Origin of the sequence: Tepidimonas fonticaldi (assembly GCF_007556755.1) — a bacterium.
GTDB lineage: Bacteria > Pseudomonadota > Gammaproteobacteria > Burkholderiales > Burkholderiaceae_C > Tepidimonas > Tepidimonas fonticaldi.
This window is the reverse complement of record NZ_VJOO01000004.1, coordinates 55,570-112,699: the sequence shown is the minus strand read 5'-3', so window position 1 is coordinate 112,699 and position 57,130 is coordinate 55,570. Positions and strand designations below refer to the sequence as shown.

General features: G+C 70.9%; 47 protein-coding genes and 2 tRNA genes (2 of these 49 running past the window's edge). 24 read left to right on the top strand and 25 right to left on the bottom strand.

Features of this window, described 5'->3' with window-relative positions:
• On the bottom strand, window positions 1–668 hold the 5' portion of the coding sequence (locus Tfont_RS03690) for a circularly permuted type 2 ATP-grasp protein (RefSeq protein ID WP_143968427.1). The gene continues 787 nt to the left of window position 1, outside the view; the window shows 668 of its 1,455 coding nt (coding positions 1–668); the start codon lies at window positions 666–668; its stop codon lies off the left edge, out of view.
• 192 nt (window positions 669–860) lie between these two features.
• Here Tfont_RS03690 and Tfont_RS03685 point away from each other — a divergent pair, with 192 nt between their 5' ends.
• Window positions 861–2,771, top strand: coding sequence for an EAL domain-containing protein (locus tag Tfont_RS03685; RefSeq protein ID WP_185974463.1), 1,911 nt, complete (start codon window positions 861–863; stop codon window positions 2,769–2,771).
• Here the strand turns inward: Tfont_RS03685 and Tfont_RS03680 are convergent.
• On the bottom strand, window positions 2,687–5,185 hold the full coding sequence (locus Tfont_RS03680) for a DNA internalization-related competence protein ComEC/Rec2 (protein WP_143968425.1): 2,499 nt from the start codon (window positions 5,183–5,185) through the stop codon (window positions 2,687–2,689). The two genes, Tfont_RS03685 and Tfont_RS03680, sit on opposite strands and share 85 nt — an antisense overlap.
• Window positions 5,186–5,283: 98 nt before the next feature.
• Here Tfont_RS03680 and Tfont_RS03675 point away from each other — a divergent pair, with 98 nt between their 5' ends.
• Genes Tfont_RS03675 through Tfont_RS03660 form a run of 4 tightly spaced genes read left to right on the top strand, consistent with a single transcriptional unit; the run spans window position 5,284 to window position 12,718 of the window.
• Window positions 5,284–8,631: a transglutaminase family protein gene (locus Tfont_RS03675; RefSeq protein ID WP_143968424.1), complete on the top strand. Its 3,348-nt coding sequence runs from the start codon at window positions 5,284–5,286 to the stop codon at window positions 8,629–8,631.
• Window positions 8,632–8,683: 52 nt separating this feature from the next.
• Window positions 8,684–11,275 carry a circularly permuted type 2 ATP-grasp protein gene (locus Tfont_RS03670; RefSeq protein ID WP_260682243.1) on the top strand — a complete coding sequence of 864 codons (2,592 nt, stop codon included), beginning with the start codon at window positions 8,684–8,686 and terminating at the stop codon, window positions 11,273–11,275.
• Between the two features lie 8 nt (window positions 11,276–11,283).
• Window positions 11,284–12,213, top strand: coding sequence for a transglutaminase family protein (locus Tfont_RS03665; RefSeq protein ID WP_143968422.1), 930 nt, complete (start codon window positions 11,284–11,286; stop codon window positions 12,211–12,213).
• 34 nt (window positions 12,214–12,247) lie between these two features.
• Entirely contained in the window at window positions 12,248–12,718 is a 471-nt protein-coding gene (locus tag Tfont_RS03660) for a RidA family protein (RefSeq protein WP_143968421.1), read from the top strand.
• A gap of 21 nt (window positions 12,719–12,739) precedes the next feature.
• Here the strand turns inward: Tfont_RS03660 and Tfont_RS03655 are convergent, their stop codons facing one another.
• Together Tfont_RS03655 and parC are read right to left on the bottom strand one after the other, a co-directional pair.
• Complete coding sequence (locus Tfont_RS03655; protein WP_068610788.1) at window positions 12,740–13,327, bottom strand: Uma2 family endonuclease; 588 nt, start codon at window positions 13,325–13,327, stop codon at window positions 12,740–12,742.
• A 71-nt stretch (window positions 13,328–13,398) separates the two neighbouring features.
• Entirely contained in the window at window positions 13,399–15,825 is a 2,427-nt protein-coding gene (gene parC / locus Tfont_RS03650) for a DNA topoisomerase IV subunit A (protein WP_143968420.1), read from the bottom strand.
• 118 nt (window positions 15,826–15,943) lie between these two features.
• On the opposite strand from parC, the gene Tfont_RS03645 reads away from it, so the two are divergent.
• Together Tfont_RS03645 and Tfont_RS03640 are read left to right on the top strand one after the other, a co-directional pair.
• A complete protein-coding gene (locus tag Tfont_RS03645; RefSeq protein ID WP_143968419.1) occupies window positions 15,944–16,336 on the top strand; it encodes a VOC family protein in 393 nt (130 codons plus the stop codon).
• Window positions 16,337–16,350: 14 nt separating this feature from the next.
• Window positions 16,351–16,731: a diacylglycerol kinase gene (locus Tfont_RS03640; protein WP_068610792.1), complete on the top strand. Its 381-nt coding sequence runs from the start codon at window positions 16,351–16,353 to the stop codon at window positions 16,729–16,731.
• Window positions 16,732–16,738: 7 nt separating this feature from the next.
• Here the strand turns inward: Tfont_RS03640 and Tfont_RS03635 are convergent, their stop codons facing one another.
• From Tfont_RS03635 to Tfont_RS03625, 3 genes are all read right to left on the bottom strand, one after another.
• Window positions 16,739–18,412 (bottom strand): phosphoethanolamine transferase, encoded by a 1,674-nt coding sequence (locus Tfont_RS03635; RefSeq protein WP_082955577.1) that lies wholly within the window; start codon window positions 18,410–18,412, stop codon window positions 16,739–16,741.
• Window positions 18,413–18,506: 94 nt separating this feature from the next.
• Entirely contained in the window at window positions 18,507–19,859 is a 1,353-nt protein-coding gene (locus Tfont_RS03630) for an ATP-binding protein (RefSeq protein ID WP_143968418.1), read from the bottom strand.
• Window positions 19,846–20,529, bottom strand: coding sequence for a winged helix-turn-helix domain-containing protein (locus tag Tfont_RS03625; protein WP_143968469.1), 684 nt, complete (start codon window positions 20,527–20,529; stop codon window positions 19,846–19,848). The genes Tfont_RS03630 and Tfont_RS03625 overlap by 14 nt, the downstream gene beginning before the upstream one ends.
• Before the next feature lie 319 nt (window positions 20,530–20,848).
• On the opposite strand from Tfont_RS03625, the gene Tfont_RS03620 reads away from it, so the two are divergent.
• Window positions 20,849–21,592, top strand: a complete 744-nt coding sequence (locus Tfont_RS03620; protein WP_185974462.1) for a phosphatase PAP2 family protein — start codon at window positions 20,849–20,851, stop codon at window positions 21,590–21,592.
• Between the two features lie 8 nt (window positions 21,593–21,600).
• Window positions 21,601–23,103, top strand: a complete 1,503-nt coding sequence (locus tag Tfont_RS03615; protein WP_143968416.1) for an ArnT family glycosyltransferase — start codon at window positions 21,601–21,603, stop codon at window positions 23,101–23,103.
• 31 nt (window positions 23,104–23,134) lie between these two features.
• On the opposite strand, the gene Tfont_RS03610 is transcribed toward Tfont_RS03615, so the two are convergent.
• The gene (locus Tfont_RS03610) at window positions 23,135–25,120 is read right to left on the bottom strand and encodes a DNA topoisomerase IV subunit B (protein ID WP_143968415.1); all 1,986 of its coding nucleotides are present in this window, start codon (window positions 25,118–25,120) and stop codon (window positions 23,135–23,137) included.
• A gap of 468 nt (window positions 25,121–25,588) precedes the next feature.
• Here Tfont_RS03610 and Tfont_RS03605 point away from each other — a divergent pair, with 468 nt between their 5' ends.
• From Tfont_RS03605 to bamC, 5 genes are all read left to right on the top strand, one after another.
• Window positions 25,589–26,821: an MFS transporter gene (locus Tfont_RS03605; RefSeq protein WP_068610806.1), complete on the top strand. Its 1,233-nt coding sequence runs from the start codon at window positions 25,589–25,591 to the stop codon at window positions 26,819–26,821.
• A gap of 68 nt (window positions 26,822–26,889) precedes the next feature.
• Entirely contained in the window at window positions 26,890–27,054 is a 165-nt protein-coding gene (locus Tfont_RS14480; protein ID WP_185974469.1) for a hypothetical protein, read from the top strand.
• A gap of 2 nt (window positions 27,055–27,056) precedes the next feature.
• Window positions 27,057–27,629, top strand: coding sequence for a class I SAM-dependent methyltransferase (locus tag Tfont_RS03600; RefSeq protein ID WP_068610808.1), 573 nt, complete (start codon window positions 27,057–27,059; stop codon window positions 27,627–27,629).
• A 70-nt stretch (window positions 27,630–27,699) separates the two neighbouring features.
• Complete coding sequence (gene dapA / locus Tfont_RS03595) at window positions 27,700–28,584, top strand: 4-hydroxy-tetrahydrodipicolinate synthase (RefSeq protein WP_068610810.1); 885 nt, start codon at window positions 27,700–27,702, stop codon at window positions 28,582–28,584.
• Window positions 28,585–28,618: 34 nt separating this feature from the next.
• Window positions 28,619–29,746 (top strand): outer membrane protein assembly factor BamC, encoded by a 1,128-nt coding sequence (bamC, locus tag Tfont_RS03590; RefSeq protein ID WP_068610811.1) that lies wholly within the window; start codon window positions 28,619–28,621, stop codon window positions 29,744–29,746.
• Between the two features lie 43 nt (window positions 29,747–29,789).
• On the opposite strand, the gene ahpF is transcribed toward bamC, so the two are convergent.
• Together ahpF and ahpC are read right to left on the bottom strand one after the other, a co-directional pair.
• The gene (gene ahpF, locus Tfont_RS03585) at window positions 29,790–31,376 is read right to left on the bottom strand and encodes an alkyl hydroperoxide reductase subunit F (RefSeq protein WP_143968414.1); all 1,587 of its coding nucleotides are present in this window, start codon (window positions 31,374–31,376) and stop codon (window positions 29,790–29,792) included.
• Window positions 31,377–31,506: 130 nt separating this feature from the next.
• Window positions 31,507–32,070, bottom strand: a complete 564-nt coding sequence (ahpC, locus tag Tfont_RS03580) for an alkyl hydroperoxide reductase subunit C (RefSeq protein ID WP_143968413.1) — start codon at window positions 32,068–32,070, stop codon at window positions 31,507–31,509.
• Between the two features lie 269 nt (window positions 32,071–32,339).
• Here ahpC and Tfont_RS03575 point away from each other — a divergent pair, with 269 nt between their 5' ends.
• From Tfont_RS03575 to Tfont_RS03550, 6 genes are all read left to right on the top strand, one after another.
• Entirely contained in the window at window positions 32,340–34,646 is a 2,307-nt protein-coding gene (locus Tfont_RS03575) for a TonB-dependent receptor (RefSeq protein ID WP_143968412.1), read from the top strand.
• Window positions 34,647–34,664: 18 nt separating this feature from the next.
• Window positions 34,665–35,351, top strand: coding sequence for a Fe2+-dependent dioxygenase (locus tag Tfont_RS03570; protein ID WP_143968411.1), 687 nt, complete (start codon window positions 34,665–34,667; stop codon window positions 35,349–35,351).
• Window positions 35,348–36,418: an alpha-hydroxy acid oxidase gene (locus Tfont_RS03565; protein WP_143968410.1), complete on the top strand. Its 1,071-nt coding sequence runs from the start codon at window positions 35,348–35,350 to the stop codon at window positions 36,416–36,418. Before Tfont_RS03570 ends, Tfont_RS03565 begins: the two co-directional genes overlap by 4 nt.
• A 502-nt stretch (window positions 36,419–36,920) precedes the next feature.
• Window positions 36,921–37,292, top strand: a complete 372-nt coding sequence (locus Tfont_RS14660; protein ID WP_260682242.1) for an energy transducer TonB — start codon at window positions 36,921–36,923, stop codon at window positions 37,290–37,292.
• Window positions 37,293–37,298: 6 nt separating this feature from the next.
• Window positions 37,299–38,048 (top strand): MotA/TolQ/ExbB proton channel family protein, encoded by a 750-nt coding sequence (locus tag Tfont_RS03555; RefSeq protein ID WP_068607415.1) that lies wholly within the window; start codon window positions 37,299–37,301, stop codon window positions 38,046–38,048.
• 24 nt (window positions 38,049–38,072) lie between these two features.
• Window positions 38,073–38,483, top strand: coding sequence for an ExbD/TolR family protein (locus Tfont_RS03550; RefSeq protein ID WP_068607417.1), 411 nt, complete (start codon window positions 38,073–38,075; stop codon window positions 38,481–38,483).
• Between the two features lie 34 nt (window positions 38,484–38,517).
• On the opposite strand, the gene Tfont_RS03545 is transcribed toward Tfont_RS03550, so the two are convergent.
• The gene (locus tag Tfont_RS03545) at window positions 38,518–38,925 is read right to left on the bottom strand and encodes a GlcG/HbpS family heme-binding protein (RefSeq protein ID WP_068607419.1); all 408 of its coding nucleotides are present in this window, start codon (window positions 38,923–38,925) and stop codon (window positions 38,518–38,520) included.
• 85 nt (window positions 38,926–39,010) lie between these two features.
• Between Tfont_RS03545 and Tfont_RS03540 the strand changes: the two genes are divergently transcribed.
• Complete coding sequence (locus Tfont_RS03540; RefSeq protein ID WP_068607420.1) at window positions 39,011–39,700, top strand: Bax inhibitor-1 family protein; 690 nt, start codon at window positions 39,011–39,013, stop codon at window positions 39,698–39,700.
• Window positions 39,701–39,842: 142 nt separating this feature from the next.
• The gene (locus Tfont_RS14475; protein WP_185974461.1) at window positions 39,843–40,349 is read left to right on the top strand and encodes a hypothetical protein; all 507 of its coding nucleotides are present in this window, start codon (window positions 39,843–39,845) and stop codon (window positions 40,347–40,349) included.
• Between the two features lie 57 nt (window positions 40,350–40,406).
• Here Tfont_RS14475 and rlmD read toward each other — a convergent pair whose 3' ends face one another.
• The 4 genes from rlmD to surE are packed head-to-tail and all read right to left on the bottom strand — an operon-like array spanning window position 40,407 to window position 44,616.
• Window positions 40,407–41,915 carry a 23S rRNA (uracil(1939)-C(5))-methyltransferase RlmD gene (gene rlmD / locus Tfont_RS03530; RefSeq protein WP_143968409.1) on the bottom strand — a complete coding sequence of 503 codons (1,509 nt, stop codon included), beginning with the start codon at window positions 41,913–41,915 and terminating at the stop codon, window positions 40,407–40,409.
• A complete protein-coding gene (locus Tfont_RS03525; protein WP_068607424.1) occupies window positions 41,915–42,874 on the bottom strand; it encodes a peptidoglycan DD-metalloendopeptidase family protein in 960 nt (319 codons plus the stop codon). Before Tfont_RS03525 ends, rlmD begins: the two co-directional genes overlap by 1 nt.
• A gap of 18 nt (window positions 42,875–42,892) precedes the next feature.
• On the bottom strand, window positions 42,893–43,729 hold the full coding sequence (locus Tfont_RS03520; RefSeq protein ID WP_068607427.1) for a protein-L-isoaspartate(D-aspartate) O-methyltransferase: 837 nt from the start codon (window positions 43,727–43,729) through the stop codon (window positions 42,893–42,895).
• Window positions 43,723–44,616: a 5'/3'-nucleotidase SurE gene (gene surE, locus Tfont_RS03515; RefSeq protein WP_143968408.1), complete on the bottom strand. Its 894-nt coding sequence runs from the start codon at window positions 44,614–44,616 to the stop codon at window positions 43,723–43,725. The genes Tfont_RS03520 and surE overlap by 7 nt, the downstream gene beginning before the upstream one ends.
• Before the next feature lie 115 nt (window positions 44,617–44,731).
• Between surE and Tfont_RS03510 the strand changes: the two genes are divergently transcribed.
• The gene (locus tag Tfont_RS03510) at window positions 44,732–45,724 is read left to right on the top strand and encodes an NADPH:quinone oxidoreductase family protein (protein WP_143968407.1); all 993 of its coding nucleotides are present in this window, start codon (window positions 44,732–44,734) and stop codon (window positions 45,722–45,724) included.
• A gap of 142 nt (window positions 45,725–45,866) precedes the next feature.
• Window positions 45,867–47,267 (top strand): sodium:solute symporter family transporter, encoded by a 1,401-nt coding sequence (locus Tfont_RS14950; protein WP_143968406.1) that lies wholly within the window; start codon window positions 45,867–45,869, stop codon window positions 47,265–47,267.
• A gap of 43 nt (window positions 47,268–47,310) precedes the next feature.
• On the opposite strand, the gene Tfont_RS03500 is transcribed toward Tfont_RS14950, so the two are convergent.
• From Tfont_RS03500 to Tfont_RS03455, 10 genes are all read right to left on the bottom strand, one after another.
• Complete coding sequence (locus tag Tfont_RS03500; RefSeq protein WP_197484423.1) at window positions 47,311–48,402, bottom strand: sugar phosphate nucleotidyltransferase; 1,092 nt, start codon at window positions 48,400–48,402, stop codon at window positions 47,311–47,313.
• Window positions 48,403–48,481: 79 nt separating this feature from the next.
• On the bottom strand, window positions 48,482–49,708 hold the full coding sequence (locus Tfont_RS03495) for an efflux RND transporter periplasmic adaptor subunit (protein ID WP_143968405.1): 1,227 nt from the start codon (window positions 49,706–49,708) through the stop codon (window positions 48,482–48,484).
• Window positions 49,705–52,077, bottom strand: coding sequence for an ABC transporter permease (locus Tfont_RS03490; RefSeq protein WP_260682241.1), 2,373 nt, complete (start codon window positions 52,075–52,077; stop codon window positions 49,705–49,707). The genes Tfont_RS03495 and Tfont_RS03490 overlap by 4 nt, the downstream gene beginning before the upstream one ends.
• A 9-nt stretch (window positions 52,078–52,086) precedes the next feature.
• Window positions 52,087–52,845, bottom strand: a complete 759-nt coding sequence (locus tag Tfont_RS03485) for an ABC transporter ATP-binding protein (protein ID WP_143968404.1) — start codon at window positions 52,843–52,845, stop codon at window positions 52,087–52,089.
• Window positions 52,846–52,935: 90 nt separating this feature from the next.
• Window positions 52,936–53,011: transfer RNA gene (locus Tfont_RS03480), tRNA-His, on the bottom strand.
• A gap of 53 nt (window positions 53,012–53,064) precedes the next feature.
• A complete protein-coding gene (locus Tfont_RS03475; RefSeq protein WP_143968403.1) occupies window positions 53,065–54,966 on the bottom strand; it encodes a SurA N-terminal domain-containing protein in 1,902 nt (633 codons plus the stop codon).
• A gap of 23 nt (window positions 54,967–54,989) precedes the next feature.
• A tRNA-Val gene (locus Tfont_RS03470) sits at window positions 54,990–55,065 on the bottom strand.
• 43 nt (window positions 55,066–55,108) lie between these two features.
• On the bottom strand, window positions 55,109–55,384 hold the full coding sequence (locus Tfont_RS03465; RefSeq protein WP_068607441.1) for an HU family DNA-binding protein: 276 nt from the start codon (window positions 55,382–55,384) through the stop codon (window positions 55,109–55,111).
• Between the two features lie 77 nt (window positions 55,385–55,461).
• Window positions 55,462–56,592: a tartrate dehydrogenase gene (locus tag Tfont_RS03460; protein WP_143968402.1), complete on the bottom strand. Its 1,131-nt coding sequence runs from the start codon at window positions 56,590–56,592 to the stop codon at window positions 55,462–55,464.
• A gap of 38 nt (window positions 56,593–56,630) precedes the next feature.
• A protein-coding gene (locus Tfont_RS03455) for a DMT family transporter (protein ID WP_143968401.1) crosses the window boundary here: on the bottom strand, window positions 56,631–57,130 show its 3' portion. The gene runs 394 nt beyond the window's last position; the window shows 500 of its 894 coding nt (coding positions 395–894); its start codon lies off the right edge, out of view; its stop codon occupies window positions 56,631–56,633.

The following is a 57,130-nucleotide window of genomic DNA, read 5'->3' as shown; positions in this document are numbered from 1 at the left end:
CTGGGGGCCACGGCGCGCAGCGTCTCCAGCAGCAGGTCCGGGTAGTGCGCCACCGGGGCGACGCGGTGGTCGCGGAACAGCTCGGGGAACAGCCGCATCATCATGTTGCGGTCCTCGAGCATGTAGCTCACCCCGGAGGGCACACGCAGGTTGTCCTCCAGCACATAGTACTGGGCTTCGCCCGCGCCGCCCGGTATGGGTGCACGCACGATATCGATGCCCGCAATGTGGGCATAGACGCCCATCGGCACGTCAACGCCCACCATTTCGGGGCGAAACTGGGCATTGCGCTCCACCTGCTCGCGCGGCACGACGCCGGCGCGCAGAATCTCCTGCCCGTGGTAGATGTCGTGGATGAAGCGGTTGAGCGCCGTCACCCGCTGCACCAGCCCGCGCTGCAACAACTGCCATTCGTGCGCGGGGATCACGCGGGGGATCAGATCGAAGGGGATCAAGCGCTCCGTGCCCGCGCCGTCCTCGTCCTTGTCGCCGTAGACGGCAAAGGTGATGCCGACGCGGCGAAAGATCATCTCCGCCTCCTCCCGGCGCGCGGCCATGCGCTCCGGCGGTTGCTGGGCCAGCCAGCGGGCATAGGCGGCGTAGTGGGGGCGCACGCCGCCGTCGGCGGCGGTCATTTCGTCGTATCCGGTGCGGGGGGCTGGGGTCATGGTCGGGTCCCTGGGCGTTTGCGGCGCGGAACGAAGCCGGCGCTCGCCCCGCGGTCTGCAGTCCATGGTAGCAAGGCGCGGGCCAGCCGGCGCACCGGGTGAGGGTCCACGCAACGGCGCGCCGGCCCACCGTGACGTGTCACCAAGCGGTCACAGACGGCCGGTACGCTGTGGCGCTCTGCCATGAACGCCATGGATACGCCCATCCTGACCCTGCCCGGCGCCTCGGCGCCACCCGACCCGCACAGCGTGCGCACCCTACTGCGCGCGGGCACGCTGCACATGCACCTGCAACCCATCGTGGACGCCGCGGCGCGCCGCGTCGTCGGACACGAGGCCCTGGTGCGCACACCCGCCGGCTGTGCCTGGCGCACCCCGGATACGTTGTTTGCGGCCGCCCGGCGCGAAGGCTGCACGCTGGAGCTGGAACACGCCTGCCTGGTCGCGGCCTTGGCGCGCCGCCACGACACGCTCGGGCCCGGGCCCGGACAACTGTTCGTCAACCTGAGCGCGCAGGCGCTGGTGCACGGTGCGCTGCGCGTGGGTGGGGGGCCGGGCGCGGCGGATCCGCTGCAGACGGCGGGGCTGGACCTGGCCGGTGTGGTGCTGGAGCTGACCGAGCATGAGCGGGTGCACGACCTGGCCGCGGTGCAGGAGGCGCTGTCGGTCTGGCGTGCCGCGGGCGCCGCGCTGGCGCTGGACGATTTTGGCGACGGGCGCTCCAGTCTGCGGCTGTGGTCGGAGCTGCGCCCGGAATACGTCAAGATCGACAAATACTTCGTGCGCCGGGTGCACCAGGAGGGCCACAAGCTCAAGACCCTGCGCGCACTGCAGCAACTGGCGGACACCTTTGGCTCGCGCCTGATCGCCGAAGGCGTGGAAGAGGCGGATGAACTGATGGTGCTGCGCGATCTGGGAATCCCGTTCGTGCAGGGCTATCTGCTGGGGCATCCGCGCACCGAGCCCACGCCCGACGTGCCCGCGGCGGCGCTGGCGGTGCTGGACAGCCGCGAGATCGCCGTGCTGCCGGAAGACCGCCCCGTCATCCACCGCGGGCTGACGGCCCACACCCTGCTGGTCGATGCGCCGGCCCTGCCCGCCGACGCCACGCACGAGGACGCGCTGGAGCTGTTTCACCACCACCCCGAGCTGGAGGCTGCGGCGCTGGTGGCCGGCGGCTACCCCGTCGGCCTGATCGCCCGGCGCACGCTGCAGGAGCTGTCGATGCGGCGCTACTTCCGGGATTTGTATGGCCGGCGTCCGTGCCTGCTGCACGCCAGCGCCGACCCGCTGTGCGTGGATGTGCACACCCCCATCGAGCAGCTCACGCAGGTGCTGACCTCGCCCGATCAGCGCTATCTGCGCGACGGCTTCATCATCACCGAAGGCGGCCGCTACCTGGGTCTGGGCACGGGCGAGCAGCTCGTGCGCCGCGTGACCGAGGCGCGCATCGAGGCCGCCCGCCACGCCAACCCGCTGACCTTCCTGCCCGGCAATGTGCCGCTGACCCTGCACATCGAGCGGCTGCTGGACCACGGCGAGGCCTTCACCGCCTGCTATGCGGATCTGAACCACTTCAAGGCCTTCAACGACCACTACGGCTACTGGCGCGGCGACGAGATGATCCGCCTGCAAGCCCGCTGCTTGACAGGCGCTTGCGATCCGCGGCGGGACTTCATCGGGCACGTCGGCGGTGACGACTTCGTGCTGCTGATGCAAAGCGCCGACTGGCACGCCCGCCTGCTGGCGGCCGTGGAGCGCTTCAACCGCCTGGCCCGCGATCTGTACGACCCAGCGGCCCGGCAGGCCGGTGGCATTCTGGCCGAGGACCGGCACGGGGTGATGCGCTTTCACGGCTTGACGACCGTGAGCATCGGCGTGGTGCGCGTCTCCCCCGGCCGCTACCGCAATGCCGAGCAGGTGGCCAGCGCGGCGGCGGCCGCCAAACACCTGGCCAAGCAGGCCGAGCGCGGCATCCATGTGGTCGCGGAGGAGCGGGAGACCGCCCCGGCCGGCGGTCAATCCGCGCCGGCGTCCGACGCCGCATCGGCGCGGGGATTTTCGGTGCCGGCGGCGCCCGCGTGTGGCACGGCGTGCCAATAGCGCGGTGCTCGGGCCCGTTCGCAAGCCAGGGTGGTTGGCTCTGCGCTGCGCCAGGTGACCGCCCCGCAGGTCGGGGTATCCGCCCAGGGAATGCCGCGCGCCTGCAGCCGCTGCAGGACCGCCGGGTGCGGATGGCCATAGCGGTTGCGCCAACCCGCCTGAATGACCACCGCGCGGGGGCGAAGCGCATCCAGCCAGACGGCCCCCGTGGAGGTGCGGCTGCCGTGGTGCGCCGCGACCAACAGACCGGTGCGCAGTGTCGGATCGGCCGCGACCAGAGCCGCTTCCTCCTCCTGGCGGATATCCCCGACCAGCAGGGCCGCGCGCTCGCCCTGACCGATGCGCAGCACGCAGGAGCGGGCGTTGTCGCCCCCCTGTCGCGGCGGGACCCAGTCGGGCGCTGGCGGGTGCAGAAATTCGAAAGACACACCGTCCCACGCCCACGACACGCCGGCGGCGCACGTGTGCACCCGGCCTGCATGCCGCGCCCCGGGGTCGAAGGACGCCCACCAGGTCGCGGTGGGGAAGGCCTGGGCCAGCGTCGCCAGTCCACCCGCGTGGTCGCTGTCGTCATGGCTGATGACGACCGCGTCGGGCACGCTGCCCAGGGCGCGCAGCCACGGCAGCAGCACGCGCTCGGCCGCATCGCTGCGCGCCATCGGCGGGCCGCTGTCAAACACCAAGGTGTGGCGGGCGGTGCGCACGATGGCGGCACTGCCCTGCCCCACGTCGGGCAGCAGCACCTCGAACGCCCCCGGCGGCGGCGTGGCGGGCCGGAAAGCCAACACGGGCCACAGCAGCCACAGCCCCCACACCCGCCAGCGCCACGGGGCGCGCCACACCAGCAGCACTGCCCCGGCGCAGGCGGCCACGGCCAACGGCAAGGGCGGTGCCGGCCGCTCCCACACGGCCATGGGCCACGCCGCCAGCCAGCGCAGGACGGCCAGCAGCGCCTGGGCCAGCCACGCGGCGGCGTCCCACAAGGGCGCCACCGCGACACCCGCCAGCGCCACCGGCGTCAAGGCCCATGTCACCCAGGGAATGGCGATCAGATTGGCCAGCAGGCCGATGACGGACACCTGGCCAAACAACAACAACGTCAGCGGCGCCAGCGCCACGGTGATGACGGCCTGCACCCGCAACAGCCCCATGACCGCATGGCGCAGGCGCTGCCCCAGACCGGTGGGTTGCCACGCCGCCCCGCCCTGGCCAAACAGCACCGCCACGGCAACGAAGCTCAGCCAAAAGCCCGGCTGCAACAAGGCCCAGGGATCGAGCACCACCGCCACCACCATGGCGGCCAACCAGGTCGCGCCCCACGGCCAGCGTCGCCCGCTCAAGCGCAGGGCCACGACCAGCGCGAGCATGCTCACCGTGCGCTGGGCGGGCACGCCCCAGCCCGCGAACAGGGCATAGGCCGTGGCCAGTGCCACGCCCCCCACCCCCGCGGCCACGGGCACCGGCCAGCGCAACAGCACGGAGGGCCAGCGCCGCCCCACGCCCCGCCAGACGAGCCCCGCCGCCACGGTGGCGATCACCGCGAACATCGTCACGTGCAGGCCCGAGATGGAGACCAAATGGGCCACGCCCGTGGCGCGGATCGCGGCCCACTCCGCGGCAGGGATCGCCCCCTGGTCGCCCGTGACCAAGGCCGCGACCAACCCGACCGCCGCCGGCTCGTGTCCGGGCTGGAGCCGCTCCACGATCGCATCGCGCACCATCGTGCGGGCCCGCTCCACCGGGTGGCGCCAGGGATCGTCGGCAAGGCGGCGCGGAGCCTCGTGCCGCCCGCCCTCCAACACGCTGCCCGTGGCGACGATGCCCTCGCGCCACAGCCAGGCTTCGGCATCGAAGCCATGCGGATTGGCCAGCCCGCGCGGCGCGCGCAAGCGCAGGCTGCCCTGCCACGTCTCGCCAGGCAGCACCCGCGGCATGGCGGCTTCGCCGCGCACGGCACCAAACGGCCGCCAACTCAGTCGGATCGTGCCCCGAATCGGCAGGTCGTGGCCGTCGCGCGTGCGGGCCTGCAGCAGCTGGGCCTCGAATGCCACGCTCTGGACGCCACGGCCGGGCATGGCCGTCACCCGCCAGACGGCCTGCACGAGGGCACCGTCCGCAGCCGGCGGCAACGCCTGCGCGGCAAACCCGACGGCCCGCCCGCCCGTGGCGGCGAAGGCCAGCGCGGCCGCGACCGGCAACCAACCCCACCGGCTGCGGGGCCAGTATCGCATCGCCCGCATCAGCCCGACGCCCGCCATCAACGCCAGCAGCGCCAGCGCCCCGTAACCCGAAACCGGCCAGAGCGACGCCTGCGTGAGCTGCAACGCCGTCCCCAGCACCCAGCCCAGCCCGGCCGGCCCCCAGGCCCGGCGGACGGCGGCCGCCCCCGCTTGGGCCCACGCGCCCTCCAGCATGGCACGATCTTTGCTTGGTTCTATCGCGGGCGGCCTCGAATGCGCCCGATGCCCGATCGGCATGTCCCCCTCCCTGTTCTTCCCTTCGCCAGAGCACCATGGCCATCCACGTCGCGCTCCGCCACGTCACCCATTATCGATACGACCGGCTCGTCCGCCTGGGCCCGCAGGTGGTGCGTCTGCGCCCGGCACCGCACAGCCGCACGCGCATCCTGTCCTACACCCAGCGCGTCGCGCCGGAGCCGCACTTCATCAACTGGCAGCAGGACCCGTTTGCCAACTACCAGGCGCGGCTGGTGTTTCCCCAACCGACGCGGGAATTTCAGGTCACCGTCGAGTTGGTGGCCGAGATGGCGGTGTTCAACCCGTTCGACTTTTTTCTGGAGCCGTCGGCGGAGCACTACCCCTTTGCCTACGCGCCAGAGCTGGCGGCGGAACTCGCGCCGTATCTGGCGCGCGCGCCGCTGACGCCGCGGTTGCAGGCCTACCTGGACGGCATCGAACGCGGCCCGCGGCGCACGGTGGATTTTCTGGTCGACCTGAATCGCCGGCTGCAACAGGACATCGCCTACACCATCCGGCTGGAGCCGGGCGTGCAGACCCCGGAGGAGACGCTGGAAAAAGCCAGCGGATCCTGCCGCGACAGCGGCTGGCTGCTCGTGCAGCTGTTGCGCCATCTGGGGCTGGCGGCGCGCTTCGTCTCGGGCTATCTGATCCAGCTGGCCCCGGACGTCAAAGCGGTCGATGGCCCGAGCGGCCCCGAGGCCGACTTCACCGACCTGCACGCCTGGTGCGAGGTGTTTCTACCGGGCGCGGGCTGGATCGGGCTGGACCCCACGTCCGGCCTGCTTGCCGGGGAAGGCCACATCCCGCTCGCCTGCACGCCACAACCGTCCAGCGCCGCCCCGATCGAGGGCGTGCTGGACGAGTGCGAGGTGGACTTTCAGCACGAGATGTCGGTGGTGCGCATCCACGAATCCCCGCGCGTCACCAAGCCCTACACCGAGGCCCAGTGGCAGGCCATCGACGCACTGGGCCACCGGGTGGACGCGGCGCTGATCGCGGGCGACGTGCGGCTGACGATGGGGGGGGAGCCCACCTTCGTCGCCACGCGCGACCGCGACGCCGCGGAATGGAATACCGATGCGCTGGGCCCCACCAAGCGGACTTATGCGACCGAGCTGCTGCACCGATTGCGGGACCGCTATGGCCGCGGCGGTTTTCTGCACCTGGGACAGGGCAAGTGGTATCCGGGCGAGCAACTGCCGCGCTGGGCGCTGTCGCTGGGCTGGCGCGCGGACGGCGAGCCGTGCTGGCGCAATCCCGACCGGCTGGCCGACGAACGCATGCCCGCTGCCTACACCGCCGAGGACGCCCGCCGGTTTGCCGTCGCGCTGGCGCGGCGGCTGGGGCTGACGACGCAAACCCTCCAGCCGGCCTACGAGGACACCTGGTACTACCTGTGGCGCGAGCGGCGCTTGCCGGTCAATGTGGACCCCTTTGACGCCCGGCTGGACGATCCCTTGGAGCGGGCGCGCCTGCGGCGCGTGTTCCAGCAGGGGCTCGCGGCCGAGGTGGGCTACGTGCTGCCCCTGGAGGCGACCGAGCGCGGCTGGCGCACGGGGCCCTGGTTCGTGCGCGACGAGCGGCTGTACCTGGTGCCCGGCGACTCCCCGATGGGCTACCGGCTGCCGCTCGATTCCCTGCCCTGGGCCGACCCCAGCGACCAGCCGCTGTGGATCCCCGCCGACCCCTTTGCCGCAACCGGCCCGCTGCCCGGTGAGACGGCCCTGCGGCGACAGTTCGCCACGCCCGTCCCGAGCCGTGGCGCAGCGGAGCCGCACCGATACCCCCAGCCGGGCGAATCGGCGGCCGGCGTGGTGCGCACCGCGCTGTGCGTGGAGGCGCGCGACCCCCAACGCGCCAACGGCCCCGCTGCCGAAGCCACCGCGGGCGGGCACAGTCGCCACCTGTATGTGTTCATGCCGCCCCTGTCGCGGCTGGAGGACTACCTGGCCCTGCTGGCGGCCGTGGAAGCGACGGCCGAACAACTCGATGTGCGCATCGTCCTCGAAGGCTATCCCCCGCCGCGCGACCCGCGCCTGAAATGGCTGCAGGTCACACCGGACCCCGGCGTCATCGAGGTCAACATCCACCCCGCCCACGACTGGGACGAACTGGTGGAGCACACCGAGTTTCTGTACCACGCGGCGCACCAAACCCATCTGTGCGCCGAAAAGTTCATGACCGACGGTCGCCACAGCGGCACGGGCGGGGGCAACCACTTCGTGCTGGGCGGGGCCACACCAGCGGACTCGCCTTTCTTGCGCCGCCCCGAACTGCTGGCCAGCCTGATCGCCTACTGGCACAACCACCCGTCGCTGTCGTATCTGTTTTCGGGCTTGTTCATCGGCCCGACCAGCCAGGCCCCGCGGGTGGACGAGGCGCGCGACGACCAGCTCTACGAGTTGGAGATCGCGCTCGACGCGATGGCCCGCGCGCGCACGATCCACGGCGACGCCATGCCGCCCTGGCTGGTCGATCGCACCCTGCGCAACATCCTGATCGACGTCACCGGCAACACCCACCGCAGCGAGTTTTGCATCGACAAACTGTATTCGCCCGACGGCCCCACGGGCCGGCTGGGCCTGCTGGAGTTGCGCGCCTTCGAGATGCCGCCGCATGCGCGCATGAGCGTGGTGCAGCAGCTGCTGCTGCGCGCGCTCGTGGCGCGTTTCTGGGACGATCCGTGGCAAGGGCAGCTGACGCGCTGGGGCACCGCGCTGCACGACCGCTTCCTGCTGCCCACCTTCGTGCGCATGGACTTCGAGGACGTGCTGGCCGATCTGGCGCGTCACGGCTTTGCATTCGAGATGGCCTGGTTCGAGCCGCACTTCGAGTTCCGCTTCCCCCTCATCGGCGATCTGCAGGTGCGCGGCATCGAGCTGACGCTGCGCCATGCGCTGGAGCCCTGGCATGTGATGGGCGAAGAAGGCGCCATCGGTGGGACCGTGCGCTACGTCGATTCGTCGCTGGAGCGGCTGGAGGTGCGCGTCAGCGGCTGGAACGACCACCGCTACGTGGTGACGGTCAACGGCCATGCCTTGCCGCTGCAGCCCACGGGCACTGCGGGCGAGTATGTCGCGGGCGTGCGCTACAAGGCGTGGAATCCGCCGTCGTCGCTGCACCCCACCATCGGCGTCCACGCCCCGCTGACCTTCGACGTGGTCGACACCTGGAACGGGCGCTCGCTGGGCGGCGGCCAATACCACGTGGCCCATCCCGGCGGACGCAACTACGACACGCTGCCCGTCAACGCCTACGAGGCGGAGAGCCGGCGGCTGGCGCGCTTCTTCCGCTTCGGGCACACGCCCGGCCCGATCACGGTCACCCCCGCCACCCCGAGCCGCGAGTTCCCCTTCACGCTGGATCTGCGGCGCGTCTGACGTTTGCACCGCCTAGGCGCGTGGTTCGGCGATACTCCCGGTGGTGAATCGTGTGACCCTACCCTCCTCCTCGAACCGCCCGCTGCACGGCCACGCCGGCGCCCTTGCGCGGCCCAGCGAACAGGCGGCCGCCTGGGGGGAGCCGTTTCCGCCCGGTCACTTCGACGAGTGGCGCAGTGGCGCGCTCGATGCCTGCGGCCTGTCCCCGGCCTGGGCGCAGTTCTTCGATGAGCTGGGCCCCGGCGGGCTGGACGAGTTGCCCGCGCTCGCCAGCGCCCTGGAGCGGCAGATTCGCGACAACGGCATCACCTACAACGTCTATGCGGATGCCGACAACCCCCAGCGTCCGTGGTCGCTGGATTTGTTCCCCTTCATCGTCGGGCCGCAGGACTGGGCGCACCTGGAGGCCGGCATCCTGCAGCGCGTGCGGCTGCTGGATGCCCTGCTGGCCGACCTGTACGGCCCGCGCACGCTGCTGCGCGACGGGCTGATTCCCCCCGCGCTGGTGCAGGGGCACCCCGGTTACCTGCGTGCCATGCACGGCGTGCGCCCGCCCGGGGACACCTGGCTGCACATCGCCGCCTTCGACCTCGCCCACGGCCCCGACGGGCAGTGGTGGGTGGTCTCGCAGCGCACCCAGGCCCCGTCCGGACTCGGTTATCTGCTGGAAAACCGCCTCGCCATCGGGCGCTTGTTTTCCGGGGCCTTCGAGGGCCTGCGGGTGCAGCGGCTGGCCGCCAGCTACCGGGCGCTCATGCGCGGGCTGACGGCGCTGTCCCCGCGCGGGGCCGAGTCGCGCATCGCCCTGCTGACGCCCGGCCCCTACAACGAGACCTACTTCGAACACGCCTTCCTGGCGCGCTACCTGGGCCTGCCGCTCGTCGAGGGCAGCGATCTGGTCGTGCGGGATCGCCGGCTCTACCTCAAGACCCTGCAGGGGCTGGAGCCGGTCGACGTGCTCATCAAACGGCTGGACGACGAGTGGCTGGACCCGCTGGAGCTGCGCGCGGACTCCACGCTGGGCGTGCCGGGTCTGCTGCAGGCCGTGCGCGCCGGCCACCTGCTGCTGGCCAACGCCCCGGGGTCGGCGCCGCTGGAGTCGCCGGCGCTGCTCGGCTTTCTGCCGGCGATCCACGAGCGCTGGTTCGGCGCGCCGCTCAGCCTGCCGTCCTTGCCCACCTGGTGGTGCGGCGAGGCGGCCGCGCTGGCGGATGCGCTGCCCCGGCTGGATCGGGCCGTGGCCAAGCCCACCCGCCCCGACCGCGACATCGAGACCCTGCTCGGCCCCAGCCTGTCCCCGAGCGAGCGGGAGGCACTGGCCGAGCGCATCCGCCAACGGCCCGAGGACTTCACGCTGCAAGCCTATCTGCCGCTGTCGCAACAACCGGCGTGGCGCCAGGGCCGCATCGTGCCGCGCTCGGCCATGCTGCGCGTGTTCGCCCTGGCCGACGGTCCGCGCTCGTGGCGGGTGCTGCCCGGCGGGCTGGTCCGGCTGGCCCCCGGCGGGCAGCAGATCGTCTCCATGCAGCGCGGGGGCAGCAGCGCCGATTGCTGGGTCCGCACCCACGGTGACATCGACCGCACGAGCTTGCTGCGCCAGGCGCCCAGCACCCTGTCGCTGGCGCTGCACAAGCGGCCCGTGACCAGCCGCGCCGCGGAGAACCTGTTCTGGCTGGGGCGCTACAGCGAGCGCGCCGAAAACACCGTCCGGCTGGCCCGCATCGCGCTGCAGGGCCTGCGCGGGGAGGACGCGAGCGACCCCGCCGTACTGGCCTGGCTGACCGCCTGCGTGCGGCACAGCGGGCTGGTGCTGCCCCAGGTGCCGGATGCCACCCAGGCCCCACGGGTGTTTGCGCGCGCCCTGGTGGCCCAGTTGGGCGCCGACAGCGGCGCCACCAGCGTCGGCTTCAACCTGCGGGCGCTGCGCCGCGCCGCCGATCAGGTGCGCGAGCGCCTCTCGCAAGAGCAGCGCAAACTGATCGATGCGCTGGCCACGGATTTCGACGACCGCTGCCGGGCGTGGGCACGACGGGCCGATGGCGGCGAGGCCGAGGTCTTCGCCGTTCTGGAGGACACGAGCGAACGCCTGTCCGCCATCACCGGCGCGCAGGTCGATCGCATGGTGCGCGACGACGGCTGGCGGCTGCTGAGCATCGGACGGCTGATCGAGCGCGTCGCCGCGCTGGCGCACGCGCTGGCCGCCGCCCTGCAAACCGGTGCGATCGACAGCGACGCCGGCTACGAGGCCCTGCTCGGGCTGTTCGACAGCACCATCACCTTCCACGCCTTGTACCAGCAGCGCCGCGATTTGGTGGCGCTGCTCGACCTGCTGGTCACCCACCGCGACAACCCGCGCGCGCTGGCCTGGGTGCTCTCGACGCTGCGCGCGCGGGTGCGCAAGCTGCCGCAGAGCGAACGCGCGGCGGGGCAGGATCTGCTGGCGATGTTGCCGGACCCGGACGGCTGGGACCTGGTGACGCTCAGCGGGGCCAAGGGCGGGTACGGCCCCGCGGCGGCGACCACGCATTTGCGCCTGATCGAGCTGCTGCAGACCTGCGAGTCGTCCGTGTTGGACCTGTCGGAGCGGCTGGGGCGCACCTACTTCAGCCACGCGGACGCCACCGCGCAGACCCTGCTGGCCTGACCGCTGCCATGCGCCTGCACATCCGCCACCACACCCAGTACCGCTACCACAGCCCGGTGGTGTCGTCCCACCACATCGCCATCCTGCACCCGCGTGACGCGGCCGGCCAGCGGATCGTCTCCCACCGCTTGACCGTCGACCCCACACCGGCCTATCAAACGCAGGAGGTGGACGTCTACGGCAATCGGCGCACGCTGTTTGCCATCGACCGGCCGCACACGGCCCTCGAGGTCGTGGCCGAGTCCGTGGTCGACACCCAGGCGCCGGAGCAACCCCAGACCGACGAGCCCTGGGAGCAGGTGCGCGACCGGCTGCGCTACCGGGCGGGGGCGCCGTATCGCCCGGAGGCGGAGTTCGTTTACGCCTCCCCCCACATTCCCCGCGAGGCGCTGGTCGATACCGACCTGATCGCCTACGCCCGGGCCAGTTTCCCCCCGGGCGGTGGGTGGCTTGCGGGCTGCCGCGATCTGACCGCCCGGCTGCACGCGGATCTGGCCTACGCCCCGGCGAGTACCGAGGTGCACACGCCGCTGCTGGCGGCGTTTCGCCAGCGTCGCGGGGTGTGTCAGGACTTCGCCCATGTGCTGATCGCTGCGTTGCGCGCGCTGGGCCTGCCCGCACGGTACGTCAGCGGCTATCTGCTGACCCAGCCGCCGCCGGGCCAGCCCCGCCTGGTGGGGGCCGATGCATCCCACGCCTGGGTTGGGGTGCCCTGGGGCGAACGCTGGTTCGACCTCGACCCGACCAACCGGCGCTGGGGCTGCGACCGGCCCGACGAGGGCTATGTCACCGTCGCCACGGGCCGCGATTACGGCGACGTCTCACCGCTGCGGGGAGTGATCCAGGGCGGTGGCGCGCACGCGCTGCGCGTGGCCGTCACCGTCGCGCCTCCGCAGGAATGGGCGGCGCTCGACTGGGCCGCGCCGGGCGCCGGCTGACTAGAATGCAAGCCCTTCACGGAGCCCCCACATCATGAGCGTTTACGATCGTTTGCAAGCCCTCGACATCCAACTGCCCGCCGTGGCGACGCCCGCGGCCGCTTATGTGCCGTTCGTGCACACCGGCAAGCTGGTGCTGCTCAGCGGCCACATCGCCAAGCGCGACGGCAAGCCCTGGGTGGGTCAACTGGGCCTGACCATGACCACCGAAGAAGGCAAGGCCGCCGCCCGCGCCGTGGCCGTGGACCTGCTGGGCACGCTGCACGCCGCTTGCGTGGCCGCGGGCACCGACCTCGATGGCATCAAGCGCATCGTCAAGGTGCTCAGCCTCGTCAACTCCACCAACACGTTCACCGAGCACCACCTGGTGACCAACGGTTGCTCCGAGCTGTTGGGGCAGGTGTTCGGCCCGGAGATCGGCGCGCACGCGCGCAGCGCCTTTGGCGTGGCGCAACTGCCCTTCGGCGCGTGCGTCGAAATCGAGCTGATGGCCGAACTGGCCTGACGGCCCGCCTCGCCGATCGGCTCAAGCGGGCGGCGGCAGGGCCAGCCCGCTTTCCTCGTAGATGGTGGCAAAGTCCGTGGTCAGCTCCACACTGTTCCACTCCACCGGATCGCCCGGCGTCAAGGTGATACGCTGCCAGCCGATGTCGCCCTGGCGCCGGTAGATTTCGATCAGCGCCTCGTCCTGCGCGATCAACACATATTCCTGCAAGCTGGGCAGGGTGCGGTAGGCCATCAGCTTCTCGCGCCGGTCGGTGGCGGCGGTGGATTCGGATAGCACCTCCACCACCAGGCGCGGTGATTCGACCAGAAAATCCTCGCTGCCGACCTGCTGGTGCTGCGGGTGGCAGGTCACCATCACATCGGGGTAGTAGATGCTCTGCTGCTTGGCCACGCGCAGCTTGGCATCCGCCATGAACGTGCGGCACGGGCTGCCGCGCAAGTGGTGGCGCAACAGCGTGTAGACATTGCCTGCGATGATGTTGTGCCGCAGCGACGCGCCGGTCATGGCGTAGATCTGCCCGGCCACGTATTCGTGGCGCACGGGGCTGCGGGCTTCGAGGCGGAGGTACTCCGCTTCGTCCAGGGGCCGGTACAGTTCTGCTTTCATGGCGGGCCGTCTCCCCACGCTGGGCGCGTGACGGCCGCATTATCGTCAAAGCAGCCGGTCCCCAGGGCCCTTCACAGCACGCGCCACACCTGCAGGGGCTTGAAGCCGAAGCTGGCATCGCGCCCTTTGCGGCCACGGGCGGCGCGGGCATTGTTGAGGCTGCGGATTTCCAGCACCTCATCCCGCCATTTGCCACCCCGCCCCACACCGTCGATGCGCACGCTGCGCAGGTAGGCCACGGCGCCGGCCAGGGTGTCTTTGCCCTCCAGCCCCATGAGCATGAGGCCACGCCCGCCTTTGGGCTGGTGCTTGAGGTCGCTCAGATCGAAGGTGAGGATGCGCCCACCGCTGGAGACGCAACACACCTGGGTGGCCGGGGCCAGCGCGGCCTGGGCGTCCCCGCCCTCCGGGGCCGTGGGCGGGGCGAGCACGCTGCCGTCCGGGGCGGCCAGCCGCACCACCATGCCACCGCTGACCAGCGCGGGGCGGCACACGGTCTCGCCCTCGTTCAGGGTGACGAAGGCCTTGCCGCCCTTCAAGCGGCTCGTCATGTCCTCCACCGTGGCCAGGAAGCCATAACCGCCCGAGCCGCTGAGCAGCCACATGGACGACGCGGGCCCCGCCAGGTAATGCACCGGCTGCGTGCCTGGCTCCAGGTCGATCAGCGTGGTAATGGGCTGGCCGTCGCCGCGCGCGCCCGGCAGGCTGGCCACCGGCACGCTGTACACGCGGCCATTGCTGCCCAGCACGATGAGCGTATCCACGGTGCGGCACTCGAAGGTGCCATACAGGCCGTCGCCCGCCTTGAAGGCAAAGCCCGCGGCGTCGTGCCCGTGGCCGGTGCGCGCGCGCACCCAGCCTTTGGCCGACACCACCACCGTCACCGGCTCGTCCACCACCTTGATCTCGGCCACGGCCTTCTTCTCGGCCTGGATCAGCGTGCGGCGCTCGTCGCCAAAGGTCTTGGCGTCGGCCTCGATCTCTTTGACCATCAAGCGGCGCAGGCTGGCCGGGTTGGCCAGAATGTCTTCCAGCTTGCCCTGCTCTTCGCGAAGCTCTTTGAGTTCCTGCTCGATCTTGATGGCTTCCAGCCGCGCCAACTGGCGCAAGCGGATTTCCAGAATGTCCTCGGCCTGCCGGTCGCTCAAGGCAAAGCGCGCGATCAGCGCGGCCTTGGGCTCGTCGCTGGCGCGGATGATGGCAATCACCTCGTCGATATGGAGCAGCACGATCTGCCGCCCTTCGAGAATGTGGATGCGGTCCAGCACCTTGTCCAGCCGGTGGCGTGAGCGGCGGGTGATGGTCGTCTGGCGGAAGGCAATCCACTCCTCCAGCATCTGCCGCAAGCTCTTGGGCACGGGCTTGCCGTCCAGGCCCACCATGGTCAGGTTGATGGGGGCCGACGTTTCCAGGCTGGTGTGGGCCAGCAGCGCGGTGATCAGCTCCTGCTGTTCGATGCGGCTGCTCTTGGGCTCGAACACCAGGCGCACGGGCGATTCTTTGCTGGACTCGTCGCGCACCCCGTCCAGCACCGCCAGCAGGCTGGCCTTGAGCTGCGTCTGCTCCTGCGTCAGCGCCTTCTTGCCGGCCTTGACCTTGGGGTTGGTGATGTCTTCGATTTCCTCCAACACCTTCTGCGCGCTGACGCCGGGCGGAAGCTCCGTCACCACCAGCTGCCACTGGCCGCGGGCCAGGTCTTCGATCTTCCAGCGCGCGCGCACCTTCAGGCTGCCGCGGCCGCTGCGGTAGGCGTCGTGGATGTCGGCGGTCGGGCTGATGATCTGGCCGCCACCGGGGTAGTCCGGCCCCGGCAGCAGGGCGAACAGGTCGTCGTCGGACAGTTGCGGGTTTTTGACCAGCGCCACGCAGGCGTCGGCCACTTCGCGCAGGTTGTGGCTGGGGATCTCGGTGGCCATGCCCACGGCAATGCCGCTGGCGCCGTTGAGCAGCACGAACGGCAACCGGGCCGGCAACTGGCGTGGCTCCTCGGTGGAGCCGTCGTAATTGGGCACCCAATCCACCGTGCCTTGGTCGATCTCGTCCAGCAGCAGGGTGCTGATGCGGCTCAAGCGCGCTTCGGTGTAGCGCATGGCGGCAGCGCCGTCGCCGTCGCGGCTGCCGAAGTTGCCCTGCCCGTCGATGAGTGGATAGCGCTGCGCGAAGTCCTGCGCCATGCGCACCAGCGCGTCGTAGGCGGCCTGGTCGCCGTGGGGGTGGAAGCGGCCGAGCACATCCCCCACCACGCGGGCGCTCTTGACCGGCTTGGCGGGCGTGTTGGCATTCGGGCCGCTGTAGCCCAGCCCCATGCGCTGCATCGCGTACAGGATGCGCCGCTGCACGGGCTTTTGGCCGTCGCACACATCGGGCAGCGCGCGGCCTTTCACCACGCTCAAAGCGTACTCCAGGTAGGCGCGTTGGGCGTACGCGGCCAGGCTGTCGGGGTCGACCACCGGCTCGGCGGGCGACCGGTCGGAAGGGGGCAACACGTCTAGACTCATGTGCGGATTGTCGCTCGCCCCGGGGCCTTTCCCCCGCCCCGCGTCGCGCGGTGCGCGGGGGGGGGCCGACAATAGCGGGCGACAGCGTCATTCCCTTTTTCGACAGGAGACCTCCGATATGTTCAGCCATGTGATGGTGGGCACCAACGACATCGACCGAGCCAAACGCTTCTACGACGCCGTCTTGGGCGTGCTGGGGGCCCCCGCGGGCGTCCGCAACACCGCCGCCAGCGGTCATGAGCGGGTGTTCTACCGCCACGGGGGCGGCACTTTCGGGGTGTCGCAACCGATCAATGGCGAACCCGCCACGTACGCCAACGGCGGGACGATCGGCTTCAGATGCGAATCGCCCGAGCAGGTGCAACGCTTTCACGACGTGGCCGTGGCCCACGGTGGCACCTCCATCGAGGCCCCGCCCGGCCCGCGCCACGGGCCCAGCGGCACGCTCTACCTGGCATATGTGCGCGACCCGGACGGCAACAAACTGTGCGCCCTGCACCGGCCCGCGTGAGTCGTCGCCCGCCCATGTCCCCGCCCGTTGTCCCCAAGCGCCGGGGGGTGGCCCGACTCTGGCACGCCGCGGGCCACTCCCTCGATGGGCTCCAAGCCGGCTGGCACGAGCCGGCCTTCCGGCAGGAAGTGCTCTTGGCCGCAGTCCTGGTGCCCGCCGCCTTTTGGCTGGGCCGGGACTGGGTTCAGATCGCCCTGCTCGTCGGCTCGGTGATGCTGCTCATGGTGGTGGAGCTGCTCAACACCGCGGTCGAATCGGTCGTGGACCGCGTGGGCCCCGAATGGCATGCCCTGTCCAAGCGCGCCAAGGACCTGGGCAGCGCCGCCGTGCTGCTGTCCCTGCTGTTTGCCGGCGGGGTCTGGGGCGCGGCGCTGTGGACCTGGTGGCGCGGCTGACGGTCGATCAGCCCGCGCGGCGGCACGCCGCCAGCAGATCGCGCTCGGCGTCCAATACCGCGCTGCGCACGCCGAACAGCCCCGCGACGGTGTGGAACACATGGTCGTGGGAGGACGGCTCCTGCGCGCGCCGCTGCAGGCAGGCCCAATCCAGCCCCAGGCGCCGCTGCATGCCGCCGTTGGCCCACAGCAGCATCGGAACATCCTTCTGCTCGCGCGGGGCCACGGCATACGGCATGCCGTGCAGGTACAGCCCGCCCTCGCCGAGCGACTCCCCGTGGTCGGAGACGTACAGCAGCGCCGTAGGGCCGCGCCGCTGCGCCAGCCAGCCGATCAGCTCCGCCAGCACATGGTCGGTGTAGAGCAGCGTGTTGTCGTAGGCGTTGACGATGTGCGCCGGCTCGCACGCCTGCAGCTGCGCCGTCGTGCACTCCGGCTGGAAGCGTTTGAACGCCGCCGGCGTGCGCTTGAAGTAGGCCGGCCCGTGGCTGCCCATCTGATGCAGCACCGCGAGCGTGCCGACCTGGCGGGCAGGCTCGGGCAAGGCCTGCAGCGCGCCGGGCAGCTCGCGCAGCAGGATTTCGTCGTGGCATTCGTCGCCACGGCACAGGCCCGGGACCTGCAGATGGTCGGTCTGGCGCGACGGCACGCGCGCGCACACGCCCTTGCAGCCGGACTGGTTGTCCAGCCACGTCACCGCCAGCCCCGCGCGCTGCAGCAGGTCGAGCAGGTTTTCCTGCGCGCGCGAGGGGTTCCAGCGCGCCCGCCCCCCCGGCGCGAACAGGCAGGGCACCGACGTCTGCGTGTTGGTGCCGCACGAGGTGACGGCGGCGAACGACACGATCGGCTGCCCCTGCTGGATGAGCGCGCGCAGGCGCGGCGTGGTGTCGCGCGCGTAGCCGTTCAAGCCCCAGTTGGCCGCGCGCGCCGTCTCGCCGACCACCAACACCACCAGCGGCGCCTCGTCCTCGCGGGCCGCTGCGGGCAGCGGCTGTACGTCCAGGCCGATGGGCTGCGGCGGCTCGGACGCGAGCGCCCGCTGGCCCACGCCGTGGCGCAGCGCGGCGTAGACGCTGTTGTAGGGATTGATCAGGTAGCGCAGCGCGCGGTCGTTGCGCATCAGCGCCGCCAGATCCTGAAACGTCAACCACAGCAGGGCGACGGCCAGCCCCAGCGCCGCCGCGCCAACGCCGACGCGAACCAGCACCGCACGGCGCGCCGGCCACCGCCGCACCGGCAGGCGCCACCACAGCCATCCCGGCAGCGCCACGCCCAGCGCCAGCGCGACCAGCAGGCCCGGGGTCAGCAGGTCGCGCGCCTCGCGCAGGTCGGTCTGGAACACGTTGGCCGCCATCGACGCATCGACGACGATGCCGTAGGCCAGCATGAAGTAGCTCGCCCCCCCCGCCAGCGCCAGCAGCGCCACCCCCACCGGTCGGCGCAGCGGCCCGACGGCCAGCCACGCCAGCACCGCCAGGTTGACCAGCGCCAGCACCAGCGCCCACGCGAGCGCCACGGCCCAGCCACGCGCGCCCAGCGGCCCCTGCACCGGCCACACCGCCGACCACAGCGGCACGTTGCCGACCGTGGCCAGCCAGCCGGCCAGCAGGGCGAGCGCCGCCAAGGGGTGCCAGCCGGCCGCGCTGTCCGCCGCGGTCGAGCCCTCGGCGCCGTCTGCCATTCGTATTCCCGTGCGGATGCCTCTCATGGCCGCGCACGATGACACCCCAGGATTAGCGCAGCCTTAAACCCCCGATCCGCGGCGGCGGACGGGGTCACCGCGACGCGGCACCGGTCTCGGGTCCGGTCGGCGCCGAGGGCCACACCAGCGCGTAGCCGGTGGCCCACGGCGGCGAAGGACTTGCCAGCCGCTCCAGCCGCGCCCCCTCGTGCTCGGCGATGCGCTGCACCAGCGTCAACCCCAGACCCAGGCCGCCGCGGTCGGCGGGTGCCTCGCCGCGGCCGCCGCCCTCGTCCAGCACCTCGACCGCCACCGCCCCGTCGGTGCGCGGGCCGACGCGCACCGCCACCCGTGCCTGCGCCGGGGTGTGGCGCAGCGCGTTGTCGACCAGGTTGCGCAGCGCCAGCCGCAGCAGCGTCGGCCGGCCGCGGACGACGGTCGGCGGCCCCTGCACCTCGGGCGGGGTACGCCCGCCGCCCATCGCCGTGGCGCACTCCTGCGCTACCTCTTGCGCCAGCGCGTGCAGCGCCACCGGCTGCGCGGCCTCGCCGCCCGGGGCGTCGGCACGCGCCAGCGCCAGCAGCTGGGTCAGGATCTCGCCGGCGCGCAGCGCCTCGCGCTCCACCGTCTGCAGGGCCGCCTCGCCGGCGGGCGTGCCCACCTGCAGCCGCGCCAACCGCGCCTGCCACACCAGTGCCGTCAGCGGCGAGCGCAGCTCGTGCGCGACGTCGGAGGTGAAGCGCCGCTCGCGCTGCCACAGCGCGTGCAGCCGCTCGACCAGCGCCTGCAGCGCCCGCTGCACGCGCTGCAATTCGTCGTAGCGCTGTGCCGGGGGCAGGCCACGCGCGGTATCGGCATCGAAGCGCTGCAGGGCCTCGGCCAGCGCCGACAGAGGCGCCAGCCCGCGCCGGATCGCCCACCCCAGCAGCAGCGCGACCAGCGGCAGCAACACCACCGCCGGCCGCACCAGGTGCTCGGCCACGTCGCGCCCCAGCTCCGCATGGCGGCTGACATCCAACCCAACGGCCACCCGGCGCGCGCCATGCCCGGCGACGAACCAGCGCCACGTGCGCACCTCGCCCGCAAGCGGCAACACCAGCGTGTGATAGCCCTCGGGCAGCGACGGCGGCAACCGCGCTGCCCAGGCTTGCGGATCCCAGCGCAGCGCCCCGCTCTCCCAGACCACCACATGCAGCTCGGGCGCATAGCGCGGCTCCGCCCGCACCGGCAGCGCCGCCGCATCCACTGTGGGAACCGGGCCTTGTACCGGAGCGGTCAACAGCAAGCGCGCAGCGGCCGTCAATTGCCCGTCGCTGATCTCCTTCGCCTCATGAACCGCGGTCTGATAGGCGCTGGCCACGAGCACCAGCCACACCCCCAGCAGCGTGGCCAAGGTCCATGCCAGCAGCCGCCATGCCAGCCGGGGGGCGCGTTCAGCCGTGGCCATCGTCCCCCTCCGCCCGAGGCGGGATGGTGTAGCCGACCCCGCGCACGGTCTGGATCAGGTCCTCGCCGAGCTTGCGCCGCAGGTGGTGCACATACACCTCCAGCGCGTTGCTCTCCACCGTGTCGTCGAAGCCGTACAGCGCCTGCTCGAGCTGCGCGCGCGTCAACACACGGCCGCGGGCGCGCAGCAGCGCCCACAGCAATGCAAACTCCTTGGCGCGCAGCGCCACCGGCTGACCGTCGCGCCACACCGCGCGCGCGGCCGGGTCGACCCGCAGCGCGCCATGGCGCAACACCGCCTCGGCCTGCCCGGCGCTGCGGCGCAGCGCCACGCGCATGCGCGCCAGCAGCTCCTCCGGTGCAAACGGCTTGACCAGGTAGTCATCCGCCCCGCTGTCCAGCCCCGCCACGCGGTCGGCCAATGCGTCGCGGGCGGTCAGCACCAGCACCGGCGCATGCAGCCCGGCCGCGCGCCGCGCGCGCAGCCAATCGATGCCGTCACCGTCCGGCAATCCGCGGTCCAGCAGCACCAGGTCGAACGGCTCCGCCTGCAGCGCACGGCTGGCGCAGGCCAAGGTCGCGCAGACATCGCAACCATGCCCCTGCGCGCGCAGCAGCGCGGCCACGCCCTCGGCAATGGCGGTGTCGTCTTCGACGATCAGGATGCGCAATCCTTCAATCTCCTGCTCGCGCGGCCTGCGGTCCAACCGACACGCTGGAAGCGTGTCCCCAGGGCGTTGGGGGTTAAGGCCTCGTTAAGCCCAGCGGGCGTTTAATCGTTCGACCGGCCGGCCGGGCTGGCGCCGTCCTTGGCGACACACCCGCGCCCGCCGACACCGCATTTTCACGCAGTGCCGGCAATCTGTCGGCTTTTCGACTGCATGTCTCGCCATGCATACCCCGCCGACAGCCTCTTCCTTTGCATCGATGTTCCGCAGCGCCTGGTTCTGGCGCCTGCCAGGGTTGTGCTTGCTCGTGATCGCAGGTTTGATGCTCACCCCACCCGTCGATGCGTTGGCCGGTGTGCAGCGGTTGACGCGCGCCGCCCCGGATCTGCTGTGGTGGTGGTTGACTTGGCTGGGCGACACACATTTCGCCTTGGCGCTGTTTCTGGCGGCTGCCATCGCGACTGGCCACCGCCGCGCGTCCCCCGCCCTGTTGTGGAGCATCGCGCCCGCCACACTGACCCTGCATGGCATCAAGGCGCTGGCGGCAGCTCCCCGACCCGCCGCCGTCTTGCCCCCTGAAGCCCTCCACATCATCGGCGACGTGCTCAGGCAGGGCAGTTTTCCGTCGGGACACACGGTCACGGCCTTTACACTCGCGGCCTGCTGGATATTGACGACTCGCCCCCCGCAGCGCGGGATGGCCGCGGCGATGTCGCTGCCGTTGGCGTTCGCCATCGGCCTGTCGCGGGTCGGCGTCGGGGCACATTGGCCTCTGGACGTTGCCGTAGGGGCATTGTTGGGGTGGCTTTGTGCCGCCGTGGCCGTCCTCGCCGCCGGGCGCTGGGGACCGCACCCGGGGGATGCGCTGCGCCGTTGGGAAATCGGCGCAGCCGGCGTGCTCGGTCTGGGGTTGTGGTGGCGTACCGTGCCCGCCACCGTCGAACCGCTGGCCCACGCCCTCGGCGGCTTGGTCGTCGGGGTCGCGCTGGTCGCGGCGGCGCGGCGGATCTGGCTGCGCCGCGCCTCGACAGGCGTGCCGCTGCGGCGACTGAGAGAAATGGAGTGATCGCAGGAATGCGCTGGATGCTTTGGCTGGTGCCCCTGGCGACATGGCTCACTGGGCTGGGCACGCCGCCATTGTTCGATGTGGACGAAGGGGCGTTTTCCGAAGCGACGCGGGAGATGCTGGTCAACGGCGACTGGCTGTCGGCCTGGCTCAACGGCGTGCCGCGGTACGACAAACCGATTCTGATCTATTGGCTCCAGGCGCTGTCGGTCGCGGTGCTGGGCCTGCACGAATGGGCTTTGCGTCTGCCGTCCGCCCTGGCGGCGATGGGGTGGGGCTGGGCGGTCTGGCGCTTCGTGCGCGAGCGCGCGGACGCAGCGGCGGCAGAGCGCGCCCTGTGGATCGTGGCGACGGCCCTGGGGCCGTGGATCATGGCGCGCGCCGCCACGGCCGATGCCCTGCTCAACCTGTGGCTGACGCTGGCCTGCCTGGATCTGTGGCGCTATCTGGAGCGAGGGCAACGGCCGGATCTGCTGCGGGTGTATTTCTGGGTGGGGCTGGGGCTGCTGACCAAGGGGCCGGTGGCCGTGCTGATCCCCGCCGCAGCAGGCACCCTATACACCCTGCTGACGCGCGACGGGTCCACCTGGCGGCGCATCGCATTCGACATGCGGGGCTGGCTGCTGCTCCTGGCCGTGGCGGCCCCGTGGTATGCCGCGATGCTGCTGACCCATGGGCAGGCGTTCGTGGACGGCTTCATCCTGCGCCACAACGTCCAGCGCTTCACCGGTACGCTGGAGGGGCACAGCGGGGGTTGGCTGTATTACCTGATCGCCCTGCCGCTGCTGCTGCTGCCGTGGAGTGCAGCCCTGCCCGCCGTGCTGCGGCAGATCAAACCCGATGTCCAGACGCCGCTGACGCGCTACCTGTGGCTGTGGTGTGGATTCGTGCTGGTGTTCTTCAGCCTGTCCGGAACCAAGCTACCACACTATGTGCTCTACGGCTCCACCCCGTTGATGATTCTGCTGGCGCTGCGCCTGCCCGCGCTGCGTGGCGCCTGGTTGATCGTGCCCGTGGCCCTGCTGGCGCTGTGGCCGCACCTGCCCGCCCTGCTGCACGAAGCCGGGCTGCGCACCGGCAACCCCTACTACCGCGCCCAGCTCGCGCTGGCCCGGGATCTGGCCCCCGCCTTGTATGCACCCGTGGCCTGGGCGGTTTTGATCGCGGGCATCGTAGTGGCGCTGCAGCGGCGCTGGCCCGTCTGGCGGCGGCTGCAGGCGCTGGCGGCCATGCAGGCCCTGCTGCTCGGCGCCCTGGTGGCGCCGTGGTTTGGCGATGTGCTGCAGGGCGCCGTGCGCCACGCGGGCCGCCTTGCGCACCAGGCCCAGGCGCCGGCGGTGCTGTGGCGCTTCGACGCGCCCAGCTTCAGCGTCTATGCCCAGTCGATCACCCCCAAGCGCCTGCCGGAGCCGGGCGAGTGGGCCCTCACCCGGCTCGACCGCCTGCCGGATGTGCCGCACACCGTGATCTACCAGCGCGGCGGCGTGGTGCTGCTGCGGCGCGATCCCTGAAGGTCCGATCTGGGATGGCTGGTGGGGTGGATCAGACGTCCACCTCCACCGCATCGCCCCACTGCTCCATCAGCTCGCGGCGGGCGGCGGCCTCGGCCTTGCCCATCAAGCGGTTCAGGCGCGCCGCGGTCGCCGCGGCATCCAGGCCCCCCAACGTCACGGGCTGCAGGCGGCGCGTGTCGGGGTTGAGCGTCGTGTCCCAGAGTTGTTCGGCGCTCATTTCGCCCAGGCCTTTGAAGCGGCTGATCTGGCACTTCTCCCGCGGCACCCCCTCCTTGGCGCATTTGTCCAGGATCGCCGCCAGTTCCCCCTCATCCAGCGCGTAGTGTTTGCTGGCGGGCTTTTTGCCGCGCGCGGGCACATCCACCCGGTACAGCGGGGGCCGCGCGACATAAACGTGTCCCGCCTCGATCAGGCGGGGAAAGTGCCGGAAAAACAGGGTCAGCAGCAACACCTGGATGTGCGAACCGTCCACGTCCGCATCACTCAGGATGCAAATCTTGCCGTAGCGCAGGCCGCTCAGGTCCACCGCATCGTCGGGGCCGTGGGGATCGACCCCGATGGCCACCGCGATGTCATGGATCTCGGCATTGGCAAACAGCCGGTCGCGCTCCACCTCCCAGGTGTTGAGCAGCTTGCCGCGCAGCGGCAGAACGGCCTGCGACGCCTTGTCGCGCCCCATCTTGGCGCTGCCGCCGGCGCTGTCGCCCTCGACCAAAAACAGCTCGTTGCGCGACAGGTCGCGGCTTTCGCAGTCGGTCAGCTTGCCGGGCAGCACCGCCACCCCGGAGCCTTTGCGCTTTTCCACCTTCTGCGCGGCCTTCTGGCGGCTTTGCGCGGCGCGAATGACCAGCTCCGCCAACCGCTTGCCGTGCTCGACGTGCTGGTGCAACCACAGCTCCAGCGCGGGGCGCACATAGGCCGCCACCATCCGCAGCGCATCGCGGGAGTTGAGCCGCTCCTTGATCTGGCCCTGGAATTGCGGGTCCAGCACCCGCGCGCTCAACACATAACTGGCGCGGGCAAACACATCCTCGGGCAGCAGCTTCACGCCCTTGGGACACAGGGCGTGCAGTTCGATGAAGCTGCGCACGGCCTGGAACAGCCCCTCGCGCAGGCCGCTGTCGTGCGTGCCCCCGGCCGGGGTGGGGATCAGGTTGACATAGCTCTCGCGCACCAGCGGCCCCTCCTCGGTGAAGGCCACCGCCCAGGCCGCACCCTCTCCCTCGGCAAAGCTCTCATGCCCCGCTTCGGCATACCCCTCACCCTCGAACAGCGGGATCAGCGGATCGGCCGCCAGCGTCTGCTGCAGGTAGTCGCTCAAGCCGCCCTTGTACTGCCAGGTCTGGGTCTCGCGCGTGCGCTCGTTGACCAGCGTCACGGTAACCCCCGGCATCAGCACCGCCTTGCTGCGCAGCAAATGCGTCAGCTCCCCCAGCGGCAGGGTGACCTGATCGAAGTAGCGCGCATCGGGCCAGACGCGCACCGTGGTCCCCTGGCGGCGCTCGCCGGCCTCGAGCGGCCGGCGCACCAGCGGCTCCACCACGTCACCGCCGGCAAACACCAGGCGCGCCACATGCCCTTCGCGGTGACTCGTCACCTCCAGCCGGCTGGCCAGCGCATTGGTCACGCTCACCCCCACGCCGTGCAGCCCGCCCGAAAAGCTGTACGCCCCGCCCTGCCCCTTGTCGAACTTGCCCCCCGCGTGCAGCCGGGTGAACACCAGCTCCAGCACCGGCGCCCCTTCCTCGGGGTGCAGGCCGTGGGGGATGCCGCGCCCGTCGTCTTCCACACTGACGGAGCCATCCGCATGCAGCGTCACACGGATGCGCCGGCCAAAACCCGCCAGCGCCTCGTCGGCGGCGTTGTCGATCACCTCCTGCACGATGTGCAGCGGATTGTCGGTGCGGGTGTACATGCCCGGGCGCTGCTTGACGGGCTCCAGCCCTTTGAGCACCCGGATCGAACTCTCGGCATAGCCGGGCGCAGCGCCCGGCACGGTGGTGGAGGCGGACATGGCGGCGGATTGTACGGACCCGCTCGCCCGGGCGAGCGCCCATTCCGGCGCGGCTCGGTCCCGGCCCCGCGGGGGGCTTGACAGCCCGGGGCGGTCTGTGTTTTGCACACACGGCGCCCGCCGCCGGACCGGCCTTGGCTGCGCGGCCACTCCCCGTGGTTGCGCTGCAGCGCACTCGGGAAATCATTCAAGCCATTGTTTTATTTGATGTTTTAAGGCTGATTAAAAATTGGGCAATCTGTTCAAGCCCTTGCCGGACGTGGCTTTGCCCCGCGTGATCACGCCTTACCCACAAAGTTATCCACAGCAACTTGGGACAAGGCCGAACACCCCCGGTGGTTCAAGGACTTGGGCCCTCCACCTCAGATTCGGTCTGCGCATGGCCGCGCAACCCGCCCCAACCCATCCGCCCCACCCGGCCATCGATGCCCCCGCGCGGGGAGCACGACCATCCGCTACAGTTCGCGGATGACCGCTGTCCGCCGACTCTCCGCCGCCCAGGTCCTGCTGTGCGGCGCCCTCATCGTGACCTTTTCCATGGGCATCCGCCACGGCTTTGGGCTGTGGCTGCAACCCATCACCCAGGCACAAGGCTGGACGCGCGAAACCTTTGCCTTCGCGATGGCGGTGCAAAACCTGGCCTGGGGGGTGTTCGGCATTTTTGCCGGCATGCTGGCAGACCGCTTTGGGGCCTACCGGGTGTTGCTGGGCGGCGCGCTGCTGTACGCAATGGGTCTGGCGGGCATGGCACTCGCCACCTCGACGCTGGTGTTTGCGTTGACCACCGGGGTGTTGATCGGTGCGGCCCAGGCGGGCACGACCTACGCCATCATTTACGGCGTCATCGGGCGCCAAATCCCGGCCGAGCGGCGCTCCTGGGCCATGGGGCTGGCGGCCGCAGCCGGGTCGTTCGGGCAGTTTTTGATGGTGCCGGTGGAAGGCTGGCTGATCGCCGCCTTCGGCTGGCAGGACGCGCTGCTGGTGCTCGCCGGCGCCGTGCTCGCGATCGGCCCCCTGGCCTGGGGCTTGCGGGAGCCGGACTTTGCCGGCGGGGCGCGCGGGGCCGCGCGCGAACAGACGATCGGCCAGGCGCTGCGCGAGGCCTTCGGCTACCGCAGCTTCCAGCTGTTGATGGCGGGCTATTTCGTCTGCGGCTTTCAGGTGGTGTTCATCGGGGTGCACATGCCCAGCTACCTAAAGGACCACGGCCTGTCGCCGCAGGTGGCGTCCACGGCACTGGCGCTGATCGGCCTGTTCAATGTGTTTGGCACCTATGCGGCGGGCGTGCTGGGGCAGCGGCTGGCCAAGCGCAAAATCCTCGCCGGCATCTATTTGATGCGCTCGATCGCGATCGCGCTGTTTCTGGCCGCGCCGCTAACGCCTTGGAGCGTGTACGCCTTCGCCGCCGCCATGGGGCTGCTGTGGCTGTCCACGGTACCGCCGACCAATGCCATCGTGGCGCAAATCTTTGGTGTCGCGCACCTGTCGATGCTCGGGGGCTTCGTGTTCTTCAGCCACCAGGTGGGCAGCTTCATGGGGGTGTGGCTGGGCGGCTTGCTCTACGACCGCACGGGCAGCTACGATATCGTGTGGTGGATCTCCATCGCGCTGGGTCTTTTTGCCGCCGTCGTCAACTGGCCCATCCAAGAGGCACCGATCCGCCGCGGGCCGGTGCGTATGACCGGGCCGGCCACTCCGTGACCGCTCGCGGCCCCAGCGCACCCAAGGCCTCCGCTCGACCGTTTTCACTTCAAGGACCCGCCCCTGCCATGTCCTTCGCTGCCCCGTCGCCCCAATCGCGTCCGGTCTTGCGCCCGGTCCTGCACCTGGCCGGCTGGGGGGTGGCCCTGGGCGCGTGTGCCGCGGTGTTCGCCTGGTACCTGGAGCCGGACTTTCTGCTCACGCTGGCGGATCGGCTCTGGAGTTGCTTTTGACCATGCCGCACGCCGACTTGCCCCCCTCACCCTGGATCACCCGCTTCGAGGCGCTGTTGCAGTCCCGCGCACCGGACGGGGGCCCACGGCGCGCTCTGGATCTGGCCTGCGGCCACGGGCGCCATGTGCGCTGGCTGGTCGCGCGGGGCTGGCACGTCACCGCGGTGGACCGCGACACGGCGGCATTGGCCTCACTCGCCGACCTGGGCGCGGCGCTGCGCCCGCTCGCCGCCGACCTGGAGGGCGCCCCCTGGCCCCTGGCGCAGGAGCGTTTTGACGCAGTGGTCGTGACCAACTACCTCTGGCGCCCCCTGCTGCCGCACATCGTGCAGGCGGTCGCACCCGGCGGCGTGCTGCTGTACGAGACCTTCGCCCAGGGCAACGAAACCGTCGGCAAGCCATCGCGTCCCGATTTTCTGCTGGCCCCGGGCGAACTGCTGCGCGCCTGTGCCGAGCTGCGCGTGATCGCCTACGAGGATGGCTTTCTGAGCCGGCCCGACCGCTTCGTGCAGCGCATCGCGGCCGTGCGCGAGGCACCGGCCGCGAACGCCGCGCCGCCGCGCTACCCGCTCTGACCCGGCGAGCACCGCCCGAGCCGCTGGTTAGAATGTCCGCTGGACCCAACACTGGATTTGCGCACACGCCATGAAGCCCATCACCGGCAGCATCGTCGCCCTCGTCACCCCCATGCATGAGGACGGCCGCGTCGACTACGACACCCTGCGCAAGCTCATCGACTGGCACATCGATCAGGGCACCGACTGCATCGGCGTGGTCGGCACCACCGGCGAGTCGCCCACGGTCAGCGTCGAGGAGCACTGCGAAATCATCCGCGTCGCCGTGGAGCAGGCCGCCGGGCGGCGGCCCATCATGGCCGGCTGCGGCGCCAATTCCACGCGCGAGGCGATCGCGCTGGCCGAGTTTGCCCGCCGGGTGGGCGCCGACTGCCAGTTGCAGGTCGTGCCCTACTACAACAAACCCACGCAGGAGGGCCTGTTCCAGCACTTCAAGGCGATTGCCGAGGCCACCGGCGACCTGCCCATCATCCTGTACAACGTGCCGGGCCGTACCGTGGCCGATCTGCAGCCCGAGACGGTGCTGCGCCTGGCCGAGGTGCCGGGCATCGTCGGCATCAAGGAGGCCACGGGCAACATCGAACGCGCCCAGTGGCTGATTCGGGAAAAGCCCGCCGACTTCGCCCTCTACTCGGGCGATGACGCCACGGCCGTGGCGCTGATGCTGTGCGGGGGCCAGGGCAACGTCAGCGTCACCGCCAACGTCGCCCCACGCCTCATGCACGAGCTGTGCATGGCCGCGATCGCGGGCGACGCCCGCACCGCCATGCGCATCCAGATGCAACTGCTGCCGCTGCACAAGCAGCTCTTCGTCGAGGCCAACCCCATCCCCGTCAAGTGGGCCATGGCGCGCATGGGCCTGTGCGGCCCGACACTGCGCCTGCCGATGACGCCGCTGTCGGCCCCGCACCAGCCCGCCGTCGAGGCGGCTTTGCGCGCCGCCGGTCTGATCTGACGAACACGCCCCATCGCACGCCAAGGGAATCGACATGCCCGCATCCCACCGCCCCCGCCCCTCCACCGCGTGGCGGCTCGCGCCCCTGGCCCTGGCGGCGCTGCTCGCCAGCGGCTGCTCGGTGCTGGAGGAAGACCGCATCGACTACAAGAGCGCCAAACAGATCAACCGCCTGGAAGTCCCGCCGGACCTGACGCAACTGGCGCGCGATTCGCGCTATGCGCTGCCCGGGGCGTCGGTCACCGCGTCGGGCTATGAGGCCACGGCCGCCGCCCGACCCACCGGCACCGCCGCCCCCGCGCAAATCGGCGATGTCCGCATCGAACGGGCGGGCAACCAACGCTGGCTGGTCGTGGACCGCGCGCCCGACGACCTGTGGCCTGCGCTGCGCGACTTCTGGCAGGAAAACGGCTTTCTGCTCACGCTGGACCAGCCGCAACTGGGCCTGATGGAGACGGACTGGGCCGAAAACCGCGCCAAGATCCCGCAGGACATCATCCGCTCGACCATCGGCAAGCTGTTCGACAACCTGTACTCGACCGGGGAGCGCGACAAATTCCGCACCCGCGTGGAGCGCAACGCCGCAGGCGGCAGCGAAATCTTCATCAGCCACCGCGGCATGGTCGAGGTCTACACCACCGAGCGCAAAGACAACACCGTCTGGCAGACCCGCCCCGCCGACCCGGAGCTGGAGGCCGAGTTTCTGCGCCGCCTGATGGTCAAGCTGGGCGTGAGCCAGGAGCAGTCCAAGGCCGCCGTCGCGGCGGGCGCGCGGCCGGTGATCGCGCGCATCGAAACGGTCGATGGCCAGCCGACGGTCGTCATCGACGAAAACTTCGACCGGGCCTGGCGCCGCGTGGGGCTGGCGCTGGACCGCAGCGGCTTCACCGTGGAAGACCGCAACCGCGCCGAGGGGACATACTTCGTGCGCTATGTGCCGCCGGACGAGAATCCGCAGACGCAAGAGCGCGGCTTCCTGGGCCGCATCACCGGCTGGTTTGGCAGTTCCAGCGCGGCGCAAAGCGGGCCGACGCGCTACCGCATCCGCGTCACCGCCACCGGCGAGCGTGCCACGGTGGTCGTGCTGGACAGCAACGGCCAGCCGGACCGCTCTGCCACCGCGCAGCGCATCGCGCAGCTCATCGCCAACGACATGAAGTGAAACGGGCGGCGCCAAGCGCCGCCCGCATGTGGGTTCTGGCCCATCAGACCGCCGCGGGCTCCGCCTGCGGCGCCGGGGTGCGGATCAGGTAATCGAAGGCGGACAGCGCTGCCTTGGCCCCTTCGCCCGCCGCGATGACGATTTGCTTGTACGGCACCGTCGTGCAGTCGCCCGCGGCAAACACGCCGGGCACATTGGTGTGACCCTTGGCGTCGACCACGATTTCGCCAAAGCGGTTGCGCTCGACCACGCCGTCCAGCCACTCGGTGTTGGGCACCAACCCGATCTGCACGAACACACCCTCCAGCGCCAGGGACTGCTCCGCCCCGCTGGCGCGGTCGCGCCAGCGCAGGCCGGTCACCTTCTGGCCATCGCCTTCCACCGCCAGGGTCTGGGCCTGGGTCAGCACGGTCACATTGGGCAGGCTCTTGAGCTTGCTGACCAGCACCGCGTCGGCCTTGAGCTGATCGGCAAACTCCAACAGCGTCACATGCGCGACGATGCCGGCCAGGTCGATCGCCGCCTCGACGCCGGAATTGCCACCGCCGATCACCGCCACGCGCTTGCCCTTGAACAGCGGGCCGTCGCAGTGCGGGCAATAGGCCACGCCGCGGTTTTTGTACTCGGCTTCGCCGGGCACGTTCAGGTTGCGCCAGCGCGCACCCGTGGCCAGGATCACGCTGCGGGCGCGCAGCTCGGCCCCGTTGGCCAGTTGCACCCCGACGTAGCCGCCCACCGCTTCGGCGGGCAACAGCGCCGCGACCGGCTGGCCGTTCATCAGGTCCACCTCGTAGTGGCGCACCTGCGCTTCCAGCGCGGCGGCAAACTTCGGGCCGTCGGTTTCCAGGACCGAGATGTAGTTCTCGATCGCCAGCGTGTCGTTCACCTGCCCGCCGAAGCGCTCGGCCACGATGCCCGTGCGAATGCCCTTGCGCGCGGCGTAGACAGCGGCGGCGGCACCGGCCGGGCCACCCCCGACGATCAGCACGTCGAATGGATCTTTGGCCGACAACTGGGCCGCGGCGCGCGCCGCCGAGCCCGTGTCGAGCTTGGCGACGATCTCCTCCAGCGACGTGCGGCCGGAGACGAACACCTCGCCGTTGAGCAAGACCAGCGGCACGGCCATCACGTTGCGCTGCTCGACTTCGGCCTGGAACAGGGCGCCGTCGATGACGGTGGTGTGCACGCGGGGGTTGAGGATGGCCATCAGGCTGAGCGCCTGCACCACGTCCGGGCAGTTGTGGCACGACAGCGACATGTAGACCTCGAAGCGGTACTCCCCGTCGAGGGCGCGCACCTGGTCCAGCACCTCGGGCGCGACCTTGGGCGGGTGCCCGCCGGTCCACAGCAATGCCAGCACCAGCGAGGTGAATTCATGCCCCAGCGGGATGGCGGCAAAGGTCAGGTCCTGCGCGCCATCCGGCCGGCGGATGGCAAAGGACGGACGGCGCGCATCGGTGCCGTCGGTGCGCACGGTGATCTTGCCGTCGGACAGCCGGGCGATGGTGCGCAGCAGTTGCTCCAGCTCACGGGCGCTGGCCGAGTCATCGAGCGAGGCCACCAGCTCGAACGGCTGGCTGACACGCGTCAGATAGGCCTGAAGTTGGGATTGCAGTTGATCGTCGAGCATGGGGTTCTCCGGGAATGGACGGGATGACTGGGGCAGCGTCCGACCGTCCGGCCCAAGCCCATGGGCGCCAGGGGCCGACGGGCGGTCCGGCGGGGAAGCCGGACCGCAGGGACGGTTCAGACCGTCGGGATCAGATCTTGCCGACCAGATCCAGCGACGGGGCGATGGTCTTGGCGCCCTCGTTCCACTTGGCCGGGCAGACTTCGCCCGGGTGCTCGGCCACGTACTTGGCGGCCTTGAGCTTGCGCAGCGTTTCCTTGACGTCGCGCGCGATGGCGTTGTCGTGGATCTCGGCGGTCTTGATCACCCCCTCCGGGTTGATCACGAAGGTGCCGCGCAGGGCCAGGCCTTCTTCCTCGATGTGCACGCCGAAAGCGCGGGTCAGTTGGTGCGTGGGGTCGCCCACCAGCGGGAACTTGGCCTTGCCCACGGCCGGGCTGATCTCGTGCCACACCTTGTGCGAGAAGTGGGTGTCCGTGGTCACGATGTAGACCTCGGCGCCCAGCTTCTGGAACTCGGCGTAGTTGTCGGCGGCGTCTTCCACCTCGGTCGGGCAGTTGAAGGTGAAGGCCGCCGGCATGAAGATCAGGACCGACCACTTGCCCTTGAGGGACTGCTCGGTGACTTCGATGAACTTGCCGTTGTGGAAGGCCTGGGCCTTGAACGCGGGGACTTGGGTGTTGATCAGCGACATGCTGCTTTCCTTTCGTGGTTGAAAAACGGATTCGACCGGAGCCGGCGGGGACCGCCTGCGCGGGTGGCTCGGCTCCGTGAAAACGAGCATATCATAGTTCATGACAATCGTTTTACACGATTGATAGTGTTTATTCGTTGGATAGTTACTTTTGTTTTTGTTATTACGAATCGTTCTCATTTGCGTATAATGTGTTGCGTCGCTTGCGGCACCTTTCCACCGCCATCCCTTCCACGCTTGCGCATCACACGCTCCGTCGTTTGACCACCATGCCACGCTCCCGCCCCACTTACCCTACACACCCCTCGCTCGCTCCCCGCCGCGCCACCCCGCCCACCCCTGCGCGCAGCACGGCCGCGCTGCCGCTGGGCGCGCTGCTGCTCGCCAGCGGTCTGCAGGCCGCCGCCCAGACCGCCATGCCCGCCAGCGAAGGCGTGGCCGGCAGCCTGGACACCGTCACCGTGCGCGATGCGGGCGACCCGGCCGAAATCCGCGCCAAAAGCACCCTGCGCGCCACCGACACCCGGCTGGGCAAAGGCCAGCAAGCCCTGCGCGACATCCCCCAGCATGTGACGGTGATGACCGAGCAACTGCTGGACGACCGCAACCTCGACGACTTTCGCGAGGTGCTCAAGGCGACCGCCGGCGTGACCTTCCTGGCCGGCGAAACCGGAGAGGAGGATGTGCGCCTGCGCGGCTTCTCGCTCGGACAAGCGGGCGACATCTACCGCGACGGCCTGCGCGAGGGCCAGCTCATCACCCGCGACACCTTCGCGACCGAACGGGTCGAGGTACTCAAAGGGTCGGCGTCGATGCTGTTCGGCAAGGGCTCGACCGGCGGCGTGGTCAACCAGGTCACCAAGCAGCCGTTCCTGATGGACCGGTACGAGGCGGAACTCACGCTCGGCAGCGGCGGCCACCGCCGCGTACAGGCCGATCTGAACCGGCCCCTCGGCCCCGACAGCGCGGTGCGCCTGAATGCCATGGCCCAAAACAGCGACAACTGGGGGGCGAAGGACGACCGCCGCGGCCTTGCCGCCAGTTGGCGCACCGGCATCGGCGGACGCGACGAGTTCCAGATCGACCTGTACCACCTGCAGACCGAGGGCCGCCCCAACTACAACCACCCCTGGTTGTTGACGGGCAGCGCCACCGACCCCACCCGAACCATCGTGCCGGTGCTGCCCGCCAAAAACTACTATGGATTGGCCAGTGATTACCAAACTACCGAACAAACGGCGCTCACCCTGACCCACACCCACCGCTTCGGCCCGCAGGAGGAGCTGCGCACCACCGTGCGCCATGGCCGCTACGAGCGCGACCTGTGGGTGAGCGCCATCGCCTTCGCCCCCGCCGCGCAGCAGCCAGGGGGACAGGCGGTTTCGCTCGCCAACCCGCCCACGGACGCCACGCGGCTCAACCGCAATCCCAAAGGGCGCTATGGCCAAAGCGACATCACCCAGATCCAAAGCGACTACAGCCACCGCTTCCAGGCTGGGGGGCTGGCCCATCACCTGACGGCGGGGGTCGATCTGACCGTCGAGGATGCGCGGCGCAACAACAGCTTTGGCGGCGCCGCCTCCGGCCTGGGCACCACGGTGGGCACACCCAACGACGGCGCCTGGCGGGCCGACACCCGGGGTGCGCCCCCGCTCAACACCTTCGACGCCGACAGCCTGGGTCTGTATGTCCAGGATGTGGTGGCCTTGACGCCGCACTGGAAGCTGGTGGGCGGGCTGCGCTTCGACCGCTTCCGCGCGACCTACCGCGACACCGCGGGCAACACCGGATCGGTCACCGAAAACCTGTGGAGCCCGCGCATCGGCGCGCTGTACCAACCGAGCGAGACGGCGTCCTACTACGTGTCGCTGGGCCAGTCGTACAACACCTCGGGGGACACCTACCAGTTTGCCCTGGGCACCTTCGCCCCCGGTGGCAGCAACGCCAAGCTGGCCAACACCCCGCCCGAAAAGAGCCGCAACGCCGAAATCGGCGCCAAGTGGGAGCTCTTCCAGCAGCGCGCCAGCCTGGGCGTCGCGCTGTTCCGCGCGGAAAAATTCAACGAGCGCAACACCGACCCCGACAGCGCCGCCCAGCAAATGCTGCTGTCGGGCAAACGCCACGCCACCGGGGTGGAAATCAGCGCGGCGGGGCGCCTGACCCCGAATTGGGAGGTGTTTTACAACCACACCTGGATTCCGAGCGCGCGCATCGACCGCAGCAACCAGGCCTTGTCGGCCAACGGCACCGGCGCCCAGGTCGAGGGCGACCGCCCCGCCCTCACCCCCCGTCACAGCCTGAGCGCCTGGACCACCTATCGCCTCGCCCCCCAATGGCGCGTCGGCATCGGGTGGACGCACCGGGGCGCCCAAAACCCCGAGGGCCAGCGCACCTATGTGGCGCCGTCGTTCACCGTCTGGGACGGCATGGTGGAGTACACGGTCGACGAGCGGACCACGGTCAAGCTCAACGTCACCAACCTGACCGACAAGCGGTATGCCGATGCGCTGTACCGCGGGTTCTACACCCCCGGGGCGCCGCGCAAGGTCATGTTGAGCGTCAAAACGGTGTTCTGAGTCCGCAGGAGCCCTGCCATGCTGCTGCACCTGAAGGGTGTGCTGACGCCCGAGGAGCTGGCCACCGCGCGCGGGCTGCTGGCCGACGAAGCCCTCTGGCTCGACGGCCGCACCAGCGCCGGCGCCCAGGCCTCGGCGGTCAAACGCAACGAGCAACTGGCGCAGGACAGCGAGGCCGCCCGCCGTCTGCAGGCCCTGGTGCGGGCGGCGGTCGGGCGCGATCCGCTGTTCTTCTCGGCGGCGCTGCCGCGGCGCCTGTACAACCCGCTGTTCAACCGCTACCGCCCCGAGGCCCCCGCCTACGGCCCCCATGTGGACGGCGCGGTACTGCACTCGCATGCCGACGACACCTGGGTGCGGACCGACCTGTCGTGCACGCTGTTCCTCAGCGATCCGCAGGACTACGACGGGGGAGAGCTGACCATCCACGATACCTACGGGACGCAACGCATCAAGCTCCCGGCCGGCGACGCCGTGCTCTACCCCAGCACCAGCGTGCACGAGGTGACGCCAGTGACGCGCGGCGCACGCCTGGCCAGTTTTTTCTGGATCGAGAGCATGGTGCGCAGCGACGAACAACGCCGTTTGCTCTTCGAGCTGGACATGAACCTGCTGCGGCTGCGCCAGCAGTTGGGCGAAACGCGCGAGACCCTGGCGCTCAGCGGGGTCTACCACAACCTGCTGCGACTCTGGGCCACGCCATGACCGCCCGTGCCTACGACACCACACCCGCCGCGCCGCTGGCAGCGTCCGCCATCCGTGCCTACTTCGAGGGCGGGGCGGGCGACGAGGTGACGCTGCGCGCCAACGTCGCGGCCTGGCGCGCCATCGGCCTGCGTCCGCGGGTGCTCGCCACCCCCCGGCAGGTGGACACCCAGGTCACGCTGCTGGGCCGGCGCTGGCCAACCCCCTGGCTGGCCGCGCCCATGGCCCACCTGGCGCTGGCCCATCCGGATGCCGAACGGGGCCTGGCCCTCGCCTGCGCCGCCCAAGGGGCGGGGCTGGTGCTGTCCACCCAGGCGAGCACGGCGCTGGAATCGGTGGCGCGGGCGGTGTTGCCCGAGCCGCAGCGCGGGCCCCTGTGGTTCCAGCTCTACCCGTACGGCGAACGGGACGACTGGCTGCGCCTCGTGCAACGGGCCCACCGCGCGGGCTACGAGGCGGTCGTACTCACCGTGGACGCCCCGGTGCAGTGGGCGGGCGAGCGCGAGCGCGCCAGCGGCTTTGCGCTGCCCGCGGACTGGCCGCAACCCAACCTACCTGCCCGTCCCGAAACCGGCACGCTGGAGGCCCTGCTGGCGCGTGCGCCCGACTGGGACGACGTCGCCTGGCTGCGGTCGCACAGCCCGCTCCCACTGCTGCTCAAGGGCATCACCCACCCGGCCGACGCGGACCGCGCAGCCGATCTGTGCGACGGACTCATCGTGTCCAACCACGGCGGGCGCGTGCTCGACGGCCTGCCCCCGACCGCCGCGCTGCTACCGGCCGTGGTGAAGGCCGTGCAGGGCCGCTGCCCCGTGCTGGTCGATGGCGGCCTGCGCCGGGCGACGGATGGGCTGAAGGCCCTCGCCCTGGGCGCCAACGCCGTGCTGCTCGGCCGGCCGCTGGTGGCCGCCCTGGCCCAGGGTGGCGCCCCTGGCGTGGCCGCCTTGTGGCGGCGTTGGCACGACGAGCTGCGCGGCGCCATGGCGCTGTGCGGGGCCGCGACCATCGACGCACTGACGCCGGCCCTGCTGTGCCACGGCGCTTTCCACCCGCTGGAGTGTCTATGATCCCGATTGCGGTCCTCTTGGCCAGCCTCGTCCTCGTGCTGCTGGCGACGACATGGATTCTGAAGGCATGATGCGCGCCGCATTCGTCCCCCCAGCCCCTGCGCCGGCCCCGCCACCGCCGGGCCGCGCGACGATCCACCGTGCCCGGCTGCCGGGCACGGTGGCGGGGGTGCTGGCCGCGCATGCCGCTGCCTTGTGGGCCTTGCACGGCGCCTGGAGCGCACGCTCCCCGTCCCCGCCCGCGCCCGCGGTGGTGCAGGCCACTCTGCTGCCCGCGTTTTCTGCTGCGCCCCCCGCACCGCCAGCCGCCACAGTCGGGACCCCCGCTCCGCCGCAGGCGCAGCGGCCCCGCCCCGCAGCCGCCACGCGCCCGCCGATCGCGCCAGCCCCTGCGCCCAGCGCAATGCCTGCACCGAACGCGCCGCCGCCATCCGTTGTGCCGGCAGCATCCCCGCCCGGGCCGGCCGATCCGGCGCCCGCTGCGGCCGCCGCCCTTTCCAGCGTGGCACCGGTGCCGTCCGCCGGTCCCGCGTCCACCGCGCCGGCAACCGACGGGTCAACGGCCCCGGCGGCCGCTGCCCCCCCTGCCCGGATCGATCTGCCCTCGGCCAGCGCGGCCTACCTGAGCAATCCGCCCCCACCCTATCCGCCGCTGAGCCGGCGCCTGGGCGAACAGGGCAAGGTGGTCGTGCGCGTGCGCATCGAAGCCGACGGCACGGCATCGGCCGCCGAGGTCCGCACCTCCAGCGGCTTCGAGCGGCTGGACCAGGCCGCGCTGCAAACCGTCCTGCGCTGGAAGTATGTCCCCGGCAAACGCAACGGCGTGCCGGAAGCCATGTGGTATCTGATCCCGATTCAATTCGTCCTGGAGTGACCCCCGATGGAAACCAACCCCACCCCCGCCGCCTTTGGCCTGGCCCACCTGTGGGCCCAGGGCGATGGCGTCATCCGCACCATTGCGGTGCTGCTGTTGCTGATGTCCGTGGCCTCCTGGGTGGTCATCGTGCTCAAGGCGCTGGATCTGCGCCGGCACCGCGCGCAGGCCCGGCAGGTCGAGGCCTTCTGGCACAGCCGCGACTTCGCCGACGGGCTGGCCCGGCTGGGCGATGGCGGCGACAACCCGTTTTATCTGCTGGCCACGCAGGGCCGTGAGGCGGCAGCGCACATCCGCGGGCTGGACGGCGAGCGCGCCCCGCAACTGCACGACGGCTTCGACGTCAGCGAGTGGGTCACGCGCGCCCTGCGCCACGCCATCGACGACTTCGTCGCCCGGCTGCAGGCGGGCCTGTGGATTCTGGCGTCGGTGGGCTCGACCGCCCCGTTCGTGGGGCTGTTCGGGACCGTCTGGGGCATCTACCACGCGTTGATCGGCATCGGCACCAGCGGCTCGGCGGCCCTGGACCAGGTGGCCGGCCCCATCGGCGAGGCGCTTATCATGACCGCGCTGGGCCTGGCCGTGGCCATCCCCGCCGTGCTCGGCTACAACGCGCTCGTGCGCGGCCACAAGGCCTTGGTGCACCGGGTCAACCGCTTCGCGCATGAGCTGCACGCCTACTTCGTGACGGGGGCGCGGGTCGGGGGCGCGGCGGACGATGGCAAGGTGCGCCCCCTGCGCAGCGACGGCCGCTGACCGCCCCCACGACGGAGACCGACCATGGCGTTTTCGATCAACGACCCGGACGACGGCGAGCTGCTCAGCGAAATCAACATGATTCCGCTGATCGATGTGATGCTGGTGCTGCTGATCGTGTTTCTGATCACGATCCCGGTGATGAAGCATGCGGTACAGGTGGACCTGCCGAAAGCGGCGGCGCAGCAGCAGGCCCCGGTCCCCGAAGCCGTGAGGCTGACCATCGACGCCGACGGCCGCTACCTGTGGAACGATGCGCCGGTGAGCGACGCGGAACTGGCGACGCGGCTGGCCGAAGCCGCCGCCCAGGACCCGCAGCCCCCGCTGCAACTGCACGGGGACCGCGCGGTGCGCTACGAGCGGGTGGCGCAGGCGCTGGCAGCGGCCCAGCGCGCCGGGCTGCACAGCATTGGCTTCGTCACCGAGCAGCCGTGAACGCGGCGCCCGCCGCGCGCGCCACGGCGCGGGGTCACAGCCCGAGCGCGGCGATCCCGGCGCGGGCGATCTGGGCGTCCTCGCTCGACTTCACCCCGCTGACGCCGACGGCGCCGATCACCTCGCCCTCGTGGATGATGGGCACGCCGCCTTCCAGCAGGCCCTCCAGCGTGGGCGCAGACAAAAAGGACGTGCGCCCCTGGTTGATGACGTCCTCGTAGACCTTGCTCTCGCGCCGCCCCAGGGCCGCCGTGCGGGCCTTGGCCGGTGCGATGTGCGCCGAAATGGGGGCCGCACCATCCAGGCGCTGCAGCCACAGCAAATGGCCGCCCTCGTCCACGATGGCGATGGTGACCGCCCAGTGGTTTTTCAGGGCCTCCGCTTCGGCGGCGGCAGCGATGGCCTTGACGTCGGCGAGTTCGAGCACGGCGCGGGATTTCATGAACTTCTCTTAAGCAAAAGACTCGAAAGGCTGGCAAGCTTACCGCATTGCCCTTTGTCCCTCTCACCACAGGAGTGATCGATCCATGAGTCTGACCACCGTCTCCACGCGCCCGGGCACCGCCGTCGCCGGCGGCGAACGCCAGCGCGTGCTGCGCAACACCTACTGGCTGCTGGCGCTGAGCCTGGTGCCCACGGTGCTGGGCGCCTGGATCGGGGTGAGCACCGGCATCACGGCGGCCCTGTCCGGCGGCGTCGGCGTGCTGGTGTTCCTGGCGGGTGCCTTCGGCTTCATGTTCGCCATCGAGCGCACCAAGCATTCGGCCACGGGCGTGGCCGTCCTGCTGGCCTTCACTTTCTTCATGGGGCTGATGCTGTCGCGCCTGCTGGCCGCGGTGCTGGGCTTCGGCAACGGGGCGCAGCTGATCATGACGGCCTTCGGTGGCACGGCCGGGGTGTTTTTCGTGATGGCCAACCTGGCCTCGATCGTCAAGCGCGACCTCGACGGCCTGGCCAAATGGCTGTTCTTCGGCGCCATCGTGCTGCTCATTGGCGGACTCGTCAACGTCTTCGTCGGCAGCACGGCGTTCATGGCGGCCCTGTCGATCATGGCCATCGGCATCTTCAGCGCCTTTTTACTGGTGGACCTCAAGCGCATCGTCGATGGCGGCGAGACCAACTACATCACCGCGACGCTCGCGCTGTACCTGAGCCTGTTCAACATCTTCCAAAGCCTGCTCGCCCTGCTGGGCATCTTTGGCGGCGAACGGGACTGATCGACGGAACGGATCGGCCCGGGGCCGGGCCGCCTCCACCGCGCCAAGCGGGCCAAGCGGGTCAAAAGCGACGGCTTTGGCCCGCTTTTTGGTGCACGGATGGGGGTAGCCAGCCACTCCCCGGTGGCCGACAATCCCCACCATGCGCTTGTTCACCGTCGCGTCCACGCCGCCCTCTGCGCTACCCCCCCGGTCCGGGCGGGTGCGGACCGTGGCGGCCTTGCTCGCCTGCTCGGCCCTGCTGGGGGGGTGTGACATGCTGGGCATCGACACCCCGGCCAAGCAGGCGGCGCGCCGCGAGGCCGACGGACGCGCGATCGGCGCGGGCTGCCGCCACACCCAGCGCAGCCTGGAAGACTGTTACGCTGCCAACCCGCGGGCGGCCAAGGCGGCGATCTTTGCCGGCTGGCGCGAAATGGACGAGTACATGCGGGAAAACAACATCCCCGCGATGCCCTCCGCCCCGGCGGCCCCGGTCAAACCGGCCGAATCCACCGGCCCGAGCGAGGAGCTCGTCGCTCCCTCTGCCGCCAAACCGTCGGCACCACCCGCGACCCCGCCTACCGGCAGCATCGTGCCGCGCATTGCACCCCCCGCTGCGGCCACCGCGCCACCCTCCGCCCCCGCTGCCCCTGCCGCCAATCGCTGACCGGCTGACCGCGCGCGTGGACCGCATATGGCCACATATGGCCGCGGCGGCCCATCCTCAGCACTCGTCCAGCCGGTCAAAGACCGCGATGCTTTCGACGTGCGCCGTGTGGGGGAACATGTTGACCACGCCCGCCGCCGTGCACCGATAACCCGCCTGATGCACGAGCAACCCCGCATCGCGGGCCAGGGTGGCGGGATTGCAACTGACGTACACGATGCGCCGCGGGGGACGCCACGGCTCACCGGTCGGGGTGGGGGTCACCTGCGCTCCGGCCAGCGCGGCCTGGTGCAGATCGGCCAGCGCCTTGGCCAGCGCAAACGCGCCTTCGCGCGGCGGGTCCACCAGCCAGCGATCGGCCACGCCGTCGGCCACCAGTTGCGCCGGCGTCATCTCGAACAGGTTGCGCGCGACGAACGTGGTCGGCGCCAGCCCCCCGCGCCGGGCCTGGTTGCGCTGCCAGTTTTCGCGCGAGCGCGCCACCAGGGCCTCGCTGCCCTCGATGCCCAGCACCGCGCCCGCCTGGGTCGCCAGCGGCAGCGTAAAGTTGCCCAGCCCGCAGAACCAGTCGATGACGCGCTCGTCTCGGCCCGCCTGCAGCAGCCGCAGCGCACGCGCGACCAGCACGCGGTTGATGTGCGGATTGACCTGGGTGAAATCGGTGGGCCGAAACGGCATGACCAGACCGAACTCCGGCAGACCATACGACAGCTCGGGCGTGCCGTCGTCCGCGTCCAGCCGGTGCACACTGTCCGGTCCCTTGGGCTGCAGCCACCATTGCACGGCAGCATCGGCGTGCTCGCGGGCAAAGTCGCGCAGGCGCTGCCGGTCCGCATCGGACAGGGGCTCCAGGTGGCGCAGCACCAGCGCGGTCACGCCGTCCCCGCAGGCCAGCTCGATTTGCGGACAGGTCTCGCGCGCGTCCATGCCCATGAGCAGGCCGCGCAGGGGCCGCAGCAAGGCGCTCACATGCGGGGGCAGGACGGCGCACGAGTCCATGTCCGCCACGTAGCGGCTCTTGCGCTCGTGAAAACCGATCAGCACCTCGCCCTTTTTGGCGACATAGCGCACCGACAGGCGGGCACGCCAACGGTACCCCCAGGCGGGCCCGGCAATCGGGCGCAGCACCTGCTGCGGCCGCACCTTGCCCAGCCGCCACAGGTTGTCTTCCAGCACGCGCTGCTTGATGGCCACCTGCGCCAGCGGCTCCAGATGCTGCATCTTGCAGCCGCCGCAGGCCCCAGCGTGCAGGCCAAAGTGCGGGCACCGCGGGACGACGCGCAGGGGCGAGGCACGATGCAGGGTGCGCAGCTCGGCGGCTTCCCACTGGTTCTTGCGGCGGGTGACCTGCACCTCCACCCATTCGCCGGGCAGCGCGCCCTCGACGAAAACCACCTTGCCATCGGGCCGGCGCGCAATGCCTTGGGCCTCCAGGTCCAGCGCCTGGATGCCCAGCGCGTCGGCCGGTATGCCCGGGGGGCGCGGGGAGTCGGTCGCGGGCGTGGCGGCGGTGGCGGAGGCGTCGCCGGGCAGGCTGCCGGCGCTCCAATCGGGGGCCTGGCTCATCAGCGGCTCGGCAGCAGGCTCAGCGGATCGATAGGCTTGCCCTGCCGCCGCACCTCGAAGTGCAGCTTCACCCGGTCGGCGTCGCTGCTGCCCATTTCGGCGATCTTCTGCCCTTGCCTAACCGTCTGGTCCTCGCGCACCAGCAGGGTCTGGTTGTGGGCATAGGCCGTCAGATAGGTGTTGTTGTGCTTCAAGATGATCAGGTTGCCGTAGCCGCGCAGATCCGAGCCGGCATAGACCACGCGCCCGTCGGCTGCGGCCAGCACGGGGTCCCCGGCTCGGCCACCGATGCCGACCCCCTTGCTGCGGGTTTCGTCGAATGAGTAGAGCACCGGGCCGCGCGCCGGCCAGACCAGGGCGATCGCATCGCCATTGGCCGCGGGGGCCGGCGTGGGTGCAGCCGCCGGGGCGGCCGCGGTAGCAGGGGCGCTCGCGGTCGCCGGCCGCGATCCGGCCGCCGCGCCCGGCGCAGCCGCGGGAGCGCTGGCGGTGTTGGCGCTGTTGGCGGCATCGAGCGGCCGCGCCTGGACGCTGGCCCCGGTGACGGGCTGGGTGGTGACGGCGGCCGTGGCGGGAGTCGCGCCCGGGGGCACAACGCGCAACACCTGGCCCACCTCGATCAGGTGGGGATTGGTCAGACCGTTCCAGGCCGCGATGTCGCGCCAGCTCTGCCCCTGCTCGAGGCCGATGCGGTAGAGCGTGTCGCCGGGGCGAACCGTGTAGTAGCCCGGCTTGCCGGCATTTTCGCTGCCGGGCGGGGCGGCGACGGGGGCAGCCGGCGCAGAAACGCTGCGGGACATTGGTGTGGGTGCAGGCGAGCGATCGACGACCGGCGCCTGCCGCGCGGGCTGCTTGGGGGCAGCGCAGCCGGCCAACACCAGGGCGGCGCCCAGCAGCACCCCCCACAGTCGGGTCGCATGGGTGGTCGAGGCCAGGATCCCGTGTCGTTGGCGATTCATGGGTGCGTACGTCCTCCGTCAAGCAACCCCGGATTTTAGGGGGACGAACCACACGCCCTCGAGCACCTGGCGCTCGAACCCCTTTGGCGTGCGCTCCACCACCACCAGGCTTTGCCGGCCGGGCTGGAGTTCGGCCGGGGCCACCAGCCGCGCACCCACCGCCAGCTGCTCCAGCCACGCCGTTGGAATGTCCTCGCCGCCGGCCGCGGCGATGATCCCGGCATACGGCCCCCCTTGCGCAAACCCTGGCATGCCGTCGCCAAAAATCAGATGGATGTTTGGAATGCGCAGCGGCCGCAGGTTCTCGCGCGCCTTTTCGTGCAGCGCCCGCAGGCGCTCCATGCTGTAGACCTCGTGGCACAGATGGGACAACAGGGCCGCCTGGTAGCCGCAGCCGGTGCCGATCTCCAGCACGCGGCCCAGCGGCAACGACCGCCCCGCGCACAGCAGCTCCAGCATGCGCCCGACGACGCTGGGCTTGGAAATCGTCTGCCCCCAGCCGATCGGCAGGCTGGTGTCCTCGTAGGCCTGGGCCGCCAGCGCGGAATCGACGAAACGGTGGCGCTCCACCCGCTCGAAGGCCTGCAGCACGGCGGGGTGTGTCAGACCCAAATCGGCCAGCCGCCCCACCATCGCGCGCCGCACGGCCGCGGAATCCAGCCCCACGCCCGCCACCGGCGGTGGCGCGGGCGCGGTTGCCCGCCCCGACGGGCGTGTTGCTGCGCTGCCCGGACCACCGGGGCGCCCACCGGCCGCCGCGGGCGCCACCCGGTCCAGCGTCGCCGGGAAGCGCGGCCGCGCACCCGCCGCCGCGGGCGCGGCCGCAGGGGGGGCGTCGGGCCGCGGCTTTACCATGGGCGCTGGTCTGAATGGCCTGCCTGGGAGGGATCGGAGGTATGGGGAGCGTGGGCCCCAGCCGGCGCCCCCCGCCCCCCGGCGCCGGCCACGGCGGACAAAGCGGCGGCGGTCTGCGCCCAGTAGGCCAGCCGGCCGTGGTCGGTCAGATCGATCTGCAGCGGCGTGATCGACGCATAGCCCTGGCGCGTCGCATGAAAATCGGTGCCCTCGGCATCGTCCTTGGCGGGCCCGGCTGCGCCGATCCAGTACATGGTCTCGCCGCGCGGATTGACCTGGGTGATCACCGGCTCCGCCGCATGGCGGCGCCCCAGGCGCGCGACCTTGAAGCCGCGGATGGCCTCGCGCGGCAGGCTGGGGATGTTGACGTTGAGCAGCCACGGGCCGGGATGGGCGGCATCGGGCGCCGCATCGGCCATGGCGCGGCGATGCGCCTCGGCGGCCGGCTGCAAGGCCCGCACCAGCTCCGCGGCCAGGGCGGCGGCGGTATCCAGATGGGCCCAGCCCTTTTCCGTCAGAGAAAACGCAATGCCCGGGATGCCGAACAGATAGCCCTCCATGGCCGCGCCCACCGTCCCGGAGTAGATCGTGTCGTCACCCATGTTGGCCCCGTTGTTGATACCGGAGACGACCAGATCGGGCCGGTAGTCGAGCAGCCCCGTGAGCGCGATGTGCACGCAGTCGGCCGGGGTACCGTTGACATAACGCACCCCGGGGGAAGCGCGGCGCACATACAGCGGGGCGTTGAGCGTGAGCGCGTTGGACTTGGCGCTGTTGTTGTGCTCGGGCGCCACGACCTCGACGTCGGCAAACGCGGACAGCGCGCGGGCCAGCGCCACGATGCCCGGCGCCTGGTAGCCGTCGTCGTTGGAGAGCAGGATCCTCATGGCGAGGCATTGTAGGCGGCCCGACCGCAACGCCGGTGACACCCCTGGGGGGCGCCCGCCCCTATGATGCCGCGACTCCCTGCGCAAACCACACATCACCCCAAGGAGACACCGGATGCACGCCTGGCTGTGCGAAAACCCTGTGGGCGTCGACGCCCTGACCTGGAAGGAACTGCCGACCCCGACCCCCGGCCCGGGCGAGGTGCTGGTCGAGATTGCGGCCGCGAGCCTCAACTTCCCCGATTTGCTGATCGTTCAGAACAAGTACCAGTTCAAGCCCCCGCTGCCGTTCGTGCCGGGATCGGAGTACGCCGGGATCGTCCGTGCCGTCGGCCCGGGCGTGACGCACCTGCAGCCGGGCCAGCCGATCGCCTGCCTGAGCGGCACCGGGGGGTTTGGCACCCACACCCTGGCGCCGGCCGAACGGTGCATCCCGCTGCCCGCGGCGTTCGACCTGACGGACGCCGCGGCGTTCATCATGACCTATGCCACGTCCTACCACGCCCTGATCGACCGGGCAACGCTGCAGCCGGGCGAGACGGTGCTGGTGCTCGGCGCGGCGGGTGGCGTGGGCACTGCGGCCATCCAGATCGCCAAACACCACGGCGCCCGTGTCATCGCCGCCGCCTCCAGCGCCGACAAATGCGCCCTGGCGCAACGCCTGGGGGCCGATGCGACGCTGGACTACTCGGTACACACGGCTGGCGGGAGCTTTCGCGACGAGATCAAGCGGTTGACCGAAGGCCGGGGGCCGGATGTGATCTACGACCCGGTGGGCGGTGAGCTGGCCGAGCCCGCCTTCCGCTCGATCGCCTGGCGGGGCCGCTATCTGGTGGTCGGCTTCGCGGCGGGCCCCATTCCGCAACTGCCGCTGAACCTGCCGCTGCTCAAGGGCGCGTCGCTGGTGGGCGTGTTCTGGGGCGACTTCGCCCGCCGCGAGCCTCAGGCCAACGCCGCGATGCTGCAGACGCTGGCGCAGTGGTATCTGCGGGGCCACATCAAGCCCGTGATCGACCGCGTGCTGCCCATGGAACAGCTGCCCCAAGCCTACGCCTTGATGGCATCGCGCCGGGTGATGGGCAAGGTGGTGCTGCGCAACGCGCACTAGAATCGCGGTTCTCGAACGTCGCCAGGGGAGCCCTGAGCCGCCGTGACCGGCGCGCAACGGGCTGAGAGTGGGCGTGGGCCATGGGGGCCGACGACCAGACCCTGGAACCTGATCCGGTTCGTACCGGCGGAGGAAGTGCGACATGAATGCGTTGCCGATCGCTACGGTGGGTGGGGCCTTGCTCGCCTTTTTGTGGGTGGGTCTGCGGGCCCGCTCGGCGGACACCACCCTCGATGAATACCTGACCGCCCGCGGCTCGCAGTCCGCGACCACCCTGGGCCTGTCCTTTCTGGCCTCGGGGCTGGGGGCGTGGATTTTGTTCGTGCCGCCGGAAATCGGCGCCTTCGTCGGCCCGGTGGCACTGGCCGGCTATGCCATCGGGGCGGCGTTGCCCTTCTTGGTGCTGGCGTGGTGCGGCCCGGCCATCCGGCGCCGAATGCCCGCCGGGCGCAGCCTGACCGAGTATGCCGGTGAGCGGTTCGGGGGCGCTGTGCGCGGCTGGGTGCTGCTGCTGTCGCTGCTGTACATGCTGTGCTTTCTGACCGCGGAGCTGACCGCCATCGGCGGCATCGTGGCGTTGCTGACCGGGCAGGACGGGCGCTGGGCGGTGCTGGCCGTGGCGGCCGTCACGCTGATCTACACCGCCTGGGGCGGGCTGCGCGCCAGTCTGGTCACCGACCGCTGGCAGGCGTGGTTGCTGCTGGCGCTGCTGGCCTGGGTGGGTGCGGTGGTCGTCCAGGCGCCGGCACCCCCACCGGCGTCCACGGCAGCTGCGCCATCGGCGCCGGCCGCCGCTCCCCTGCCCGTGGGCCTGTCGGTGGCGCTCACCCTGGTGATTGCCGTCACGGCGGCCAACCTGTTCCACCAGGGCTACTGGCAGCGCATCTGGGCAGCCCACAGCGAGCGCGCGCTGCAACGCGGCGCGTGGCTGGGCGCCGTGACGACCGCGGCCGCCATCGCGCTGGTCGGGGGATTGGGGATGCTGGCGGCCCAGCAGGGCCTGCCCTTGGGGACGCCACCGGTGCCGTTTTTTGCGCTGGTGCAGCATGCGCCGGACTGGGTTGTCGCGCCGGTGTTGGTGCTGGCCGTGGCCCTGGTGGCGTCGTCGGTGGACACGCTGCAAAGCGGCATCGCGGCCCTGCTGGTGACGCAGCGCCGCCAAGCATCGCTGGCCGGCGCACGCTGGGCCACCGTGCTGCTGATGGTGCCGGTGGTCGCCGTGGCGTGGCAGGGCCTGTCGGTGCTGCGGCTGTTCCTGGTGGCCGACCTGCTGTGCGCCACCGCCGCGGTGCCGCTGCTGCTGGGGCTGTGGCGGCGCACGCCGCGCCACGCGGCGCTGATCGGCATGGCGGCCGGGCTGGTCGGCGCCGTGCTGCCGGACGCCTGGGCCGCCGGCAACCTGTGGCAGGGGCTGGTGGCCGCCACCTTCCCGGCCAACGTGCCGACGCTGGCGCCGTTCGCCGGGGCGCTGATCGCCTCCACCGCCGCGACGCTGACGCTGGCGTGGCTGGCGCCCGCGCGCGAGCCGGCCGCCGGGCGCTGACCAACCTCCCGTCGGACTGGACGGCCTGCCGCGGAGGTCGCCGTCAGGCGCGCGCGTCGCCCCAGCGCAGCGGGCAGCGGTCGTCGCCGACGTAGGTGGCGCGGCCGTGGCGGTCGACGCAGTAGCTCGGCGAGACGATCATGTCCTGGAACAGCATGCCGGCGCCGATGCGCGTGTACTCGAACAGCACGCTGCGCTCCACGCGCGAGCCGGCGCGCAGGTGGCTGCCGTGGCCGATCCACGCCGGCCCGACGATCGAGCAGCCCTCCTCCAGCCGCACGCTGGAGCCGATGTAAACCGGCCCGGTGACCTGCACGCGGTCGAAGTCGATGCGGGTGTTGAGCCCCACCCACACGCCCGGGCGCACCTCGGTGCCGGGCATGCACAGGTCGGCGATCTCGCCGCTGATCACGCGCTGCAGCACCGACCAGTAATCGCTGACGCGCCCGATGTCGATCCAGTGGAACGGCCGGCTCTGCGCGTAGAACGGCAGGCCGCGCTCCACCAGCAGCGGAAACAGCTCCGCGCCGATGTCGAACACCCGCCCCGACGGCACCAGGTCCAGCACCGCCGGCTCGAAGATGTAGATGCCGGTGCTGGCCAGATTCGAGCGTGCCTCCTCCGGCCGGGGCTTTTCCTGGAACGAGACCACGCGCCCGTCCTCGTCGGCCACCACGATGCCGTAGTTGCCGACCTGCTCGCGCGGCACCGGCAGCGTCACCACGCTGGCCAGCGCCCCCTTGGCGCGGTGCTCTGCCAGCGCGGCGGTGATGTCCAGGTCGACGAGCGCGTCGCCGCACAGGACGATGGTAGTCTCGTCGAAGAAGCCGCTCATGTCCTGGATGCGCTTCATGCCGCCCGCGGAGCCCAGCGGCCGCGGCAGGATGTCGCCGTGCTCGTAGACGCCCTCGTAGGAGTAGCCGATCTCCACGCCCCAGCGGCGCCCGTCGCGGAAGTACTGCTCGATCTTGTGGTGGTTCCAGGCCACGTTGACCATGATCTGGCGCACGCCGTGCGCGGCCAGCCGCTCCACCAGGTACTCCATCACCGGCTTGTCCAGGATGGGCACCATCGGTTTGGGCAGGTCTTTGGTCAGCGGACGCACGCGGGTGCCCTGCCCCGCGGCGAGGATCATGCCTTTGGCCATTCGATGTCTTGACAGCAATCAGGGTGCGTGAATTGTGCCAGCCCGGAGTGGGGGGGCAGCAGCGCACTCAGCCCGATACTTGCCCCGGCGCCGCGCGGGGACGGAGCCGTTGCCCATCGCGCACCAGTTGTCCCGGATACAACACCACGGTGTCGCCGGCGCGTACACCGTCCGTGATCCAGGCCACGTCGGCATTGCGATCGCGCAACGCCACTTGGCGCGCGACGGCGCGCCCGCCTTCCACGACCAGCACCTGCCAGCCCGCGCCGTCGCGCACCAGCGCCCCGGTGGGGACCAGCGTGACCCGCTCCTGCGCCGAGACGACGATGCGTGCCTCGACCCGGTAGCCATCCCCCAGAATCGCCTCGGCGGGCGGGCCCTCCAAAGCCAGGACGACCGGCACGCGCTGCTCTTCCACGCCCAGCGCGGACACTTTGGTGAAGGCCGTCGGATCGATCCGGGCGACCCGGGCGGTCAACGGGGGTACGGCGGGCCCCACCGACACCGTGGCGGGCGCCCCCACCGCAATGCGCAGAGCGTCGGCGGACAGCACATCGACCACCGCCTCCAGTTGTGCCAGATCGGCGATCTCGAACAACGCCTGACCGACATTGACCGGCACCGCGCTGTCCACATGGCGCTTGAGGATGCGCCCGCCCACGGGGCTGCGCACCAGCCAAGGGCGCCCCGGCGCGCCGCCGTCCGCCTGGGCCAGCGCGGCCCGCGCCTCGGCCACGGCGTAGCGCGCGCGCTGGCGCTCCGCCTCGGCGGCGGCCAAGGCCTGGGCGGCCGCGCGCTCGCTCCGCTCGGCCTGTTCCGCAGCCGATGGCGCGACGAAGCGCTGCTGCGCCAGATCGCGCGTGCGCTGCAGGTCGGCGCGCGCCTGATCGTGGGTCAGCCGCGCCCGCTGCCCCTGCGCGTCGGCCGCAGCCAGCGCAGCCTCGCTCGCGCCCACGCGCTGCTGCAGCACGGCGCGCGTGCGCGCATCGATCAGCGCCGGCGCCGCCGGATGCAGCACTGCCAGCACGTCCCCGGCGCGCACGTCCGCGCCCACGTCCAGCGTCGGGCGCTCCAGGCGCCCCTGCAAGGGCGCCGCGACGGTGTAGCGCTGTACGGGCCGCAGCCGGCCGTCCTCCTGCACCGTCTGCTCGAAGCGGCCCTCGTGCACGGCGGCCACATCGACCACCAGCGGGCGCGGCTGCAGCACCCACGCCCCCAGCACAGCCACCCCCAGCACCCCAGCCGCGATGGCTGCGCGTCGCCCCCAGGGCGACCGTGTCGGTGTCTCGTTCATTCCCTCACCTTCAAAACCGCGACCAGATCCAGCCGGTCGATGTGCCGGCGCACCAGCCAGGCGCTGACCACACCCGCGGCCAGCACCACCAGCGCCGCCCCGGCATACGTCGCCGGCGCGATCACGACCGGAAAATCGATGGCGTCCGACGACATCAGCCGCATCAGCAGATGCGCCAGCGCCCAGCCGAGCGCCGCCCCCACCGGCAGGGCGAGCAGCAGCTCCACCGCCAGTTCGGCCAGCAGCAGCACCGACACCTCCCGCCGCGTCATGCCCAGCACGCGCAGGCTGGCCAGCTCCCACGCCCGCTCCGACAGTGCGATGCGCGCGGCGTTGTAAATGATGCCCACCGCCATCGCCACGGCAAACGCGGTCAGGATGCCGCTGAAGACACCCATGTTGCGCTCGGTGCGGGCGTTGAAGGCGCGCACCACGGCATCCTTGTCCACCACCGCGCTGATGAAGGGGGCCGATTTGACCGCCTGCCACAGGGCCTCGCGCTGCGCCAGATCGGCGTGCAGGGCGGCATGGGTGACGCCGTCGCCGTCACGTGCCAGCCGGTTGAGCGCCGCCAGCTCCATGTACAAGGCTTTGCCGAACTGGGTGTGCACGATGTCGACGATTTCCACCTCCACGACACGCCGGTTCCACAGCCGAAACGCCACCGTGACCCGGTCGCCCGGGCGCAAGCCCAGCTCGCGCGCCAGCAAGGCCGAGGCCACCGCCCCCTGCGCGGGCAGGGTCAGCGGCCCGCGTGCCTCGTCGACCACGCGCAGCAGCCGGCCATGCGCGGGCAGGGCGGACAGCACCGTATCGACGCGCCGCGCACCCGCCTGCAGGCGCACGGGCTCGTTGCGATAGCCCTCGGCATCGATCACACCGGGCAGCCGGCGCAGATCGTTCACCACGGTCGCCGGCATGGGCCGATCGAAGTCCACCCACACGTCCCCCTGCTGCACCTGCCGAAACTGCACATCCACGATGTGCGCGATCGCATCCAGCCAGAACGCCCCGGAAATCTGCAGCGCCACCGCCGCGGCAATGCCCAGTACCGTCAGGCCGGCACGCAGGGGCCGGCGCTCCACGTTGCGCACCACCATGCGCGCCGCCGCCGTGACATGGCGGCCATAGCCCAGGCGCTCGATCAGGGTCGGGCGATAGCCCGCCGGCACGGGGGGCTGCATGGCCTGAGCCGGCTGCAGCCGCACCACGGTGCGGATCGCCGTCCACGCCCCCAGGGTCGCGCACAGCACCGCGATCAGCGCGGCCGTCACGATCAACCACGGGGCCGTCGCATACGCCAGGTGGCCAAAGCGGAACACCTCGGCATACGCCCACAGCATCAGCCGGCCGATGGCCTGGCTGCCCAGCAGCCCCAGCGCCACGCCCAGCAGCGCGATCACCAGCGCAAAGCGCACATAGTGCCGGGCGATGGCGGCGTTGGCGTACCCCAAGGCCTTGAGCGACGCGATCTGCGCCCGCTGGGTGGTGACCTGCCGGTGCAGCACGACGTTCAGAATGAACATCGCCACCGCCAGAAAGATGCCCGGCAGCACCGTCCCCATCACACGCAGCTGCGACAGCTCGTCGGTGACGATCTTGTGCGACATCTGCAAGTCGCGGCCCGTGGCGCCGAGCGCACCAAACCGCGCCAGCAGATGATCGACCTGCGCAATCACCGGGGCCGGCGCCGCGCCGGGGTGCAGCCGAAGCGCGGCGCGATTGAACGCGCCCGTCATGTCGAACGCCCGCGCCATGCGCTCGTCGTCGATCCACCAGACCCCGAACGACTCGTCATCCGGCATGTCGCCGCGCATCGTAAACACATACTCCGGCGTCGCCACCGTGCCGACGATGCGCACCGCCTCACGGCGGCCGGCCAGGATGGCATGGGCCACGTCGCCGGGGCGCAAGCCGCGCGCCACAGCAAACCGGTCGGTCACCACTGCCTCCAGCGGACCGTCGGCCTCGGGCCAGCGGCCGGACAGCAGCGTCAGCGCATTGAGCCCCTGGCGCCCCTGCTGGGCACGCGCCAGATCCAGCCCCACGAAGCGCCCGGACACCGGCGTCGCGACCCCGGGCAGATCCACCTGGGCATCGAACACCACCTCGGTCTTCACCTCGGCCACCCCGGGCACGGCGGCCAGCCGGTCGCGCACCGCCAGCGGCGCGCGCTTGACCGCGACGAACACATCGGCAAAGCGGTTGTCGCGGTAGAAGGCGTCCCGCGAGGACAACAGCGAGTCGTAGACGGCAAACATGCCCACGAAGCCCGCCACCCCGATCGCCACGACGACGGCAATCGTCAACACCTGGGCCCAGAGCTGCCGCAGATCGCGCCAGAGCTTGATGTCCAGGGCCCGCACCATCCCCCCCGACTACCAGCGCAGGTCGCGCGCCGGCACCTTGTGCGGATTGGGCTGCACGTCCACGATGCGCCCGTCCACCAGCCGCAGCACCCGGTCGGCCATCGCGGCGATGGGGGCGTTGTGGGTGATCACCACCGTGGTGGTGCCCACGGATCGGTTGACGGTTTCGATGGCCTCCAGCACGCGCACACCGGTGGCGCAGTCCAGCGCACCCGTGGGCTCGTCGCACAGCAGCACGGCCGGGCGCTTGGCAATCGCGCGGGCGATCGCCACCCGCTGCTGCTCGCCTCCGGACAATTGCGAGACGAAGTGGTCCAGCCGGTGACCCAGCCCCACCCGCGCGAGGGCCTCGGCGGGGTCCATGGGATGGGGCACCAGATCCGTCACCAATTGCACGTTCTCCCGCGCGGTCAGGCTGGGGATCAGGTTGTAGAACTGGAAGACGAAGCCGACGTGATCGCGCCGGTAGGCCGTCAGGGCCGCGTCGTCGGCCTGCGCCAGGTCGTGCGCCTGCCCGGCATGGAACCAGGTGGCTTGCCCCGCGGTGGGGGTGTCCAGCCCACCCAGGATGTTGAGCAGCGTCGATTTGCCGCTGCCCGAGGCCCCCAGCAGCACGACGAACTCGCCCTGCCGGATGTCCAGATCCACGCCGCGCAGAGCATGCACCGCGGCCTCGCCGCTGCCATAGACCTTGGACAGTCCGCGCGCGACGAAAACCGCCTTGGGATCGACGTCAGAACAGGGGGATGGAGACGCGGGCAGCTGCATGGTCGATGGTCATCATCTCATGCTGCCCGGTGCGCACGCGGAACGGCTGTCGTTTCACCGCGTGGGCATTTGACGATCGTCAAATGGGGGTGGGGTGGCTGATGGGACTCGAACCCACGACAACCAGAATCACAATCTGGGACTCTACCAACTGAGCTACAGCCACCGCAGAAGCTGACATTATATCGCCGTTTTGGAGGGGTTTCCCCCTCGCGCCGCTCACTTGACCAGGATCTCGGCCTTGTAGCGCTGCCGCAAGGCCCCCAGGTAGGCCTGGGCCTCGCCCTCGCCCCACAGCCGGGCGAGTTCTTGTCGTTCGTTGAGCAGACGCACCGCATCGGGGGCCTCGCGCGGGGGGCCGCGCCGCACGCGCAGCACGGCCGCACCGTCGGCCCCCAGATCGACCATCACCCACGCGGGGGCGTCGCCTTCCAGCCGGGCGCTCATGGCCGCGCGCACGGCCGCCGGCGGCAGGCCCTGGGCGTCCTGGCGCGACACCAGCACCGGCGTGCGCAGTGCCGATGCGGCCGGGGTCTGGGCGGACCATTGGGCCTGGGCGGCACGGGCGGCCTCCAGCGCCGCCGCGCGGGCGCGTTGCTGAACCAGCCGCTGGCGCACCTCGGACGCCACGGCCTCGAACGGCCGCCGCTCGGACGGCCGGTGCGCCAACACGCGCACGGACAGCAACCGGTTGCCGCCCAATTCGATCGCCGCGCTGTTGCGCTTCTGGCCCAGGGCCTCTTCGTTGAAGACGGCGCGCAGCAGCGCCGGCTCGCGCAGCAGCGCATCGGCCGCGGCCCCGACCGGGCCGGTACGTTCGACCGTCGCGCGGTGCACCGTCAGGCCCAGGGCCTCGGCCGCGGGTGCCAGGGTGTCGGACTGTTCGTACACCAGATTGCTGAAGCGCTCCGCGTCCTCGGCAAACCGCCGTTGCGCGAGCTGGCGGCGCACCTCGGCCTCGATGCGGGGGCGGGCCTTCTCGAACGGCTCGGCCTCGGGCTGGCGCACGTCGGTGAGCTGGATGATGTGCAGACCGAACTCGCTCTCCACGATGTCGGAGATCTGCCCCTTCTGCAGCGCAAAGACCGCATCTTCGAAGGGCTTGACCATCGCGCCACGGCCAAACCAATCCAGGTCGCCACCCTTGGCAGCGGAACCCGGGTCTTGCGAGCGGGTGCGGGCCAGCTCGGCAAACCGCTTGGGATCGCGGCGCACCTCGGCCAGAATCTGCTCGGCCTCGGCACGGACACGGGCCTTTTCGTCGGCAGAGGCGCCGGGTGGGAGCAGCAGCAGGATGTGGGACGCGCGACGCTGCTCGGCGCGCGAGGTGTCGGCCACGTTTTGCCGGTAGTAGTCGCGCAGTTCGGCTTCGCTGGGGGTAATGCGCGCGGCGACGGCCTGGGGATCCAGGACCACGTATTCGATGTCCGCCTGCTCGGGCGTGCGGAATTCATCCGCATGTTCGTCGTAGAACGCCTTGAGGTCGGCATCCGACACCTGGATGGCCGACGCGTGATCCGCCGGCCGGAAGAACGCCGGCGCGACTTCGCGCCGCTCGAAAAACGCCTGTGCGGCCCACTCGGCCGAGGCCTTGGGCATGAAGGCGCTGTCCGCCACCGCCTGGGTGACCGCGCGGCGCGCGAGGTCGGCGCGCACGCCCGCCTCGAACTGCTCGGCCGTCATGCCCTGGGCGCGCAGCAGGTCCTGGTAGCGTTGCACATCCAGGGTGCCATCTGGCTTGCGCAGGCCGGCGATCGTCGGGTCGCGCAGCAGCTCCGCCGCCAGCCGGCGGTCGGTGGCCACCAGCCGCATGTCCTGCGCGGCGCGCGCCAGCACCCGTTCGGTGACCAGACGCTCCAGGGTCGCGCGCCGGCTGTCCTCGCTCTCCAGCAGGGCGCGGTCCACCCCGGGCATCGACGCTGCCAGGCGCTCGACCTCGCGCCGGTGGGCGGCGTCCCATTCGGTGCGGGTGATGCGTTCGCCGCCCACCCGGGCCACGGGCTCGGACTGATCGCGAAACCGGGTGTAGCCCTCGATGCCGAAGAAGACGAACGAGGGGATGATCAACAACATGAGCAGGGCCATGAGCACCTTCATGTTGTTGCGAAAGACGTCGAACATGACCTGCGCGCTTCGGGAAGGGTTGGTGGGTGCTGACGGGATCGAACCGCCGACCTACGCCTTGTAAGGGCGCCGCTCTACCAGCTGAGCTAAGCACCCGATCCGGTGACTGCCAGGACCACGGATCCGGCAGCCGGAGCGGTCATCCGTTGACGGCGTCTTTGAGCGCCTTGCCCGGACGGAATTTTGGCATTTTAGCCGCAGCGATATCGACCACTTCCCCCGTCTTGGGGTTGCGTCCCTTGCGGGCCGCGCGTTCATCCACCTGGAAGGTGCCAAACCCCACCAGCGTGACGTCGCCGCCGCGGGCCAGCGTGTCCGAGACCGTGGCCAGGAAGGCGTCGAGCGCGCGCGCGGCCTCCTGCTTGGTCAATTCCGCCCGCTCCGCGATGTGATCGATCAGTTGTGCTTTGTTCATGTGCAAGACTCTCTCCAAATCCGGCGGACGCGACGGCCCACCGGCGCGAAAAAGGGGCGTATTCTACCCACGCCGTTTCATGCCCCGGCGCACAGCGCCTCGGCCCGCAGTGCCTCGGCGATGGCGCGGCCGAGGTCGGCGGTGCCGGCGCGCCCACCCAGGTCCGGCGTGCGCGGCGCGCCGCTGCCGGGCGCCAGCGCCGCCTCGATCGCGCGCACGATGGCGTCGTGCGCGTCGCGGTGGCCGAGGAAGTCCAGCATCAGCGCGCCGGACCAGATCTGCCCGATCGGGTTGGCGATGCCGCGGCCGGCGATGTCCGGCGCCGAGCCGTGCACCGGCTCGAACAGCGACGGAAAGCGCCGCTCCGGGTTCAGGTTGGCCGACGGCGCGATGCCGATCGTGCCGGTGCAGGCCGGCGCCAGGTCGCTCAGGATGTCGCCGAACAGGTTGCTGGCCACGACGACGTCGAAGCGGTTGGGCCGCTGCACGAAGTGCGCGGTCAGGATGTCGATGTGGTACTGGTCCACCGCCACGTCCGGGTAGCCCGCCGCCATCGCGCGCACGCGCTCGTCCCAGTACGGCATCGTAATGGCGATGCCGTTGGACTTGGTGGCGCTGGTCAGGCGGCCGCGGCGGCGGCGCGCCTGCTCGAACGCGAAGCGCAGCACGCGATCCACGCCGTGGCGCGTCATCACCGTCTCCTGCACCACCAGCTCGCGCTCGGTGCCCTCGAACATGCGCCCGCCAATGCTGGAGTACTCGCCTTCGGTGTTCTCGCGCACGATCAGCATGTCGATCTCGCCGGGCGCGTACGGCGTGCCGTCGGCGCGCACCAGCGGCGAGCGCACCCCCGGCATCAGCCGCGCCGGGCGCAGGTTGACATACTGGTCGAACGCGCGGCGAAACTGCAGCAGCGAGCCCCACAGCGAGACGTGGTCGGGAATCTTCTCGGGCCAGCCGACCGCGCCGAAGTAGATCGCGTCGAACCCGCCGAGGAGGTCCTGCCAGTCGGGCGGCAGCATGGCGCCGTGGCGCTCGTAGTACGGCCAGCAGGCGAAGTCGAAGGTCTCGAAGCGCAGGTCGAGGCCGAAGCGGCTGGCCGCGGCCTCCAGCACACGCAGGCCCTCGGGCATGACCTCGGTGCCGATGCCGTCGCCGGGGATGACGGCGATGCGGTGCACCGGGACGGGGATGGGCGAGGCGGTCATCAAGCGGTCTCCTTGGTCGATGGTCTCGGCGCGACGGTTCAGCGCGGCGGACCGCCGCGCACCACCAGCGCCACGCCCAGGGCGGTGAGGGCCGTGCCGGTCAGCGTCGTGGCGGTGATCGGCTCGCCGAACAGCACCCAGGCGATCAGCGCCGTGCACGGCGGCACCAGGTACATGAGGCTCGCCACCGATGCGGCCGCGCCGCGCTGGATCAGCAGGTACAAGAGCGAACTGCCGCCCAGCGTCAGGCCCAGCACCGACCACGCCATGGCGCCGGCGGACTCCAGGTTCCAGTCCATCGGCTCGCGCTCCAGCCACGCCAGCGGCAGCGTCACCAGCAGAGCGGCGGCCAGCTGCACGGTATTGGCGGTGCGCACGTCGCAGGGGGCCAGAAAGCGCTTCTGGTACAGCGTGCCGGCGGTGATGGACAGCAGCGCCGCCACCGCGAACGCCACGTTCACCGGCGTGGCGCTGTCGCCGGGGCCGCCGTGGCCGAACTTGTGCCAAACCACCAGCACCAGCCCCGCCAAGCCCAGCG

Excerpts from the sequence above, each read along its gene's own strand:
- Tfont_RS03630 (WP_143968418.1), bottom strand. The coding sequence starts at position 19,859 with ATGGCCACGGCTGAACGCGCCCCCCGGCTGGCATGGCGGCTGCTGGCA.
- bamC (WP_068610811.1), top strand. The coding sequence starts at position 28,619 with ATGCCCGCATCCCACCGCCCCCGCCCCTCCACCGCGTGGCGGCTCGCG.
- Tfont_RS03525 (WP_068607424.1), bottom strand. The coding sequence starts at position 42,874 with ATGAATCGCCAACGACACGGGATCCTGGCCTCGACCACCCATGCGACC.
- Tfont_RS03475 (WP_143968403.1), bottom strand. The coding sequence starts at position 54,966 with ATGTTCGACGTCTTTCGCAACAACATGAAGGTGCTCATGGCCCTGCTC.
- Tfont_RS03635 (WP_082955577.1), bottom strand. The coding sequence starts at position 18,412 with ATGGCAGACGGCGCCGAGGGCTCGACCGCGGCGGACAGCGCGGCCGGC.
- Tfont_RS03465 (WP_068607441.1), bottom strand. The coding sequence starts at position 55,384 with ATGAACAAAGCACAACTGATCGATCACATCGCGGAGCGGGCGGAATTG.
- ahpC (WP_143968413.1), bottom strand. The coding sequence starts at position 32,070 with ATGTCGCTGATCAACACCCAAGTCCCCGCGTTCAAGGCCCAGGCCTTC.
- Tfont_RS03685 (WP_185974463.1), top strand. The coding sequence starts at position 861 with ATGGATACGCCCATCCTGACCCTGCCCGGCGCCTCGGCGCCACCCGAC.
- Tfont_RS03660 (WP_143968421.1), top strand. The coding sequence starts at position 12,248 with ATGAGCGTTTACGATCGTTTGCAAGCCCTCGACATCCAACTGCCCGCC.
- Tfont_RS03645 (WP_143968419.1), top strand. The coding sequence starts at position 15,944 with ATGTTCAGCCATGTGATGGTGGGCACCAACGACATCGACCGAGCCAAA.
- parC (WP_143968420.1), bottom strand. The coding sequence starts at position 15,825 with ATGAGTCTAGACGTGTTGCCCCCTTCCGACCGGTCGCCCGCCGAGCCG.
- dapA (WP_068610810.1), top strand. The coding sequence starts at position 27,700 with ATGAAGCCCATCACCGGCAGCATCGTCGCCCTCGTCACCCCCATGCAT.
- Tfont_RS03510 (WP_143968407.1), top strand. The coding sequence starts at position 44,732 with ATGCACGCCTGGCTGTGCGAAAACCCTGTGGGCGTCGACGCCCTGACC.
- Tfont_RS03600 (WP_068610808.1), top strand. The coding sequence starts at position 27,057 with ATGCCGCACGCCGACTTGCCCCCCTCACCCTGGATCACCCGCTTCGAG.
- Tfont_RS03615 (WP_143968416.1), top strand. The coding sequence starts at position 21,601 with ATGCGCTGGATGCTTTGGCTGGTGCCCCTGGCGACATGGCTCACTGGG.
- Tfont_RS03555 (WP_068607415.1), top strand. The coding sequence starts at position 37,299 with ATGGAAACCAACCCCACCCCCGCCGCCTTTGGCCTGGCCCACCTGTGG.
- Tfont_RS03610 (WP_143968415.1), bottom strand. The coding sequence starts at position 25,120 with ATGTCCGCCTCCACCACCGTGCCGGGCGCTGCGCCCGGCTATGCCGAG.
- Tfont_RS03655 (WP_068610788.1), bottom strand. The coding sequence starts at position 13,327 with ATGAAAGCAGAACTGTACCGGCCCCTGGACGAAGCGGAGTACCTCCGC.
- Tfont_RS14475 (WP_185974461.1), top strand. The coding sequence starts at position 39,843 with ATGCGCTTGTTCACCGTCGCGTCCACGCCGCCCTCTGCGCTACCCCCC.
- Tfont_RS03500 (WP_197484423.1), bottom strand. The coding sequence starts at position 48,402 with ATGATCCTCGCCGCGGGGCAGGGCACCCGCGTGCGTCCGCTGACCAAA.
- rlmD (WP_143968409.1), bottom strand. The coding sequence starts at position 41,915 with ATGAGCCAGGCCCCCGATTGGAGCGCCGGCAGCCTGCCCGGCGACGCC.
- Tfont_RS03550 (WP_068607417.1), top strand. The coding sequence starts at position 38,073 with ATGGCGTTTTCGATCAACGACCCGGACGACGGCGAGCTGCTCAGCGAA.
- Tfont_RS03490 (WP_260682241.1), bottom strand. The coding sequence starts at position 52,077 with ATGGTGCGGGCCCTGGACATCAAGCTCTGGCGCGATCTGCGGCAGCTC.
- Tfont_RS03540 (WP_068607420.1), top strand. The coding sequence starts at position 39,011 with ATGAGTCTGACCACCGTCTCCACGCGCCCGGGCACCGCCGTCGCCGGC.
- Tfont_RS03665 (WP_143968422.1), top strand. The coding sequence starts at position 11,284 with ATGCGCCTGCACATCCGCCACCACACCCAGTACCGCTACCACAGCCCG.
- Tfont_RS03495 (WP_143968405.1), bottom strand. The coding sequence starts at position 49,708 with ATGAACGAGACACCGACACGGTCGCCCTGGGGGCGACGCGCAGCCATC.
- Tfont_RS03460 (WP_143968402.1), bottom strand. The coding sequence starts at position 56,592 with ATGACCGCCTCGCCCATCCCCGTCCCGGTGCACCGCATCGCCGTCATC.
- Tfont_RS03545 (WP_068607419.1), bottom strand. The coding sequence starts at position 38,925 with ATGAAATCCCGCGCCGTGCTCGAACTCGCCGACGTCAAGGCCATCGCT.
- ahpF (WP_143968414.1), bottom strand. The coding sequence starts at position 31,376 with ATGCTCGACGATCAACTGCAATCCCAACTTCAGGCCTATCTGACGCGT.
- Tfont_RS03575 (WP_143968412.1), top strand. The coding sequence starts at position 32,340 with ATGCCACGCTCCCGCCCCACTTACCCTACACACCCCTCGCTCGCTCCC.
- Tfont_RS03485 (WP_143968404.1), bottom strand. The coding sequence starts at position 52,845 with ATGCAGCTGCCCGCGTCTCCATCCCCCTGTTCTGACGTCGATCCCAAG.
- Tfont_RS03640 (WP_068610792.1), top strand. The coding sequence starts at position 16,351 with ATGTCCCCGCCCGTTGTCCCCAAGCGCCGGGGGGTGGCCCGACTCTGG.
- Tfont_RS14950 (WP_143968406.1), top strand. The coding sequence starts at position 45,867 with ATGAATGCGTTGCCGATCGCTACGGTGGGTGGGGCCTTGCTCGCCTTT.
- Tfont_RS03605 (WP_068610806.1), top strand. The coding sequence starts at position 25,589 with ATGACCGCTGTCCGCCGACTCTCCGCCGCCCAGGTCCTGCTGTGCGGC.
- Tfont_RS03680 (WP_143968425.1), bottom strand. The coding sequence starts at position 5,185 with ATGCTGGAGGGCGCGTGGGCCCAAGCGGGGGCGGCCGCCGTCCGCCGG.
- Tfont_RS03570 (WP_143968411.1), top strand. The coding sequence starts at position 34,665 with ATGCTGCTGCACCTGAAGGGTGTGCTGACGCCCGAGGAGCTGGCCACC.
- Tfont_RS03565 (WP_143968410.1), top strand. The coding sequence starts at position 35,348 with ATGACCGCCCGTGCCTACGACACCACACCCGCCGCGCCGCTGGCAGCG.
- Tfont_RS03520 (WP_068607427.1), bottom strand. The coding sequence starts at position 43,729 with ATGGTAAAGCCGCGGCCCGACGCCCCCCCTGCGGCCGCGCCCGCGGCG.
- Tfont_RS03675 (WP_143968424.1), top strand. The coding sequence starts at position 5,284 with ATGGCCATCCACGTCGCGCTCCGCCACGTCACCCATTATCGATACGAC.
- surE (WP_143968408.1), bottom strand. The coding sequence starts at position 44,616 with ATGAGGATCCTGCTCTCCAACGACGACGGCTACCAGGCGCCGGGCATC.
- Tfont_RS14480 (WP_185974469.1), top strand. The coding sequence starts at position 26,890 with ATGTCCTTCGCTGCCCCGTCGCCCCAATCGCGTCCGGTCTTGCGCCCG.
- Tfont_RS03620 (WP_185974462.1), top strand. The coding sequence starts at position 20,849 with ATGCTCACCCCACCCGTCGATGCGTTGGCCGGTGTGCAGCGGTTGACG.